Annotated in this window: 51 protein-coding genes and 1 riboswitch (1 of these 52 only partly in view); of the genes, 39 read left to right on the top strand and 12 right to left on the bottom strand. The window is 30.0% G+C overall.

Annotation, left to right across the window (positions count from 1 at the left end; genetic code table 11):
* Positions 1-80: 80 nt before the first annotated feature.
* Positions 81-1,160, bottom strand: coding sequence for an aspartate-semialdehyde dehydrogenase (asd, locus tag ABF633_RS01550; protein ID WP_415521328.1), 1,080 nt, complete (start codon positions 1,158-1,160; stop codon positions 81-83).
* 96 nt (positions 1,161-1,256) lie between these two features.
* Positions 1,257-1,429: riboswitch (Lysine riboswitch) on the bottom strand.
* Positions 1,430-1,791: 362 nt separating this feature from the next.
* Between asd and ABF633_RS01545 the strand changes: the two genes are divergently transcribed.
* Complete coding sequence (locus tag ABF633_RS01545) at positions 1,792-1,977, top strand: hypothetical protein (RefSeq protein ID WP_415521326.1); 186 nt, start codon at positions 1,792-1,794, stop codon at positions 1,975-1,977.
* 242 nt (positions 1,978-2,219) lie between these two features.
* Here the strand turns inward: ABF633_RS01545 and ABF633_RS01540 are convergent, their stop codons facing one another.
* Entirely contained in the window at positions 2,220-2,846 is a 627-nt protein-coding gene (locus ABF633_RS01540) for a hypothetical protein (protein ID WP_415521335.1), read from the bottom strand.
* Between the two features lie 213 nt (positions 2,847-3,059).
* Between ABF633_RS01540 and ABF633_RS01535 the strand changes: the two genes are divergently transcribed.
* The 10 genes from ABF633_RS01535 (at position 3,060) to ABF633_RS01490 (ending at position 12,004) form a co-directional block, all read left to right on the top strand.
* Positions 3,060-4,004 (top strand): hydroxyacid dehydrogenase, encoded by a 945-nt coding sequence (locus ABF633_RS01535; RefSeq protein WP_415521324.1) that lies wholly within the window; start codon positions 3,060-3,062, stop codon positions 4,002-4,004.
* Between the two features lie 240 nt (positions 4,005-4,244).
* A complete protein-coding gene (locus ABF633_RS01530; protein ID WP_415521322.1) occupies positions 4,245-4,532 on the top strand; it encodes a putative quinol monooxygenase in 288 nt (95 codons plus the stop codon).
* Positions 4,533-5,153: 621 nt separating this feature from the next.
* A complete protein-coding gene (tpx, locus tag ABF633_RS01525) occupies positions 5,154-5,648 on the top strand; it encodes a thiol peroxidase (protein WP_415521320.1) in 495 nt (164 codons plus the stop codon).
* A gap of 191 nt (positions 5,649-5,839) precedes the next feature.
* Complete coding sequence (locus ABF633_RS01520; RefSeq protein ID WP_415521318.1) at positions 5,840-6,319, top strand: hypothetical protein; 480 nt, start codon at positions 5,840-5,842, stop codon at positions 6,317-6,319.
* Positions 6,320-6,413: 94 nt separating this feature from the next.
* Positions 6,414-6,716: an MTH1187 family thiamine-binding protein gene (locus tag ABF633_RS01515; RefSeq protein ID WP_415521316.1), complete on the top strand. Its 303-nt coding sequence runs from the start codon at positions 6,414-6,416 to the stop codon at positions 6,714-6,716.
* 279 nt (positions 6,717-6,995) lie between these two features.
* Positions 6,996-8,477, top strand: coding sequence for a nitrogenase component 1 (locus ABF633_RS01510; RefSeq protein WP_415521314.1), 1,482 nt, complete (start codon positions 6,996-6,998; stop codon positions 8,475-8,477).
* A complete protein-coding gene (locus ABF633_RS01505) occupies positions 8,461-9,777 on the top strand; it encodes a nitrogenase component 1 (RefSeq protein ID WP_415521312.1) in 1,317 nt (438 codons plus the stop codon). Before ABF633_RS01510 ends, ABF633_RS01505 begins: the two co-directional genes overlap by 17 nt.
* Before the next feature lie 290 nt (positions 9,778-10,067).
* Entirely contained in the window at positions 10,068-10,409 is a 342-nt protein-coding gene (locus ABF633_RS01500; RefSeq protein WP_415521310.1) for a PadR family transcriptional regulator, read from the top strand.
* Positions 10,402-11,058, top strand: coding sequence for a permease prefix domain 1-containing protein (locus ABF633_RS01495; RefSeq protein WP_415521308.1), 657 nt, complete (start codon positions 10,402-10,404; stop codon positions 11,056-11,058). Before ABF633_RS01500 ends, ABF633_RS01495 begins: the two co-directional genes overlap by 8 nt.
* A 4-nt stretch (positions 11,059-11,062) precedes the next feature.
* Entirely contained in the window at positions 11,063-12,004 is a 942-nt protein-coding gene (locus ABF633_RS01490; protein ID WP_415521306.1) for a DUF4097 domain-containing protein, read from the top strand.
* A 273-nt stretch (positions 12,005-12,277) separates the two neighbouring features.
* Here ABF633_RS01490 and ABF633_RS01485 read toward each other — a convergent pair whose 3' ends face one another.
* Positions 12,278-13,102 carry an ABC transporter permease gene (locus ABF633_RS01485; RefSeq protein WP_415521304.1) on the bottom strand — a complete coding sequence of 275 codons (825 nt, stop codon included), beginning with the start codon at positions 13,100-13,102 and terminating at the stop codon, positions 12,278-12,280.
* Positions 13,103-13,104: 2 nt separating this feature from the next.
* Positions 13,105-14,016, bottom strand: coding sequence for an ABC transporter ATP-binding protein (locus ABF633_RS01480; RefSeq protein WP_415521302.1), 912 nt, complete (start codon positions 14,014-14,016; stop codon positions 13,105-13,107).
* A 419-nt stretch (positions 14,017-14,435) separates the two neighbouring features.
* On the opposite strand from ABF633_RS01480, the gene ABF633_RS01475 reads away from it, so the two are divergent.
* The 7 genes from ABF633_RS01475 (at position 14,436) to ABF633_RS01445 (ending at position 23,111) form a co-directional block, all read left to right on the top strand.
* Positions 14,436-15,638, top strand: coding sequence for an ATP-binding protein (locus ABF633_RS01475; protein ID WP_415521300.1), 1,203 nt, complete (start codon positions 14,436-14,438; stop codon positions 15,636-15,638).
* A gap of 180 nt (positions 15,639-15,818) precedes the next feature.
* A complete protein-coding gene (locus tag ABF633_RS01470; RefSeq protein WP_415521299.1) occupies positions 15,819-16,505 on the top strand; it encodes a response regulator transcription factor in 687 nt (228 codons plus the stop codon).
* 125 nt (positions 16,506-16,630) lie between these two features.
* Entirely contained in the window at positions 16,631-17,851 is a 1,221-nt protein-coding gene (locus ABF633_RS01465) for a multidrug effflux MFS transporter (protein WP_415521297.1), read from the top strand.
* A 173-nt stretch (positions 17,852-18,024) separates the two neighbouring features.
* Positions 18,025-18,717, top strand: a complete 693-nt coding sequence (locus ABF633_RS01460; protein WP_415521295.1) for a response regulator transcription factor — start codon at positions 18,025-18,027, stop codon at positions 18,715-18,717.
* Complete coding sequence (locus tag ABF633_RS01455; RefSeq protein ID WP_415521294.1) at positions 18,714-19,973, top strand: sensor histidine kinase; 1,260 nt, start codon at positions 18,714-18,716, stop codon at positions 19,971-19,973. The genes ABF633_RS01460 and ABF633_RS01455 overlap by 4 nt, the downstream gene beginning before the upstream one ends.
* Positions 19,974-20,046: 73 nt before the next feature.
* Positions 20,047-20,721, top strand: coding sequence for an ABC transporter ATP-binding protein (locus ABF633_RS01450; RefSeq protein ID WP_415521292.1), 675 nt, complete (start codon positions 20,047-20,049; stop codon positions 20,719-20,721).
* A 2-nt stretch (positions 20,722-20,723) separates the two neighbouring features.
* Complete coding sequence (locus ABF633_RS01445) at positions 20,724-23,111, top strand: ABC transporter permease (RefSeq protein WP_415521290.1); 2,388 nt, start codon at positions 20,724-20,726, stop codon at positions 23,109-23,111.
* Positions 23,112-23,323: 212 nt separating this feature from the next.
* Here ABF633_RS01445 and ABF633_RS01440 read toward each other — a convergent pair whose 3' ends face one another.
* Complete coding sequence (locus ABF633_RS01440; protein ID WP_415521288.1) at positions 23,324-23,530, bottom strand: TOBE domain-containing protein; 207 nt, start codon at positions 23,528-23,530, stop codon at positions 23,324-23,326.
* A gap of 344 nt (positions 23,531-23,874) precedes the next feature.
* Positions 23,875-25,047: an MFS transporter gene (locus tag ABF633_RS01435; RefSeq protein WP_415521286.1), complete on the bottom strand. Its 1,173-nt coding sequence runs from the start codon at positions 25,045-25,047 to the stop codon at positions 23,875-23,877.
* 515 nt (positions 25,048-25,562) lie between these two features.
* Here ABF633_RS01435 and ABF633_RS01430 point away from each other — a divergent pair.
* On the top strand, positions 25,563-26,021 hold the full coding sequence (locus tag ABF633_RS01430) for a DUF441 domain-containing protein (RefSeq protein WP_415521284.1): 459 nt from the start codon (positions 25,563-25,565) through the stop codon (positions 26,019-26,021).
* Positions 26,022-26,193: 172 nt separating this feature from the next.
* Here ABF633_RS01430 and ABF633_RS01425 read toward each other — a convergent pair whose 3' ends face one another.
* Complete coding sequence (locus tag ABF633_RS01425) at positions 26,194-26,679, bottom strand: hypothetical protein (protein ID WP_415521282.1); 486 nt, start codon at positions 26,677-26,679, stop codon at positions 26,194-26,196.
* Positions 26,680-26,774: 95 nt separating this feature from the next.
* Positions 26,775-27,290, bottom strand: a complete 516-nt coding sequence (infC, locus tag ABF633_RS01420; RefSeq protein WP_415521333.1) for a translation initiation factor IF-3 — start codon at positions 27,288-27,290, stop codon at positions 26,775-26,777.
* Between the two features lie 477 nt (positions 27,291-27,767).
* On the opposite strand from infC, the gene sigI reads away from it, so the two are divergent.
* The gene (gene sigI, locus ABF633_RS01415; RefSeq protein WP_415521280.1) at positions 27,768-28,469 is read left to right on the top strand and encodes an RNA polymerase sigma-I factor; all 702 of its coding nucleotides are present in this window, start codon (positions 27,768-27,770) and stop codon (positions 28,467-28,469) included.
* A gap of 10 nt (positions 28,470-28,479) precedes the next feature.
* The gene (locus ABF633_RS01410; protein ID WP_415521278.1) at positions 28,480-29,559 is read left to right on the top strand and encodes an anti-sigma factor domain-containing protein; all 1,080 of its coding nucleotides are present in this window, start codon (positions 28,480-28,482) and stop codon (positions 29,557-29,559) included.
* 98 nt (positions 29,560-29,657) lie between these two features.
* On the opposite strand, the gene ABF633_RS01405 is transcribed toward ABF633_RS01410, so the two are convergent.
* The 4 genes from ABF633_RS01405 to ABF633_RS01390 all read right to left on the bottom strand — a co-directional run bounded on the left by ABF633_RS01405 (position 29,658) and on the right by ABF633_RS01390 (position 36,704).
* A complete protein-coding gene (locus ABF633_RS01405; protein ID WP_415521276.1) occupies positions 29,658-31,232 on the bottom strand; it encodes a glycoside hydrolase family 32 protein in 1,575 nt (524 codons plus the stop codon).
* Positions 31,233-31,519: 287 nt separating this feature from the next.
* Positions 31,520-33,004, bottom strand: coding sequence for a glycoside hydrolase family 68 protein (locus ABF633_RS01400; protein WP_415521274.1), 1,485 nt, complete (start codon positions 33,002-33,004; stop codon positions 31,520-31,522).
* A 301-nt stretch (positions 33,005-33,305) separates the two neighbouring features.
* The gene (locus tag ABF633_RS01395; protein WP_415521272.1) at positions 33,306-34,772 is read right to left on the bottom strand and encodes a glycoside hydrolase family 68 protein; all 1,467 of its coding nucleotides are present in this window, start codon (positions 34,770-34,772) and stop codon (positions 33,306-33,308) included.
* 438 nt (positions 34,773-35,210) lie between these two features.
* Positions 35,211-36,704 (bottom strand): glycoside hydrolase family 68 protein, encoded by a 1,494-nt coding sequence (locus tag ABF633_RS01390; RefSeq protein ID WP_415521271.1) that lies wholly within the window; start codon positions 36,702-36,704, stop codon positions 35,211-35,213.
* A 755-nt stretch (positions 36,705-37,459) separates the two neighbouring features.
* On the opposite strand from ABF633_RS01390, the gene ABF633_RS01385 reads away from it, so the two are divergent.
* The 18 genes from ABF633_RS01385 to ABF633_RS01300 all read left to right on the top strand — a co-directional run.
* Positions 37,460-38,434 carry a 2-hydroxyacid dehydrogenase gene (locus tag ABF633_RS01385; RefSeq protein ID WP_415521269.1) on the top strand — a complete coding sequence of 325 codons (975 nt, stop codon included), beginning with the start codon at positions 37,460-37,462 and terminating at the stop codon, positions 38,432-38,434.
* 528 nt (positions 38,435-38,962) lie between these two features.
* Positions 38,963-39,718 (top strand): Fe-S cluster assembly ATPase SufC, encoded by a 756-nt coding sequence (gene sufC / locus ABF633_RS01380; RefSeq protein WP_415521267.1) that lies wholly within the window; start codon positions 38,963-38,965, stop codon positions 39,716-39,718.
* An 87-nt stretch (positions 39,719-39,805) separates the two neighbouring features.
* Positions 39,806-41,212: a Fe-S cluster assembly protein SufB gene (gene sufB / locus ABF633_RS01375; protein ID WP_415521265.1), complete on the top strand. Its 1,407-nt coding sequence runs from the start codon at positions 39,806-39,808 to the stop codon at positions 41,210-41,212.
* A 12-nt stretch (positions 41,213-41,224) separates the two neighbouring features.
* Positions 41,225-42,331 (top strand): Fe-S cluster assembly protein SufD, encoded by a 1,107-nt coding sequence (sufD, locus tag ABF633_RS01370; RefSeq protein ID WP_415521263.1) that lies wholly within the window; start codon positions 41,225-41,227, stop codon positions 42,329-42,331.
* Positions 42,324-43,550 carry a cysteine desulfurase gene (locus tag ABF633_RS01365; protein WP_415521261.1) on the top strand — a complete coding sequence of 409 codons (1,227 nt, stop codon included), beginning with the start codon at positions 42,324-42,326 and terminating at the stop codon, positions 43,548-43,550. Before sufD ends, ABF633_RS01365 begins: the two co-directional genes overlap by 8 nt.
* Positions 43,540-43,974: a Fe-S cluster assembly sulfur transfer protein SufU gene (gene sufU, locus ABF633_RS01360; RefSeq protein WP_415521259.1), complete on the top strand. Its 435-nt coding sequence runs from the start codon at positions 43,540-43,542 to the stop codon at positions 43,972-43,974. The genes ABF633_RS01365 and sufU overlap by 11 nt, the downstream gene beginning before the upstream one ends.
* A 287-nt stretch (positions 43,975-44,261) precedes the next feature.
* Positions 44,262-45,353, top strand: a complete 1,092-nt coding sequence (locus tag ABF633_RS01355) for a glycerol dehydrogenase (RefSeq protein ID WP_415521257.1) — start codon at positions 44,262-44,264, stop codon at positions 45,351-45,353.
* 280 nt (positions 45,354-45,633) lie between these two features.
* Entirely contained in the window at positions 45,634-46,002 is a 369-nt protein-coding gene (locus ABF633_RS01350) for a BlaI/MecI/CopY family transcriptional regulator (protein ID WP_415521255.1), read from the top strand.
* Between the two features lie 4 nt (positions 46,003-46,006).
* The gene (locus ABF633_RS01345) at positions 46,007-47,206 is read left to right on the top strand and encodes a M56 family metallopeptidase (protein WP_415521253.1); all 1,200 of its coding nucleotides are present in this window, start codon (positions 46,007-46,009) and stop codon (positions 47,204-47,206) included.
* Positions 47,207-47,224: 18 nt separating this feature from the next.
* Positions 47,225-47,407 (top strand): peptidoglycan-binding domain-containing protein, encoded by a 183-nt coding sequence (locus tag ABF633_RS01340; RefSeq protein ID WP_415521236.1) that lies wholly within the window; start codon positions 47,225-47,227, stop codon positions 47,405-47,407.
* 162 nt (positions 47,408-47,569) lie between these two features.
* Positions 47,570-47,872 carry a hypothetical protein gene (locus ABF633_RS01335; RefSeq protein WP_415521251.1) on the top strand — a complete coding sequence of 101 codons (303 nt, stop codon included), beginning with the start codon at positions 47,570-47,572 and terminating at the stop codon, positions 47,870-47,872.
* Positions 47,873-48,197: 325 nt separating this feature from the next.
* Entirely contained in the window at positions 48,198-48,545 is a 348-nt protein-coding gene (locus ABF633_RS01330; protein ID WP_415521249.1) for a hypothetical protein, read from the top strand.
* A gap of 378 nt (positions 48,546-48,923) precedes the next feature.
* The gene (locus ABF633_RS01325; RefSeq protein ID WP_415521247.1) at positions 48,924-49,427 is read left to right on the top strand and encodes a peptidoglycan-binding domain-containing protein; all 504 of its coding nucleotides are present in this window, start codon (positions 48,924-48,926) and stop codon (positions 49,425-49,427) included.
* Between the two features lie 29 nt (positions 49,428-49,456).
* Entirely contained in the window at positions 49,457-49,993 is a 537-nt protein-coding gene (locus tag ABF633_RS01320) for a hypothetical protein (RefSeq protein ID WP_415521245.1), read from the top strand.
* Positions 49,994-50,243: 250 nt separating this feature from the next.
* Complete coding sequence (locus ABF633_RS01315) at positions 50,244-50,867, top strand: ABC transporter ATP-binding protein (protein ID WP_415521243.1); 624 nt, start codon at positions 50,244-50,246, stop codon at positions 50,865-50,867.
* Positions 50,868-50,880: 13 nt separating this feature from the next.
* Positions 50,881-53,028 (top strand): hypothetical protein, encoded by a 2,148-nt coding sequence (locus ABF633_RS01310; protein ID WP_415521241.1) that lies wholly within the window; start codon positions 50,881-50,883, stop codon positions 53,026-53,028.
* A gap of 23 nt (positions 53,029-53,051) precedes the next feature.
* Entirely contained in the window at positions 53,052-53,561 is a 510-nt protein-coding gene (locus tag ABF633_RS01305) for a hypothetical protein (protein ID WP_415521238.1), read from the top strand.
* A gap of 501 nt (positions 53,562-54,062) precedes the next feature.
* On the top strand, positions 54,063-54,305 hold the 5' portion of the coding sequence (locus tag ABF633_RS01300) for a hypothetical protein (RefSeq protein ID WP_415521237.1). It continues 150 nt past the right edge of the window; only the first 243 of its 393 coding nucleotides appear in the window; it begins with the start codon at positions 54,063-54,065; its stop codon lies beyond the right edge, outside the window.

Genomic DNA, 54,305 nt, shown 5'->3' with positions numbered 1-54,305 from the left:
AAATTCAGATGGGGTAAAAGAATCCCCACCTGAATTAAGAACTTGCTTCAAATAAAGATAAATTGATATTTGAATTACTATTAGTATAAATAACCTTCTCTGTATAGAAGTTCAGCAGTTAAAAGTGCTCCACCTGCTGCACCACGTAGTGCGTTGTGAGAAAGACATACGAATTTATAGTCAAATACAGTATCTTCTCTAAGTCTTCCAATTGTTACTCCCATTCCCTTTTCTAGCTCTCTATCTAGTCTTGGTTGAGGTCTGAAATCATCTTCAAAATAAGTTAAGAAGTTTTCAGGAGCTGTAGGAAGCTCTAAAAGCTGAGGCTTTCCTTTGAAGCTTTTAAAGTGTTCAAGCATAGTCTCTTTTGAAGGCTTATTTTCAAAGGAAACAAATACAGCAGCCATATGACCATCGGCTACAGGTACTCTTAAACACTGAGAAGTTATTGCAGGGCTTTCAGCACAAACTATTTTATTGTCTTCAATATGACCCCATACTTTTAGAGGCTCTTTTTCACTTTTATCTTCTTCACCAGGAATGTAAGGAATAACATTATCAAGTATTTCAGGAAATTCCTTGAAAGTTTTTCCACTGCCTGATATTGCCTGATAAGTACAAACGAGTATTTTAGTTGGCTTGTATTCCAAAAGTGCACTTAATGCAGGAACGTAACTTTGGATTGAACAATTTGGCTTAGCTGTGATAAAGCCTTTTTTTGTTCCTAGTCTTTCTCTTTGTTTGTCAATTATTTTAAGATGGTCTGAGTTTACTTCAGGTATAACAACAGGAACATCTTCAGTAAATCTATGAGCAGAATTGTTTGATACTACAGGTATTTCGTGTTTTGCATAAGTTTCTTCTATTTTCTTTATTTCTTCTTTAGGCATATCTACCGCACAGAATACAAAATCTACTTCGTTGGCAATTTCATCTATTTCATAAATGTCTTTTACAACTATATCCTTAATATAATCAGGCATAGGTATACTAAGCTTCCATCTGTCTTTTACAGTATCATAATATTTTTTACCAGCAGAACGTTTGCTTGCTGCAACGGCTGTAACTTCAAAATAAGGATGGTTATCAAGAAGGGTTACAAATCTTTGACCCACAAGGCCAGTACCACCAAGTAAACCTACTTTTAATTTTTTGTTCATTATAAGATCCCTCCAGAATAAATTTTGTTAAAAAATAAAAGCCAAGGCTAAACCCAAGGCTCATTTATTCATATAAATTAAAAAAGAATAAAACTTGCTCAGGATAGCGCTCCACAAAAAGTTGTGACAGTCATACATATATTATATGCAAAACCAGTAATATAGCGTTAAAGCAATAGCTACTTACTTCGGCGATGATTCCTTTCCCAATACTTCATAGTGCTTACCTCCATAAGGGTACTCTTAAGCATCGCGCCTCTATCTCTAAATTTCATATTTATATTGTGATTTCTATTGTACACTAAAAATCAATATTAATCAATTATTTATAAAAATTTTATTTTTACAAAATGTAGAATTAAATACAAAATTTTTAATTAAAAATAACAATGCAACATATAGAAGCTCTTTAACGTCATTATTATTGTAAATATCTAGCTAGGAGAAAAGGAGTTAAATTTATGATGGAGGTAGAAAAAAATATTAAATTGTAAGGCAGGATAATACGAGAATATGGACTGTTGTGGGATATGATCCAGCGGATGGAAAGTAATAAAGTTATATGAAAAGTTTTAAACAGAATTAAATACAAAATCAGTAATATCAAAATGTTATAATAGTACTGACTGCAATGAATTTAGGTAATGCAGGTGGAGCGTTTATAGGTGGATTATCTATAGCCTATCTTCCCATGAGAGATCTTACATTAATTGCACCTGTAGTTACATTGGTGGGTCTAATTCTATTTGTTATTCAGTTGAAATCATCAAAATATGAAGTGGAAAGTGAAGATAGTTCAATTAAAGAATTATTGTAATTAGTATTATTTATAGATATTGATTATTAATGGAGGGTATTTTAGTATAAAAAATAGAGGATTTAATACTGAAAGTAAAATTAATTTCGGTATTAAATCCTCTGTTTTAATATTTTATCCGATGACTAGTCGCTGTAACACTCCACCGTTTAAAGATGGAGATAACAGCGACACGTCCCTGGATAATTCATCTAAACTAAGTGGGAATACAAACTCCCACTTAGTTTAGATGAATTGATGAGCTATAGTGATATCTTCTCCAAATTAACTCTTCTATTATCTAATGGATTAAGATTAATGTGATGAATAGTCTCAGTATCATTAGGATTCATAATTATTCTATCTAGATAAATTCGTCCACTAGGAGTATTGGCTACTACACAAATGTCACTGTGGCTTTTATACTTTACCCAGCTATAATCATCAGTAATTACAGTATTTAAATCCTCTTTAGATATTAACGCCTTAGAAAAAGCTTTACCATTCTTATCTCTTAAGATTACAGCAATTGTTTTTTCATCTACAATTTCATAGTCATTCTTAATGTTTTTTTCAACTATTTCTAGATTGCATTTTCTATTGTCTAAAGTATCACCGTTTAAATGCTTAATGGGAGTTTTAGAATTAGTATCTAAGATTATGCTTTGTAAATTCTGTTTTATTGGCTTAGATTTTTTATTAGTTTTAGTTGAGCTTATATTTTGGGCTAGGTAACTATTAAAGTCTTTATGCCACTCAGCAAACCAAGTCCCCATATTTGTAACTTTTTCCATATCATTGGCATCTATCTTAGCTATAAGTTCAGAACCATCCTTTTTAAGTAGGGATATTAAAACTACATTGTCTCTAATTTCATATTTATTTTCTATATTTTTGTAATTTGTATTTATGTAAAACACCTCTTCTATTATTTATAACATGGAAATAAGTATAACAGAATGATAAACAAAATGATACCATTATCAAATAATGATATAATATCAATAGTAAACTTTATTTTTATAAAAGTAAAATATTATGACTAAAACAATACAATTAACAGTGTTTTACATAAAATTACCAACTTAAAGGGAGCGTTGTATATGGATTATAAAGTACTAATTACTGAAGAGATAGATGATGAGGGAAAAGATTATCTAAAAAAATTTGGATATGAAATAAAAATGGCAGCAGATATATCCGAGAAGACAATTATAGAGGAGGTTAAGGATTGTGATGCCATACTTGTCCGAATGGCTAATATTACATCAAGGGTTATAAATGCTGGAGAAAAATTAAAGGTTATATCTAAATTTGGAGTTGGCGTAGACAATATAGATGTGGAGGCAGCAACAAGACGGGGTATAAGGGTTACCAACTCTCCTGAATCTAATACAAATACTGTAGCAGAATATACAATAGGTCTTATCATCTCTTTAGCAAAAAAGTTTTTTACATATGATAGAGAATTGAGAACGGGAAATTTTCAAATAAGAGAAAATCTGGGCATGGACCTTAAGGGAAAGGTTCTTGGAATTATTGGAGCAGGAAATATAGGAAGACTTGTGGCATTAAAAGCATCTGTTGGATTTGGAATGAAAATCATAGAATTTAAAAGAAATATTGCTGATATGGAATCATCAGAAGATATAAAAGTTACAAACAAGCTAGATTATGTGCTTGAAAATTCAGATTTTGTAAGCTTGCATGTTCCACTTAATGATGCTACGAGAAAAATGATTGGTAAAAGAGAATTTGAACTTATGAAATCAGGAGCATTTTTAATAAATACAGCCCGGGGAGAAGTTGTTGACAACGAGGCACTTATTGAGGCACTTGAAAATAAGAAGATTGCTGGTGCTGCTGTGGATGTATATGAAGGTGAGGTACCTTCTATGGAGAATCCTATATTTAATCTGGATAATGTAATCTTAACTCCTCATGCAGCTGCTCATACAGTAGAAGCAATGAAGAGGATGTCACTGCATCCAGCTATAGGTATACAGGAAGTTTTAAGTGGTAAAGAAATTTCTTGGCCTGTAAATTAATTTAATATAATGTGTAAATAAATTATGCACATTGTGGATTAATGATTTATCTGCAATGTGTATAATTTTTATATATTTTACTTTTAGAATAACATTGAATTACTATTACTACAAATGATGATTGAATTTTCATATGATTTAGTAGAAGTATTAAGGTTTACTGTCACTTGTACTTTGTATATTTTACAAATATAATAGTTAGTGTATTCTAAATATAAAAGAGGAAAGGAAGAGAATAATATGATTAAAGTTGTAGCAAAAGGTTATGTGAAGGCAGGAGAAGTAGACAAGTTTAAAGAAGTTGCTTCTGGATTGGTAGAAGAAAGTAGAAAAGAAGAGGAAAATATATCTTATGGTTTATATCAAGATGCTAGTAATGAACAGATATTAACTTTTATAGAAGAATGGAAGGATCAAGCTGCTTTAGACAAACATATGAAGACATCTCATTTTGTAAATGCAATGGGAGAACTTTCTAAGCTTCAGGAAAAGGATATGGATATAAATATTTATAATCTTGCTATTTAAGTTTGTAGATTTTTTAATGACCCTGCTATAAGTAGAGTCATCTTTTGTTATTTCTGATATTTTCAGAATAATTTCAATGTGATATTAGTGAAAGTAGAAGTGGCTGCCTTACAATGCATATATATGCATTATAAGGCAGCTTTTTAGCTATTTTAATATTAAAAGTAATAATTAAAATCTTATTTTTAATTATTAAATAATGTATTAAATCATGAATTGAAAAAGCGTAAATGAGTAAAATATATATGGGTTTAATCTAAAAAAGGGAAAATAAAAGATAATTTGATAAAATTGGTATTTTAGGTTTACAAATCTAAGTAGGTGTAGTAAAATTAATAATAGATAAAGGATATTAATTAATATTAAATATTAAATATAAAGTGAGGTGAAAAGGCTTATTTATTAAGGCATGTGAAAATAAATAGTAAGTCAAAGATGCGACGAATATTTTTAATCATACAAGGAAACAGGTTCTGATGATAGTGGGCTATCTGAGGGGTCTGTTGACGCAGTAGGATTCAAAATAGGCTAGCATACTGACTAGTTATTTATTTGAATATGCCTAAAGTGTATTATGTTATAGGTACATAATAAAATCTAACTATAAATAAGCTAAAGTATATGAAAGTTGATTTTCAGGGAAATGAAGTTACATTACAGGGAAAAGAAGTAAAGGTGGGAGATATCTTCCCGGATTTTATTACAGCTAATAATTCATTAGCACCAATTTCATTAAAGGATACTAAAGGAGTCAGAATATTTTTGACTGTTCCTTCTGTAGATACTCCAGTATGCGATCTTGAAGTAAGAACTTTTAATGAAAAAGCTGCTGAAATAGAGGGAGTTACTGTATACACTGTATCTATGGATTTACCTTTTGCTCTAGCAAGATGGTGCGGTGCAGAAGGCATTGAAAAAGTAGTTACCCTTTCAGACTATAAAGATAGAGCTTTTGGTGAAAATACAGGTACTTATGTTAAAGAACTAGGACTTCTTGCAAGAACAGCTTTTGTTGTAGGCAGTGACAATAAAGTTACTTATGCAAATTATTTAAGTGAAATAACAGATTATCCAAATTATGATGAAATACTAGAGGCAGCTAAAAAGGCTAAATAGATAACTGGCGATATAAACATATAGATTAAAGAGGGTATTTCAAAGTATAAATTTGGAATACCCTTTTGTAGACAAATGAAGATATGAAGAGAATGATAGAATTTAAACATAGATGGTGTAGTAACAAATTATTTAGACAAGCTAAATGGGCTTTTACAATTGTAATTTAAAGAGTTATTTTAAATATGGTGATGAAAATGAATAAAGATATGAACTTATTTCATAATTTATGCAAGTATATTATGAAAAATTACCAGGTAATGAATAGCAGCAAGATAACATCTGGTTTGATTTACCAATGCTGTAGAGAACTTGGAATGGATGTCCCTGCTGTAGAAGGACTGGTATTCGTAGAAGTAAATGGATATAAAAGACAATATGCTCACTGTTTTAATGTTCAGGGAACCACCATTATAGATGCGTCTATATATGAATTTGCACTTATAAATAAAATAATAGAAGATTTATTTCCACTTTATATTGCAGGTAATGTGCCAGCCCATATAGAATATTCTATCATTAAAGAAATAAAATATGAGAATCAGAGTAAATTCAATAAAGAAATTATAAGTAGGATCATTGAGGAGTCACAAAATTATGGTGATATGATAATCAATAGATTTTCAATGATTGAGGACAGTAAGAAGAAAAATTTGTTTTATCTTGTTTAAATGTTTAAGAATTATATGAACTAAAGCTGGAAAAAATTACACCCCTGGGGTGTAAAAATTGGTAATTGAAAATATTAATTTGGAGGTGATTAACATGGCTATAGCACAGGCAACAATAGTACCACTGGGAACGGGTTCAACTAGTGTAAGTAAATATGTAGCTGGCTGTCATAAAATTTTAAAGGATGAAAAGCGCATTAAATATGAGCTTACACCTATGGCAACAGTTTTTGAGGGGGATTTGGATGTAATTTTGGAGGTTATAAGAAAAATGCATGAAATACCTTTTGAAAATGGTGCTCAGAGGGTTCTTACTACTATAAATATAGATGACAGAAGAGATAAGGAAGCGTCTATGAGTCAGAAGTTAAATTCAGTAAAAGAAAAATTAGATTAAATCCTGTTGACAAACATAGCAAATTAGCATATATTAATTATAACCAATTAAACAAATAGGAATGATGTATAATATACATTTATTGATATATCTGACTGGAAAAACCAGAGGGTATACTTCTTAGGAGAAGTATACCCTCTTTTACACTTTTAAGAACCTTAGTTCATTATCTTTCCTAAAGCTTTAATGACTGGATAAGTACGAATAAAATTAGGAACATTATTATAAATAATGAGCTAAAAGGTTCATTGGTTATCATGAAATGAGGAGGAAGCATAAATGGGGAAAATAAATTTAAAAATTCCTGAAGTTGAAGTTCGTGAAAAACGTCTTGGTTCTATTACTGGTTTTAATGGCAGTGCTGATGAACTTGTTAGATGTTCTCAGGCTGGAAAACTTAAGGATTCTTCAAGAAGTTTTAGCCAGTGCATGGGATGTAGTTCAGGCCAGGCGTTTTGCCAGCTTTCTATGATAAAGGATGCAGCTATGGTAAATCATGCTCCTGTAGGTTGTGCAGGGGATTTCTTTGGCTTTAATTTTGTGTATAGAGTAGGACAAATGCAAAGAGATTTGCCTTCAACAAATGGAAGATATTTTAATACCAATATAGAAGAAAAGGATACAGTTTTTGGAGCAGGGGAAAAGCTGAAAGCTACAGTAAGGGAAGCTTATAAAAGAGCAAAGCCTAATGCTATATTTGTTACAACTTCCTGTGCTACTGGAATAATAGGAGAAGATGTAGAGACTGAAACTGAAGAATTATCTAAGGAACTTGGTATACCAGTAGTTGCATGTTTTTGTGAAGGCTTCAGATCAAAGATATGGACTTCAGGCTTTGATTCAGCTTATCATGCAATAGTTAGAAAAATAGTAAAGCCACCAAGAAAAAAGACTAACAAGGTAAACATTATAAATTTTTGGGGCAGCCATATTTTCGATGATATTCTCAATAGAATAGGCTATGAGGCTCAATATGTTGTACCTTTTTCTACAGTTGCAGATTTAGAATATATATCAGAAGCAGCAGCAACTATTCAGGTATGCTCAACCCTTGGAACCTATATGGGAGCAGCTTTAGAACAGGTATATGGTGTTCCAGAAATAAAATCACCACCTGCCTATGGAATAGCTGGTACAGATCAATGGCTAAGAGATCTTGGGAAAGTTCTTAATAAGGAAAAAGAAATAGAAGAAATTATAAATGAGGAACATGAAAGAGTAATACCTAAACTCAACGAATATAGAGAATTGCTAAAAGGTAAAACTGCTTATCTTACAGCAGGGGCGGCCCATGGTCACGCTATAATTGCACTGCTTAGAGAATTGGGACTAGAAGTGCAGGGAGCAGCTATTTTTCACCATGATCCAATATATGATAATGGGGATAAAACTTCTGATGCTCTGGCTCAGGACGTTAAGAATTATGGTGATATTAAAAACTATAATGTATGCAACAAGCAGTCCTATGAGCTGGTTAATATTCTTAATAGAGTAAGACCTGATATTATGATTGCAAGGCATGGTGGAATGACTTTATGGGGAGCAAAATTAGGCATACCTACATTGCTTATTGGAGATGAGCAATTTGGTTTTGGATACCAAGGAGTGCTTAATTATGCAGGAAGAATTGCTGAGACCATAGATAATAAAGAGTTTGTAACTAATCTTGCAAAGCATAGCAGTATGCCTTATACAAAATGGTGGCTAGAGCAGGATCCATTTACTTTTCTTGGAGGTGGAGCACATGTCAAGAATTATTGAGCAGCCAAGGTACTCCTGCGCGCTGGGGGTACAGCAGACTATAGTAGCTATAAAGAGAGCTGTACCAGTAGTGCATGCAGGTCCGGGATGCAGTACAAAAATAAGCAGGCTAATAGGCCAGGGTGAAGGGTATGCAGGAGGCAGTACAATACCTTGTACTAATTCCAGTGAATCAGAAATTGTATTTGGCGGAGAAAAAAAACTGAGAACAGTAATTGATGGTGCATTTAAGGTTATAGATGCAGATCTATATGTGGTACTTTCAGGATGCACATCTGATATTGTGGGAGACAATATAGAGAGTGTTACTGGTGAATATCAGAAACAGGATAGGCCAATTGTCTTTGCTGAAACGGGAGGTTTCAAAAGTAATAATTATATAAGTCATGATATTGTTGTAAATGCTATAATTGATCAATATGTGGATAAGTTTGCGGAAGATAAAACCGTAGAAAAGGGACTTGTAAATGTATTTGCAACTATTCCCTATCAGGATCCTTATTGGAATGGTAATCTTGAAGAAATAAAGAGGATTCTTCAAGGTATAGGTCTTAAAGTTAATATACTATTTGGTAATGAATCCAATGGAGTTGAAGAGTGGAAGACAATTCCTAAGGCAGAATTCAATATTGTAGTAAACTCCTGGGTTGGACTTAATATAGCTGATCATCTTAAAGATAAATATAATACACCATATTTCCATTTTCCATACCTTCCTATAGGTGGTGGAGAAACTTCAAAATTCCTAAGACAGGTAGGAGACTATGCGAAGCTGGATAAAACTAAAGTAGAAGCTTTTATTACCAAAGAAGAAGAAAAATTTTATACTCATATTGAAAGAACTGCAGACTTCATGCTGGAATTTAGATATGGTATTCCAAGAAGATTCTATACTATACTTGATGCAAGCTATGCTGTTGGATTTTCAAAATTTCTTTTAAATGAACTGGGGATTATACCAGCTAAACAATTTGTAATTGATGATACTCCTCAAAAGTATCAACAGCAAATAATTGATCAATTTAAAACCATATCCCCTTATAGGTCTGCAGAGGTTACTTTCTCTATTGATGGAGGAGAAGTTCAGGAAGAAATAAGAAAAGAACCTCAAAATAATAGAGCATTAATACTTGGCAGCGGCTGGGAAAGAGATCTTGCAAAGGATATTGGAGCAGACCTTTTAATTGTAAGTGCACCAGTAAATTACAGATTGATTCTCAATTGTGGATATGCTGGTTACAATGGTGGATTAAGAGTTATTGAAGATATATATGATAGAGTACTTGATACTTACAAATAAACTGGGGAAAAATGCACCCTAGGGATGTAAAGATTGGAAAAAACCATGCTGAGTGGTTTTAGGCACGCGTTGCAAAACTCTATCTTGGGAATAGAGTTTAATGATATAAGAGCTAGATATAAGGTTGAAATTAATCTTATATCTAGCTCTTATTTTTTTGAGAATATAATCTTTAGATTTAATGATTTAATATATACTCCATATAAATATACATTGACAGGTGAGGTATATTTATTTATAATATAAGTATAATAACAAAATAATTTATTATTTAAGAGAGGAGTGAGGGTATGTCTATAACTTCAGACATAATAAGAGGTCATACAGAAACAATAATTCTATCACATTTGGAAGATAAAGACAGCTATGGCTATGAGATTAACAAATCAATACAGCAAAAAACAAACAATCAATATGAATTAAAAGAGGCAACCCTATATTCAGCTTTTAGAAGGTTAGAGCAGAATGGCCTAATAGCTTCCTATTGGGGTAATGAGACTACAGGGGCAAGAAGACGATATTATTCCATAACAGCGCTAGGGAAAGCAGCCTTAAAACAAAATAAATCTGACTGGGAAGAAGCAAAACAGATAATTGATAAATTGATTTATGGAGGTAATGAAGATGTATGAAAAATTTCGTAAAAAGGTAGATGAGTTATTTGAAAATGCACCAGAGACTAATAGGGCGAGGGAACTGAAAGAAGAATTATTAGCTAATCTTATGGATAAATATAATGATTTAGTAGCCACAGGAAAAAGTGAAGAGGAAGCCTTTAATATTGCAATCTCAGGTATTGGAGATGTAGACGAACTTATAAGAGGACTAAAGGAAAAGGATGTACTTGATTATGCACAAATACAAAAGGACAGAAAAAAAAGTGCGTTAATTTTATCTGCTTCTATAGGACTCTATATTATGAGTGTAGTGATATTAATATTGTGTACTGAAGTTTTCCAAGTGGATGATAATATTGCAGTATGTATAATGCTTACAATAGATGCAGTAGCCACCTGTCTCATAATATATAATGCAATTTCACGTCCTAAGTATTTAAAAGCTGATGATACCATAGTGGAAGAATTTAAAGAGTGGAAATCTGCCAATAATAAGGAAAGAGAAATTCTTAAATCTATAAAATCTATATTGTGGATGATTATTGTTGTTCTCTATTTTGTTTTAAGCTTTCAATTTGGAAGCTGGGCATATTCCTGGGTTATATTTATTATAGGGGCTGCCATAGAGAGAGCTATCACTTTAGCATTTCAATTGAGGAAGTGATAATATGAATAGGAATTTAATAAAAATATTAATTGGAATATGGTTGGCTATTGCAGTTGGACTTACAGGCTTTCTTGCATACGCTATACACTATAACAAAAGTGCGGGAGATGTTTTTAGTTTTTTCAAATGGAGAGATGTATCTGCCTCTACAGTTCAAAAGGATGAAAATATACCCTTAGATAATTTTAATAAAATAAATGTAGATTTTTCAAGTGCAGATATAATAGTGCAGACTACAGATGAACCTAATCTTAGAGTTGTTCAAAAGGCCAGCAGTGAGCTAAAAGAGGAACAAAAATTTACAATTAGTAAGGAAAATAATACTGTTACAATTAAAAGGAATACTTCTGATATGATATTTAGTATATTTAATTTTGGAAACTTTGGAGAAAAAATTGAAGTATATATACCTAAAACTTACACTAAGGATTTAGATATACGTTCAGCTTCTGGTGATGTTGTATTCAATTCAGATATAGAACTAAATAATATAAATTGTTTTACAAGTTCAGGAGATTTTTATGGAAAAAATAATATAAGTGCAAATAATATTATTCTAAAGTCTAGTTCAGGAGATATTTCTATAGGAGATTTAATGAGTAAAAGTTATAAAGTTGATATTTCTTCAGGAGACGTTAAGATAAATTCTCTTTCTGGATCTGGCGAGGTAGAAGCAGCTTCTGGTGATATAACAATAAGCTATAAAGATATTAATGAATATTCAAATGTTAGTGCACAATCAGGAGATGTTAAATTGCTAATTCCAAAGGAACTAAGTTTTCAGTTTGCCGGGAAATGTAGTTCAGGAGATATAAACTCAAATTTTGACTTAAGTTATAAAAGCAAGAGAGGAAATGAAGCCACGGCTCAGGTTGGCAGTGGGCCTTACAAGAAGATCAATGCCAATACAAACTCGGGAGATATAGATATAAGAAGTAATTAGGGCTTATCCGATGACTATCATCCGTAATACTCCCAACTTCTATCAAAGTGGGAGATAACAGCATAATTCAATTATCAAAAATGAGATTTTATCAATTAGTTTCTAATTAAAATAGCTAAGGAGATGGCTCACAATGCACATATATGTATTGTGAGCTATCTCCTTCTAAGTATATAAATAACTTTAATAATTAATTATGATAAGATAAAAATTATCTACAATTACCATTTTATCAATAATAAATTTTCACATTGTTTTCTATAATTTTATATGCTATTTATGTGGATTAAAGGCCTTTACATTTGAAAAATCAGCTTTATTGAATTTCATAACACATAGAATAAAGAAAATGGCACCCATGCCAAGTATAATAAATAGACCATAATAAGGTTTTATTATAAAGCCATGAATATTAAAAGCCACTCCTGCCTTTACTAAGGCTTCTGTACTGAGATTTCCCATACTTAAGGTAATATATCTGAAAATTGAAGTTGTATAAGTTAAGGGATTAATATAAACTAGAGGGCGAATTATCTTTGGCATAAGTGTAGTTGGTATATAAGCACCAGATAAAAAAGTCAGGGGAAAAGTAAATACAGTAATCATTATCTGGAAGGTTGTAGAGCTCTTTGCCAGAGAAGCTAGAAATAAACCAATAGAACTAAAAGTTAAGCCAACTAGTGCCATAACTCCACACATTGCCAGAAATTGCAGTGCATCTAGTTTTAGTCCCATGAACATACCTAATATAATAACCAGTAACCCCTGAATAAAAGCTATAGTTGTTGCTGAAAGAACTTGTCCTATTGATATTTGCCACCTTTTAATAGGAGAAACTATAATCTCTTTCATAAAGCCCATGGACATATCTTCAATTATACTTGTGGAGTTACTTAGAGCCGCTTGGAATACTGTCATAATAATTATCCCTGAAATCAGATAATTAAGTGGCTGAGCAATTCCAGCAGTGGAAGATTTCATTACAAAGGAAAAAACGAATAAAAAGAACACAGACATAATTATTGAAAATACCAGTCTAAGTTTATCTCTTACAAAATTAGTTAAATTTCTTTTTAGAATAGCAAACATTCCACGCATAGTTATCCTATCTCCTTTCCAGTTACAGCTAAAAATACATCGTTAAGGGTTCCTTTAGTTGTTTCAAAGTCTGTAATAGAGTCTTTGAATATGGATACCATTGATAATATATCTTTTAATTCTGTTGAGTATATTTTAAATAAATCGTCAGTGAGCTTATAATTTATGGAATTTGCATCAAGGTATTGGACAAGTAGATCATTATTGGAAACTTTAATTCTAGTTACATTTGAAGTATATTTCTTTTCTAGATTATAAGGACTGTCATAGGCTACTATTTTTCCGTGATTCATAATAGCTACTTTGTTACATATTTCAGCTTCATCCATATAATGTGTAGTTAAAAAAATAGTAATATTCTTTTCCTTCTGTAATTTATAAATATAGCTCCATATATTTGCTCTGGTCTGAGGATCAAGTCCCGTAGTAGGCTCGTCTAGGAATAGAACCTTTGGATAATGAACAAGTCCCCTTGCTAGTTCCACTCTTCTTTTCATACCTCCAGAAAGACTTCCAACAGGAGCTTTTCTCCAGTCTGTAAGATCAACCAGGTTTAATACAAAATCAATACGTTCCTTAATTTCATTCTTGGGAACATTATAGAATTCACAGTGAAATTTTATATTCTCTTCAATTGTCAATTTACTGTCCAAAGTTGATTCCTGAAATACTATGCCTATTTCATTTCTAACTTTATCTTTTTGTTTGGATATATCATATCCATTGATCTTTAGATCTCCTTTAGTCTTATCTAATATAGTACAAAGAGCGTTAATAGTTGTGCTTTTACCGGCACCATTGGAACCAAGAAAGCCAAAAATAGAACCTTCTTCCACAGTAAAGGAAATATCATCTACAGCAACGAAATCACCAAATTTTTTAGTGAAATTTTTCACTTCAATTATGTTTGACATAATGTTAAACCTCCTGTTTTGTGTATTGTCTATGTGTCTTATATTAATGGCTTATTATAAATTTCACTTAAAGTGTTTCTAAAGATTTTATAAAATTATTTAAATTTTTAATTATTAAATTATCTATACACAGTTAGTTAGAAAACAATAATTATTATATTATCAGAAGTTTATTATATAATTGAGATTGAGTTAAAATAGTAATTTATATGTTGTAAAGAGAATAATTTTTATAAAATCTTTATAATTGATTTAAAGGATTTTTAATATTTACCTTTAAAATTATACATAGTTCGTACTTAACAAGTAGACTGTATAATTAGATAAATTTCTTACGATGATAACCAAGATTTATCAATGTTTTGTTGGATACCTATATATTAAAGACAAATATATTTATGAAGAAATAAGGTGATAGAATGAAGAAAAATACAAAATTTATGGAAGTTATTCATAAAGGAATTGCTCTATTGCGTCAATATAGAAATAGAGCAAAAAAAAATCATGAAAAATTTCATAAAATACAGGATGAAATCAATAGAAAAATTAAAAAAGAATATATGGAAGCCAATGGATTTGAGTGGTATTATAGACATGTTAAATATTCACGTATATTTACTATAATTTTTAATATAATTGTTTGGTTTTTGATATTCAGATATTTTGGTGTAAAAGCAGCTGCTGTTGGTTTCGCTATAATCATTGGATTTGGTGGACTTCATCAATTTATATTTAATAGGAGCTTGGAAAAAAGGATACTAAAGCCTATAAGTCAATTAAAAAAGGGTGTAGATGAAATCTCAAAGGGGAATTACCAGGTTGCTGTAGAAAATGAGGTTAGCAGTGAAATAAAAGATTTAGTGGATTCTTTTAACGAAATGGCAAAAAAACTTAGTGAAGGGGAACGATTGAAGAAAGCTTACGAGGAAAATAGAAGAATGCTTGTAGCAAATATTTCACATGATCTTAAGACACCAATTACATCAATTCAGGGATATATTGAAACTATGCTGGAGATGGATGAAATAACACAGGATAAAATAAATAAATATCACCATATAATATATAATAATGCCATTTACATGAATAAATTAATAGATGATCTTTTTTTATTTTCAAAATTAGATATGGATAAATTAGAGCTAAATTTAGAAAAAATAGATGTTAGTGCTTTTATGGAAGATGTAATGGAGGAATTTAAATATGAGTTAGAAGATAAAGGTATAGAATTTTATTATGACAATGAATTACTTCAATCTTTTAATATAAGTATTGATAGAAAAAGAGTGCATCAAATATTCAGAAATATTATTGGTAACGCTATGAAATATGGCTTGAGAGATAATTTACAAATAAAGGTTAATTTATATCAGCAAGAAGATTATGTATGTATTGATATACATAATAATGGGCCAACTATACCAAAGGATAAGCTTCAGCACATTTTTAATAGATTCTATAGGATAGACTATGCCAGAACTAAGGATTTAATGAGTACAGGACTTGGGCTTGCCATAGCTAAGGAATTGATAGAAGCTCATAAAGGTAAAATTAAAGTTGAAAGTGAAGAAATAAAGGGTACTTGTTTTACTGTAATGTTTCCAAGAGATAAACAATTGTAAGATGAACAGCAGCCATGATATTTTCTATTGAAATTTTTGCAATGAAGTATTTGGGTAAAATTGTTAAAACAAAATTTGTTCTGTGTTTATCGTTTTCTAGTTGAGCTGAAGGTATAGTGTTACAGTGAATAGCTATTAGATAAATCATGACTAAGCTGGGCTTATACAAGGAGGATAGTAATGAAAAAGATTTTAATAATTGAAGATGATTTAAATATAGCGGAAATGGAAAGAGATTATTTAGAGCTAAATGGATTTGAATCAGAAATTGCTCAAGATGGCATTGAGGGACTTAAAATGGCATTACAGGGATTGTACGATGTAGTAATTGTAGATTTAATGCTTCCAGGAAAAGACGGCTTTGAGATAATAAAAGAAATCAGAAAGAAATTTGAAATACCTGTAATTGTGGTTTCTGCAAGAACAGAGGATATAGATAAAATAAGAGGTTTAAATTTTGGTGCAGATGATTATCTGACTAAACCCTTTAGCCCAGCTGAGCTTATGGCTAGAATAAAATCTCATATAGGTAGATATGAGAGACTTAAAGGTCGTAATGTATCTTCAGATATTATAAGCCATGGTGGATTAGAAATAAATACAGCTTCACATAGAGTTTCTGTTAACGGGAAAGAGGTTCAATTGACTTCCAAGGAGTATGGAATATTACTATTTTTTGCTTCAAATCCTAATATTGTTTTTACTAAGGAACATATTTTTGATAGAATATGGGGGGATGAATTTTGCGGTGATATGGCAACTGTAGCTGTCCATATCCAAAAGATAAGAAAGAAGATAGAAAAGGATCCTTCAAACCCAGAGCTTATAGAAACATTATGGGGAACTGGTTATAGGTTTAAATTATAAAATTTATTACAATTTAAGAAAAGGCGGTGAACCTCCGTTATTAATTTACTAAAAATAGAATGCTAAAGTTTTAAGATAAATATAGAATATTATATTTTAGTAGATTTAATAAAGTAACGGTTTAAATGAATACATCAGAAAAAATAAATTATAATAATTCAAAGAGGCAGAAGTACTTAGGGGATAGAGGCTTTGTAGTATTTATTGCATTTCTCGGTGCATTTGTGCCTCTGTCTACGGACTTATACCTGCCTGCTCTACCAAGTATGGTTGAAAGCTTTCATACTAATATTGCTTTATTAAATTTAACGTTGATATTTTTCTTTATTTTTTATGCTGGAGGAATGTTGTTTTGGGGACCTTTAAGCGATAAATATGGCAGAAGACCAATACTATTATCCGGACTAATTATTTATACTTTAGCAAGTATATTATGCGCAAATTCTGCAGCTGTTTATCAGCTTATTGTATTTCGTATTCTGCAAGCTATTGGAAGTGGTGCAGCAGTTTCTGTATCAGTGGCAATGATAAAAGATTCTTATGATGGAAGGAAACGTGTATCTATTTTAGCTTTGGTTCAGTCAATGGCAATGCTGGCACCGGTAATTGCCCCTGTTTTAGGTGCTCTAGTATTAAAGATAACTTCCTGGCATGGGGTGTTTTGGATATTATCTTTTGTGGGTATTATAGCAATAGTAGGTGGGGTATTTATGCAGGAGACAATAGCTAAGCGTAACAATGGAAATATATTTCAGACTGTTGGTAGAATAGGAGTAGTAATTAAAAATCCTAGATTTACAGTTCTTCTCATTATTTTTTCAATTCAAATGCTTCCAATGCTGGCATATATATCTATGTCATCATACATTTATGTGGATGGTTTTGGCTTGAGTGAGCAGGCTTACAGTTATTTTTATGCTTTTAATGCAGTATTCTCAGTAATTGCACCACTGTTTTATATGAGATTATCAAAGCATTATAAAAATAATCCGATTATTACTACTTGTTTTGGAATAATTGTTGTAAGCGGTATATTAATCATAACTATAGGAAAATTTTCACCATGGTTATTTGCATTATCAATATTGCCAGCCACTTTGGCAGGAAATTTAATAAGACCACCAAGTACTAATTTAATATTGGAACAGCAGCGTGAAGATACAGGTACTGCTGCATCACTTATGAGTTTTTCATATACCTTTATGGGCAGTATAGGAATGATGCTTATTTCTTTGAATTTTGGAAACAGAATTTTTGTGATGGGTTCTATGTACGTAGTTATTGCTTTAATAAGTTTAGTGCTTTGGATTTTAGTACAAAAGAAATCTTTTATAAATAATGTTTAAATTAAATGAATTGATATATAGAATTTTTGTTTAAATAATACTCCGATAAGTAGATATAGTTAAAATACTTTTTTAAATCTACTTATCGGAGTTATTTTTATATTATTAAGTCTATTGCTTTGATTTACTAATTGTTGTTGTATTGCTATGCTATAATTGTATCGGGTGATTATATGAAAAATATTTTGCTAGTAGAAGATGACAAATCTTTAAATAGAGGTATTAGCTTTAAATTAGACAAAGAAGGCTACAAGGTTTTTTCAGCTAAAACAGTTAAAGAAGCCTGGAAAATATTTAATAACAATAATATTGATCTTATTTTGCTTGATGTGGGGCTACCTGATGGTGATGGTTTTGATTTCTGCAGTGAAGTGAGAAAAAAGAGCAAAGTACTTATTGTATTCCTTACTGCCTGCGATCGGGAAACGGATATTGTTACAGGACTTGATCTAGGGGCTGATGATTACATAGTTAAACCCTTTAGTCTCATGGTATTGATGTCAAAGATAAATGCTCTTCTTAGAAGAAATTCTGGTGAAGAATATGGAGAAAGATTATTTTCTAGAGACATAGTTTTTTCTGTAAAGGATATGAAGGTCTTGAAAAAGGATAAAGAGTTAATTTTAAGCAAAACTGAGCTTAAGCTTTTAAAATATCTAATGGATAATGCACAGCACATCATAACTAAAGAACAGCTTTTAAGTCAATTGTGGGACATTGAAGGTAATTTTGTAGATCAGAATACTATTGCTGTAAATATAAGAAGGCTAAGAGAAAAAATAGAAGATATACCTTCACAGCCTAAGTATATAAAAAATATAAGAGGTATAGGATATATGTGGATAGAAGGATGTGCAAAAGGATGATTAGTTATATAAAAGAGGAACCATTATTAAAAAAATTATTGCTATTATTAGTAGGTAGTATTCTTTTTATGTGGGTTTTAATTTTTTTTACACATTATTATACTGTTCATAAAATCTACAATGAACGTATTAACTTTAACAGAGAACTAATAGGTAGTCTTACAAAATTATATCCTGAAAATGAAACTGACATAGTAAAAGCAGTACTTAATAAAGATGATAACGAAAAAGATTTGGGCTATGGAGAAGAGATCTTAAAGAAATATGGCTATGATAGCACAGTAACAGTATGGAATGATGATAATTTTAATAAAGAATTTAAAAGCTTTATTATTAATGATTTTATTATGTTATTGCTGCTGTTAGTTATATGTACGATGCTTTTTAGTTACTTTAGTTTATATTTTATAAAAAGCCTGAAAAAGCTTTCAAATAATATTGATAACATTACTGCTGGCAACTATTTATTTAATATAGAAGATTATGGAGAAGGGATTTTATCAAAAATATCTACTCAGTTTTATCAGATGGCAAGAAGAATTGACTTGAGTCTTATAAAACTAAAAGAAGAAAAACAAAATATAAAAGCACTGGTTACTGATATTTCACATCAAATCAAGACACCTCTTGCGTCTATCAAGCTTTTTAATTCACTTCTAATTGAAGATAATAATTTGAATACCAGGGAAAGAAATGAATTCTTAATGACAATTAAAAGTGAGTCAGCAAAGCTTCAGTGGCTTGTGGATTCCCTTATAAAGCTATCAAGACTTGAAGTTGGCATGATTGAATTAAAAAAAGAAAATAAATCTATAAAAGATACTATATATAAGGCGGTTGAGGGTGTATATTCAAAGGCTTTATATAAAAATATTAACATAATAGTTAATCCTATTGAAGAAAATTTCATTTGTCACGATGTTAAATGGACTAAGGAAGCTATAATTAATGTACTTGAAAATGCAGTAAAATATTCATATAAAAATGGGGAAATAAACATAAGTGTTGCCAAATTAAATTCTTATATAAGAATTGATATTAAAGATAGTGGAATAGGTATTGCAAAAGAAGATTTCAATAAAATTTTCAAGAGATTTTTTAGAGGTAACTCTGATTTAGTTCAAGAAGAGGAAGGGTCTGGTGTAGGTCTATACCTTTCCAGAAAGATACTGGAGGAACAGGGTGGAAGTATAATAGTTGATTCTTTATTAGGTAAGGGAAGTAAATTCAGTCTTTTCTTACAAAAATGTAAGTAATCTTGAAAGTAAGTTGTAATTTATCAATGTTATCCTCTAACTATATTAAAAATATCAAAGAGAGGTAATGTTTATGAAAATATTGGAGACAAAGTCACTAAAAAAGCATTATGGGAAAGATGAAAATTTAGTTAAAGCAGTGGATGATATCAACTTAAGTGTAGAAGAGGGAGAATTTGTGGTTATAATAGGAACTTCAGGTTCTGGTAAAAGTACTCTTCTGAACATGATTGGAGGACTAGATAGACCTACTTCAGGAAAAGTTATTATTGAAAATAATGATATATTTTCAATGGATGATGAGAAGCTTGCTATATTCAGAAGAAGAAAGATAGGCTTTGTTTTTCAAGCATATAATCTTGTGCCGATTTTAAATGTGAGGGAGAATATTATTTTACCCATAGGACTTGACGATAAGGAAGTTGATGAAGTCTATGTGAGAGAGCTTATGGAAACTTTAGATATTTATCATAAGAAGAATTCGCTTCCAAATGCAATATCGGGAGGACAGCAGCAGCGTACAGCCATTGCAAGAGCTCTTGCCTCAAAGCCATCAATAATACTTGCAGATGAGCCAACGGGAAATCTTGATTCTAAAACAGCCCAGGAGGTAATGTCTCTTCTTAAAATGTCTGTTAAAAAGTATCATCAAACCTTAATTATGATAACTCATGATGATAAAATTGCTCAGATGGGAGATAGGGTAATCAGAATAGAAGATGGAAAAATTAAAGCGGGGGAGGTATAAAAATGAACACTATATCTAATCTCGCTAAAAAAAGTTTAAAAGCCTATAAAACTAAAAATATATTAGTTATCTTAACTGTAATATTCTCTACTTGTCTAATAACTTCAGTGAGTATTTTTGCCTATAGTATTCAGAACATGATGAAAAATTCAGCAGTTGAACAAGCAGGAGGTAATTATCATGCCATTTATACTAATGTAAATGATAAACAATTTGAAATACTTAAAAATAATAGAAATATTGAAAAAGTGGGTGAATATATTCAACTTGGAAATGTGAAACAGGAAAAAGCAGGAGATCCAAGGATAGCCTTAATGTATGTCAGTCCTTCAACTATGGACATGACAAATACAAAATTAAAGGAAGGAAGATTACCAACAAAAATTAATGAAATAGCCATTGAAGACTGGGTACTGGATAAATTAAAAATAAATTGGAAAATAGGAGATACCATTCATATTGAAGATGAAGCTAACTCTATAAAAAATGATTTTGTTATAAGTGGTGTACTGCAGGATAATAAAATGAATAAATTACAAAATACAAGCTCAGCCATACTATCAAAGGAATTTATATTAAAAAATTCACAAAACGCAGGAAGTTCTTTTTTTGTAAGAATTAAAAACCCTGGAAATATAGAAAAAGCTATTTTGGATGTGGGACATAGTATAGGACTCAAGGATAAAGATATAAAAGTTAATAAAATATATATTCAGGCAAGTGGTGGAGATATTCAAACAATGATTCCCTTTGTAATTATAGGTTTGATTGTTATATTTGCAACGATTATAGTTATTTATAATATATTTTATATATCTGTTATAGAGAGAATCAGACAATTTGGATTACTTTCAGCTCTTGGGGCCACTAGGAAGCAAATTGGAAAGCTCATATTCAGGGAAGGTTTAATTTTATCTATGATAGGAATTCCACTGGGAATTATACTGGGACACATTTTGTGTTATGCTGTAAAATTAGTGTTTTCACAGTACTTTATAGAAATAAAATTTTCACCCTATATAATACTTATTTCAACTTTAATAAGCTTAGTTACTGTAAGTATTTCTCTTAGAAAACCAGGAAAGCTTTCTTCAAAAATATCTTCAGTAGAAGCTATAAAATATAATGGTGTACAGCTTTATGAGGGTAAAAAAGAAAGAGCTTCTATTAAGAAAATTACTATATTTAAAATTGCATATTTAAATCTTTGGAGAAATAAGAAACGGACTATTATGACTATGCTATCTCTTACTATGAGCGGTATTTTATTTATTACAGTTTTCAGTGTTGTTAAAAGCATGAACATAGACAATTTAACAAAGCAGGAATTTAAACATGAATTTGCTTTAACAAGTACTGATACAAAGGGCAGTCCTTTAAATGAAAATTTAATAAATAGGATAAAAAAAATAGATGGTGTTAAAGAAATCAGTACTGAAAAGCTTGCATTAAATGTTTTTAAGGATAATGTAGGATCTATTTTATATGGATATGATGATAAGCTTCTAAATGAGTTAAAGAAACATCTGATAACAGGTAGAATATCTGCAGGAAAATTGAAAAATAACAATGAAATTCTGGTTGTAACTGATTATGATAACTATAATAAAGGAAATTTTAAATACAAACTTGGAGACAAAATTAATCTTACAATTAAGGATAATAGATCAGGTGAAAGTATAAAAAAGCAATTTACCATAACGGGGATAGTAAGTAAAAATATAGCTAATTTGGGAATGATTAATTATGGAGTGACTAGGGGAGATACCTTTATAACTCATGAGAACATATTTGAAGGAGCTGAATATAAAAACCTATTATCCACATCAGAAGATAATAAGCTGGCAGCAGTTTATATAAATATAGATGATAGTAAATTTAAAACTATAAAGAGTAATATAAAATCTATCATAGGAGACAATAACCAAATATGGTACGATTCCTATACAGATAATAGAAAGGAAATTGAAAATCAGTATATGGGAATACAAATTATTGCTGGAAGTGTTGTGGGAATTATAGGTCTTATTGGTGTTTTAAATCTTATAAATACCATGGTAACAAGTATACTCACCAGAAAAAAAGAATATGGAATGCTTGAAGCAGTAGGGCTCTCTAAAGTGCAACTTAGAAAAATGCTTCAAATTGAAGGTCTATATTATTCCTTAACAAGTTCTTTAATATCTCTAATTGTTGGTTCAGGATTAGGATATTTATGTTTTAAACTATTTAGAAAAATTGGAGCGGACTATGCAGAATATGAATTTCCATTGATATCTATTGTGGTACTGGTTTTGGTTTTTGTCATAGTGGAAATATTAATTTCCTATGTGATTGAAAATAAGCTTAAAAAAGAATCAATTATTGATAAGATAAGGTATAGTGAGTAAATTTATGAAAAGATTCAGTTAAGATAAAATAGAAAGTATCGAAAATTTACTAATGTAATTGAATAAAAAATTAAATCAATAATAAAAGAGGAGAATTACCTGGAAATGGTAGGAATTCTCCTCTTTATGAGTCAAATATTTTTTCTATGGAAGCTTTAAAATAAAGGTATCCAAAGATAATCATTTTTATTTGGACTTAAATATTTATACTATTAAGCTAAAATCATAACATCAGTTGATTTAACAACTGCAGTTATTTCTGCACCTTCTTTAATACCAAGTTCTTCAACTGAATCAAGAGATATTATTGAAGTGATTTTGTTTCCACCAGCGATTTCAACAACTACTTCAGCAGTTATAACACCTTTCTTTAAACCTACAACTTTACCCTTTAATTGATTTCTTGCACTTAAACTCATAATTGAATCCTCCTTAATTTATCTTTTATATTTGTTTTTAATTTTCTTTTAGTTTCGTTCCTTACACTTATTATTATACATAAGTATTTTATAAATTCAAGTCATTGCTTATATTAGGTATCGATTGTTTTTGCTAACTATTGTTTGTTTTAGATGTGTATTTATAATTTTCTATAGTTTATATACAGAACAATTTTAATTAAAACTTGGTTAAAGTGATTTTAGAGAATCAGTTATAATTAGTCATATAAGAGCAATGAAAAAGTGTTAATAATTTGTTAACGAATAAAATAAAAATTGTATTTATTCTAGATGAAAATAGATAAAACGGATATTAGAAGCTTTCAACTCAAAATATTATTCAGCTTTCTTAGAAAATATCCTGATATTAGTGGTGAAAAGCTTAAAAAAATAAGGTAAGCTTTTATTGCAGATATATCTTTAAATATAAGTATAATTACTATTAATATGCTTACACTAAAAGCTCTTCCTCCATTAAGAACTACGTCTCTATTAATCATATATTCTATTTTACTATTTTCTTCATTTGAACTGTCTATAACGTTAAAAGTTGCAGAAGAAAGTTGTATCAAAAAGAAGGGGAGACAAAAGGCTTCAATTATAGCATACATAAAAAGTGTACTGTATTTTACGTTTATAACTAATGGCCAAACGGCTAAAAAGGAACCTATAATTCCAATTAATATTGCAAGTTTTCTATGCGGTGGTTTGATTATTTTTTGTACAAGCACATAGGAAAAGGATGTTATAAGCGAGGCAACTAGTGCAAATATTCCTAAGGTAAGTTCTTTTTTAAATACTTCAATTGCCAGTATATTTATGAGAAACATCATTACTGAGTCTCTGAGGCCTCGAAAAAATGTTGACTTTCTAATGATTCGCCAATTTTCACTGTTACTTCCAAAGGCTCTTTTATAATCAATTTTATCGGAATAATCATTACATTTAAAAATTGCGCTGATTAATACCAATAAAATAAATATAACGCAGGTAATTGTGAAAACTATTCTATATCCTGCAAGTCCTTTAAATCCATTAATTATAACTGCTGCAGTTATAGGTCCGATGATTGCTGCAAGTCCTGAAAAGCCACCATTTAAGCCGTTGAAAGTATCTCTGTTATTGATACTTGTAAAATCACAGCATAGAACATTGAAGGGAAGCCAATAAAAACCGGCTGCTATGCCAGAAATAATTCCAAGAGAGTATATATAAATAGTACCTTTATTTCCTATATACAGTATGAGCGCAAAAAAAAGTGCGTAAATTAGCAATCCCAATCTTAAGGACCAAATTCCATTTTTCTTTTTTGATAATATACCTGCAAAGACAAAAGTGATGGGAGTAGTTAAATTAATTATTAAATTGTAAATAGCAATTACAATTAAATTATTTGTCTCTCTCCAGAAAAATACATTTATAAAAATACTGGATAATCCCATGGAAAAGGCAAATAATGAACTTATTACAAGTAGAACCTTGGCATTCCTACACATAAATATTCTCCTAACTATCTTAATAAACAGAATTCTTGGCATCAGGTGGAGTTTTTACTCCATCTGATGCTTAGAAGTCGTTATCCAGGGACGTAGCCACTCTTTACTCCCACTTTGAAGAAGAGGGGAGTATTAGAGTGGGTAGTCATCGGATAAATATATTATGTGCATTATTGTTTTCCAAATGCAAAGAATTAGAAATCTTCTTCGTTAATTTAATTATAGAAGTATTAATATAATAAAAATTGTTACCGTGTTTACTACATTTATCTTTCTGTTGGATTTATACTAATCTATTTTACTTATGAAATATTCCAAAGTCTTAAGTAAAAAGAGGTCAATAAAATTTTCATGACAAAAGCATTAAAAGTTGGAAGAGAATAATTAAGGTATCTTCAAATAAATAATAAGCAAAATATATTAGTTATTTATTTGAAGATACCTCAAATATGTATATAAGAATAGATGTTTGAATATTATTTTTAGTAGGAACTTTATTTTGGAGATGATATAATTTGGAATCCAATATAATACTAGTAATAATATTAGCTATTTCAATAATAGGGAAAGCCAATTCTGTGGCAGTTGCTACGGCTATACTTTTAATTATTAAGCTTTTGAATATTGAAAAATACATTTTCCCTGCTTTAGATAAGAGTGGAGTATTTTGGGCACTTGTGCTGCTTATAGCGGCTATACTTATCCCCATAGCAAATGGAAGCATAAGCTCCTTTAAAATTAAAGATAATCTTACTTCAACCATAGGAATAATTGCACTTTTATTATCCTTCTTTACTACCTATTTAAGTGGGCTTGGGTTAAAGTATTTAACTGTGCAAGGGCATGGAGATGTAATGCCAGCGTTAATTTTAGGATCAATAGCAGCAGCAGCCTTTCTAGGAGGAGTTCCTGTAGGGCCTCTTATTACTACTGGTCTACTTGCAGTAGTTATGAAGATATTTCATAAGGAATAATTTAATAATTTAAAGATTCATCTTATGGAAATTAAATTTAACAGTGTTAATAATATGATTAAATTGGATTCTTAATACAGGGTTAATATGAGTGAATAAATAATATTGATATTTTTAGCTAGTATGGTAATATGTGGGCTATAGTGTAGAGGATATAAAAAGATGTATTGTTTTAATATGAACTCATATGCTTTAATATTTCCATATATCTTTGAGAAACTTGAGGATATACTGTAAGTATGGTATCTATGAGATAATCTATGTTCATGTCATCTACTTTTTTTAATGAGGTATTGCCAAAAACTAGAGAATCCTCATTACCTAAAGAAGTATATACTGTGTCTACAATTGGGGATTGCATAACGGAAGAATTTTCCATACATTTTTCTGAAAAGTACAGTATACCATCTATTACAACAAATTCTCCATAGGCGTATTCTTTTTTAGAGCTGTTGGAATTATCAGATATACAGTCAAATTTAGTATGCTCCACATGTTTTAGATCCAACCTATTTTCATCCTCTTCTCTTGTGAGAACACATCTTACATCAAGTTCTAATAGCCTATTTTTTATATGCTCTGAAAAGCTTTCTCCAAATTCTGCTATGAATTGTTTCATTGAGATAGTCTTTTTTAGTTTGTAGTTTTTCTTATACATAACAACTCTCCTTTTTATTGTATTAAAAAACCAAAACCACCTTTAAAAGGTGGTAAACATTTCTTTATAAAGTATATAATAAAAAAATATTATAATTAAGCTTGTTTTTTAGGACCTACTATCATAAACATATTTCTACCTTCAAGCTGTGGAGCTTTTTCAATTACTCCTAATTCTCCTATTTTAGTGATGAATAAGTCTAAAACTTTTTTACCCATTTGGGTATTATTATTTTGTCTACCTCTAAATCTTATAGAAACTTTAACTTTATCACCATTTGATAAAAATTTCTTAGCGTTATTAGCCTTAATATCTATATCATGTTCTTCTATGGTAGGACTAAGTCTTACTTCCTTTAAAACTACAATTTTTTGACTTTTTTTAGCCAATTTTAGTTTTTTGGATTGTTCATAAATATATTTGCTATAATCCATTATTTTACATACAGGTGGCTTCGCATTTGGAGAAACCATAACTAAATCTAAATCACTTTCTCGTGCAAGTCTAAGTGCTTCTTCTGTTTTAATTATACGGGTATCTTCTCCAGCCAATCTTACTTCTCTGCTTCTAATATTTTCATTTAAAATTAAATCTTTATTGATATATAACACCTCCAAAGTATAATGAGTATTAACCCATTATATAATATTATCACTTAAAATCATTTTTTACAACTGATGTAATATTATTTTATTTTTTTTTGTAAAATTAATTCTGTTTTGCTATAGTATGTCTAGGTTTAATGGAATTAATTACTTGTTTACAATTGTTTTATAAATAGATTAACATACTTAAGTGTGACACTTATTATTTTTATATATTTCTTTATTCTTCATCTTTATTGGTGAAGTTTTTTTATTTTGTTATAGACGGAATTTTTGGATTAATATGGAACTTTACAAGGGTTAGTCATCAGATAAAATGAATTTTATTCTGTGAGAAATTATAAATTTTTATCCACATAGATAACTGTTTAAATAAAATTTAATTGAAATTTTATTTAAATTAAATTTTATTTAAAAAAACCTTAATATTTACAAGAGTTATATCGAATATATATAAAGTGTTTTTTTAAGTGAGGTGAAAAGATGTTTTTTAAGATATCCCTTGAAGAACAAGTAGAAAAAGCTAAAAGGAATCAAGAAGAACTAAACAAATTAATTGAAGCTTATAAACCGTTTATAGCGAGTATTTTACACAAGAAAACAGGGAAATTTTTTGAATACGGATACGATGACGAACTTACTATTGGTATGATGGCTTTCAAGGAAGCAATTGAAGCCTATGATAAAAGCAAGGGTAAATTTTTAACTTTTGCTAAACATGTTATTATTCTTAGAAACATAGACCATTATAGAAAAAGTGAAAAATTAAAAGATAAGATTTGCTTACAGGAAATTAGTACAAGTGAAGATGATAGAGAGAGTAACGCTATGATGAGTAAGGCTATAAAAGAATATGAATATGAAAAAGAAAATGAGATCAGAAAGTTAGAAATTTTAGAATATAAAAAGGAACTAAAAAAATGGGGGATAGAATTTTCTGAATTAGTACAAGTATCTCCAAAACAAGAAAATCTTAAAAAACTTTATAAAGAGGTAGCACAACTTATTATAACAGAACCGGAAATGTTAGATAGATTAATAAGTGTAAAGAGGCTGCCGATAAAGGAAATTCAGCGTAATATGCTTGTGCACAGAAAGAAGCTAGAGAGAGGAAGAATATATATTATTGCATTGGTAATAGTATTGATTGGTGATTATGATGTGATAAAAGAATATATAAATTGAAGGTGAATGTATGAACGCAATTATACTGGAGTTATTAAAGGATAAACTCATTGTATTGACAAAAGAAGGGGAATTTATAGAAATAGATAAGATTAGTGATGCTGTAGAAATTGGACAAGAAATTATAATAGATGGACAAAAAAAGTGTAAAAAGCAGATTTCGAAATGGGTTATTTCTATAGCGGCAGTGGTTATGTTGGCAGTATTTATTTTTGGAGATTATATGAAATATTACAAGCGGCAAGGATATATAAATATTAGCATCAATTCAAATGCTAATACTGATGCTAATATTGTAATCGATTATAATATTTACGGTGATTGTATAAAAATCTCAGCATTAAATAAAAATGGAGATAAGTTGGTTAGAAAAATAAATGGATTTAAGCATAAACCTGCAAATATTGTGATTAATAATATCATCAACGTTGCTAAACAGGAAAAATTTATAGCAAATCCAGAGGAAAATGTGATTTTAATAACAAATACTAAAATTCATAAGAAAATTGATGATTTGGAATTAGATGATTCGGTAAAAAATTTTGTTAAAGAAAATAAAATAGAAGCAAAAACTATCTTGCTGGAAGCAAATAAAGATGAATATAAAAAAGCAGAACAGGATAATACTCCCATTGATAAATTTCTTTTAATAAATGAAGTAATAAAAGGTAATTCATCATATAAATTTGCTGATTTAAAAGAAAAATCTATAAAAGAAATAATCAATATAATCGATGAAAAAGAAAATAATGAAAATAGAGATGTGAAGGATACGGGAAATAATGTATCAAAAGATGTAAAACCATCAAATGATGCTGAAAATAAAGCAGAAGTAAATCAAGAAAAAAGAATTACAACAGAAGAACAGTTAAGAAGTATAGAAGATAAGAACAAAGAGAAAGAAAAGAAAAATAGTGAACAACAAACTTCAAAATATATACAAAACTATAAAAAAGAGGGAAAAGAAGATAGTGACAAGGAATATGGAAAGATTAATAAAACGGATATGAACAATAAAGCAAAACATGAAAAGGAAGATAAGAGTAAGGATAATAAAACCAATAATTTTATTAAGACAAATAAAAAGTAAAAATGAAAAATACAAGATAAAAATTGAATAGTAACACAATTTTGGGTACTAGTTTTATTTAAGACTAGTACCCTTTTGGAAATGTGCAGCTTATTGTTTTAGTTATTGATAGAACGAAGATGTTTTATCGTAACATTTTTAAATATGGATTTGCCTCCAATAGAAAAAAGAGTAATTCTTTTATCGTTTAAATTAGGAAATACTTCGTTTGAGTAAGTAACCTTACCATCATCAACAAATACTTCTATACTTGTTTTATCAACAAGAATCTTTAAATGAACCTTCTTGTTGCTTGTATCAAAGGCTGCTTTACTTTCAATATATTTTTTGCTTTTGTCTGGTTGGCCTGTAAAGCCTCTATTGACATAAGTGTATTGTCCTTCAACAAAAACTCCTACGTCTATATGACGTTTTTTATCTGATGACTCTCGGAGTCTAAAGCCTATATTTTTGGCATCCGACCAGCTTATATCTGCATCGAGTTGATATGCTTCGCTTTGAACTTTCAGTGTTTTTGAGCCTGTAACTTCAATTTGCTTAAAATTATCAGTTGACGTTATTAGACTATCCAAGGTTTCAACAGGCTGTGAGATCAGGCTGTAGGTATTATCTGTTTGTTTTTTCAAGTTGATCTGGCGCACAATGGAATCTATTCCATTGAATCCATCCTGTATTGTTGGGGTGTTGTTTGGATAATCCCAGTTATTCATCCAGGCTAGAGCGTAACGTTTCGTAAATTTATCAGTGCTGTTGCCATTCTGAAAGGTTACTCCTGCATACCAGTCAAAACCATAATCCAGCCATTGGGGCTCATTTTGATTGGCAGCAAATTCTTTTCCATTATAGTTCCCTATCCAATAGGCATAAGTATTGGGCTTACCAGAAGATTTACCATTGGCGCTGGCACCTAGAATCCACTTATATGTTCCATCATTTGCCTGCATTATAAAGAGATCGGGACATTCTACAATGCCTATATTTTGTGTAAAGAAACCACCTGTATAGTTCCAATTTTTCAGATTGTAAGATTCGTAAAAGCCAATTTTTGTCCCTTCTGCTAAGAGCATTACCCATTTGTCGTTCTGAGAATCCCAGATGATTTTTGGATCTCTAAAATCTTTTGTACCTGGATTTAGTATAATGGGTTGGTCACCATAAGATTTAAATGTTTTTCCTTTGTCTGTACTGTACCAAAGAGATTGTTCTTGCTGATTGTCACTTCCGGAAGGTTGTGTTACTATGGCCACAATGGCTCCTTTTCCAAAGCCGGCAGTATTTTTGATATCAACAACCGTAGATCCTGACCATATATCCCCATTTTTATTTGTATATTTAGGAATAGCCACTCCCTCATCTTTCCAATGCACTAAATCTTCTGATGTGGCCTGCCGCCATTCTGTACCATTGCCATTTGGATAATCATGATTATAGAGATAATAATAATGATATTTTCCATCAAGAAATATAGGCTTTTGTGGATCATTTTTCCATTTATCAGGTGTTGTAAAATGATATATTGCCCGATAGTTTGGTTTTTCATGAATAATTGTTTTATCTATCCTCTTATTTGTATGATAGATAAATAAGAAGATAGATGATAGGATTATCAAACAGATAATTATTAAAGCAGCTAATCTATTATATTCTATCTTATAAATTTTTCTTTTTTTCAAGTTAAACACCTCCATTTTGCTCGTTTATATTCTGGCTGATGTGGGAAGAAGTATACATATTTGTTTTTAGATGCTTTTAATCTATAGATAATCAACTTGATATATAAATTTATACTTTGAAATATAAATTTAAAAAGACGTGTATTTTAAAACAATGTTTAATTGTGAAGTTGCATATGTTATAAGAAGGTATAAATTTATTTATAAAAAATGCCGATAAAGTATCGGCATTTTTATTTTCTTTAAATTAAATTTTTAGTTATTTTTGCGTAAGTTTTTTAATTTATTTATTGAATATGTTTTTTTTCTTTATCAATGGTCAATTGTCCTTGTGGAAGGATACCGTTTGGCACAACAGATGTTTTGTCTCCTTTAATATTAAGTAAGAAGCTTGGAGCAAAACTTGAATGATGGTCAGAATATAAACCTCTGTTTGTTATATAACTTGTAATTACTACATTATTTCCTTTTTCCTGTGGTACAGCAAAGTGAGAATAAGTAAATGTAGGGTCAGCAGGGTCAAGATTCATACTTAATACAAGTCCGCTGCCATTTAACGGTTTATATGATCCGGTTAAGGAATTTGAAACGTAGCCTAACATGTATACATCCTTATCGCCTATTCCATCAATAGTCATTTTAGCTCCTCTTGAATCTGTGAATAAGTACCATTTGCCATTCATTTTAAATACATTAGCACGTTCGATTTCATCTGTTACTGTATTGGAAGTAATTAATGGTTTCATCACTTTTTTAAGTGTATAATCATTATTCAATTCAATAATACCTAGTGCTCCATTTGCTAATGATGCAAGTTGTTTTTTAGGTCCAATTAATAGTTTGTCTTTTTCTGTCTGGAAGAAAGTTTCACTTCCACCATAGAATGCTTTATTAAATAAGGATTCATCACCTTGGTATCCATCATCTGTTCCTGTATTAGCTTCAAAAACAAGATATTTATGACCATTATCTTCAATGTAGTGAGGATCTCTTAACGTGTGGTTATCGCCAGAAAGATCAGCACCCTCATCGATAAATTGTTGAACGTTCTGATAGATTGTACCGTCTCCGCCATCAAAGATTGATTTTAGATCTTCTACGCCATCAACTTTCAACGTATTGGCATTGGCCTCAGATAAATTGATTTGAGCCGTTGTTAAGGTTTGTTTACCATAATGTCCGGAATCTGGTGACCAGCTATCTCTATCTGTATAAAATAATCGAACTTTTCCATCTTTTGTTAAAGTGCCAGAGCCTGACCATTCTTCTGCTTGATTATTTAGAATTGGATCATTTGGAACGAATTTATCACTATCTTTAAATACTCTACCAGCACTTTTCCAGCTATCAATGGATGTGTCGCCTATTTTTTGATAGAATAAGTAAATATGTGTATCCCATCCTCTTTTAGGGTCTCCTGCTAAAGCAAAAACCAGATTGTATCCATGATAATTTGCTACTGTTCCATCAGCGTTTTGCAGCGGCCAGCTATCCCAAACATCTAAATCAATTAGGTTGCCAAACTCATCATAACCTTTTGCTGAAGGAATATTTTTTAATGTGGATGCATCGAATTGAGGAACTTTAAATTGTGCATTGTTTTGCTGTCCAGATATTTTTGACATATTGTAACGTGTAATATGAGAAATATCATAGGTGTTGTTATAATCAATATTGCTAGCAAGAGCGACAGATCCACCGCCTGCGCCTACAAGTAAAGCTGTGGTAAAAGAAGTGCTTAAAATAATTTTCATAATTTTTGATTTGATCATTAGTTAGACCTCCTAAATATGTATTTTTTCTATTAAAATTAAGTTGAAGTAAATTTCTATTTAATTTTAGAATTACGTTTATAATAAAGTGAAATAGAAATTGCATATGATTAGCTATTGCAATAAATGGAAAGCGAACAAATACAAAATGGATACTGTGTTTGTTCGCTTTCTTAAAATGGAGATACCAGTAATGAGTAACTGGATAATTTATCTAAACTTAGTGGAAGTATAAATAGTGGAAATATAAACTGCCGCTAAGCAAGATACATTGATAAACAGAGTTTTTGTCTTATGACTATTATTTATTAGTTGTCAGTTGTCCTTGTGGAAGAATGCTGTTTGGTACAACTGATGTTTTTGATCCTTTAATGTTAAGTTCAAAGCTTGGAGCAAATGTAGCGTGGTGATCTGTATAGAAGCCTCTATTTGTCATGTAGCTTGTTATTACCACGTTGTTACCTTCAGGTTGAGGTACAGCAAAATGAGAGTAAGTAAATGTAAGATCAGCAGGATCAAGATTCATGTTTAATACTAGTCCACTACCGTTTAATGGCTTGTATTCTCCAGTTAAAGAATTTGATGTGAAACCTAACATATATACATCTTTATCGCCTATTCCATCAATAGTCATTTTAGATCCTCTTGAATCTGTGAATAGATACCATTTGCCATTCATTTTAAATACATTAGCACGTTCGATTTCATCTGTTACTGTATTAGATGTAATTAATGGTTTCATTACTTTTTTCAAAGTATAATCATTATTTAATTCGATAATACCTAGCACTCCATTTGCTAATGATGCAGTTTGTTTTTTAGGACTAATTAATAGTTTGTCTTTTTCTGTCTGGAAGAATTTTTCACTTCCGCCATAGAAAGCTTTATTAAATAAAGAATCATCACCTTGATATCCATCTTCTGTTCCAGTATTAGCTTCAAAAACAAGATATTTGTGGCCATTATCTTCAACATAGTGAGGATCTCTTAATGTATGGTTATCATTAGAACTCCACTTACCTTCATCTATGAATTGTTGAACATTTTGATATAATTTACCGTCTCCGTCAAAAATAGATTTATAATCTGATACACCGTCAATCTTAAGTGTATTAGAATCTGGCTGAGACATATTGATTTGAGCTGTTGTTAATGTCTGTTTACCAGCACCTGATCCTCCATCTTCTGGAGATCCAGAGTAATCTGTGTAAAATAAACGTACATTGCCATCTTTAGTTAAAGTAGCAGAGCCTGACCACTCTTGTGTTTGATACTTAAGAATAGGGTCATTTGAAGCGAATTTGTCGCTATCTTTAAATACTCTACCAGCATTTTTCCAACTGTCGATAGATGTGTCACCTATTTTTTGATAGAATAAGTAAATAGAAGTATCGTTACCGTTCTTAGGATCTCCTGCTAAAGCAAAAACGATGTTATATCCGTTATAATTTGCCACTGTTCCATCGGCGTTTTGTAGCGGCCAGCTATCCCATACGTCTAAATCTATTAAATTACCATATTTATCATAGCCTTTTGCTGATGATATATTTTTTATAGTTGATGCATCGAATTGAGGCACTTTAAATTGTGGGCTATTTTGTTGTCCAGGTACTTTAAGCATATCAGAACGAGTTATATGGGAAACCCCATAGGTGTTGTTGTAATCAAGAGTGCTAGCAAGAGCAACAGATCCCCCACCTATTCCTGTAAGTAATGCTGTAGTAAAAGAAGCGCTTAGAACAAATTTCATAATTTTTGACTTAATCATTAATTTACCCCCTAAAAATTATTATTTTTATTTTTGTTTGTCGAAACTAAATTACTAACAAAATTTTTATGGCTATATCATTCCCCCTTGCTTCGAAATATACATACGTAAATTTTTTATGCTTTTTTGAGGTGAATTAAAATTTAAATTAAAATTATATTTTTTATCTTTATATATTGCAGTAAAAAAATAGAGAACAGCACAAATATAAGAAAGTCTATACCTTTTTGTAAATTTAAGGTATCTTCAAATAAATAACTAATCAATATACTAGTATATTTGACTTGCCACTTATTTTCACATGCCTAATCCATAAAAAGGTATAGACTTATTTGTGTAAATCTCTATATTCACTGGATATTATATATATTTTATCTAATATCCAATACTCTTACCTATTGATTGTAATCTTACTTTGTTTGTGTAAATTTTTTTAAGTTATCTTTTTGAATGATTTTTTTGTTTATCAATAGTTAGTTGTCCTTGCTCAAGGTTGCTGTTTGGCACAACAGATGTCTTACCTCCTTTAATATTAAGTAAGAAGCTTGGAGCAAAACTTGAATGCTGATTAGAGAAGAAACCTCTGTTTGTTATATAACTTGTAATTACTACATTACTGCCTTTTTCCTGTGGTACAGCAAAATGTGAGTAAGTAAATGTAACATCAGATGGATCAAGATTCATGTTTAACACAAGGCCACTTCCATTTAAAGGTTTATATGATCCAGTTAAAGAATCTGAAGTGTAACCTAACATGTATACATCTTTATCACCTATTCCATCAATAGTCATTTTAGCTCCTCTTGAGTCTGTAAACAAGTACCATTTACCATTCATTTTAAATATATTTGCACGTTCAATTTCATCTGTTATTGTGTTAGATGTAATTAGTGGTTTCATTACTTTTTTCAAAGTATAATCATCGTTTAATTCAATGATACCTAGTGCACCATTAGCTAATTCGGCCAAACCTTTTTTAGGACTTTGTAACAATTTAGTTTTTTCAGCTTCAAAAAATTGTCTAGTTCCACCATAATAGGCTTGATTGGATAAAGCATCCTCTCCTTGGTAACCAGTTTCTGTTCCAGTATTAGCTTCAAAAACAAGGTATTTATGTCCATTATCTTCAACGTAGTGAGGATCTCTTAATGTATGATTATCAGAGTAATTTGGTGCTTCAATACCTTGCAAAACATTTTGATAAATCTTTCCATCGCCACCATCAAAGATAGATTTAAAATCTTCTACGCCATCAACCTTCAGCGTAGTAGCATCCGGCTGAGATAAATTAACCTGAGCTGTTGTTAAAGTTTGTTTACCATAGAACCCTTTATCTGGATTCCAGGCTTGTCTATCTGTATAAAACAATCTAACTTTTCCATCTTTAGTTAAAGTGGCAGAACCTGACCACTCTTCTGCTTGATCTTTTAGAAAAGGATCATTTGGAATAAATTTATCGCTATCTTTAAATACTCTACCCGCATGTTTCCAACTATTAATGGATGTGTCGCCTATTTTTTGATAGAATAAGTGAATAAACGTATCACTTCCAACTTTAGGGTCTCCTGCTAAAGCAAAAACGATATTGTATCCATGATAATTTGCCACTGTTCCATCCGCATTTTGAAGCGGCCAGCTATCCCATACATCTAAATCTATTAAATTACCATTCTTATCATAACCTTTTGCTGAAGGTATGTTTTTTATTGTAGATGCGTCGAATTGAGGCGCCTTAAATTTTTCATTGTTTTGTTGTCCAGGTATTTTGGACATGTCATAACGTGTAATATGAGAAATATTATCATACTTTGGTTTAAAATCTTTGCTATTGTTTTCTTTAGCAAGAGCAACAGATCCACCGCCTATTCCTACAAGTAATGCTGTAGTAAAAGAAGTACTTAAAACAAATTTCATAATTTTTGACTTAATCATTAATTACTTACCCCCCAAATAATTATCTTTTTCAATATAAATATAAATTTTTTATTCTGATTTTTTATCTTGTATATCACCCCCTTTTAAATCTAATATATACATACGTATATTTTTATTTTTGAGATATACTAAATTTTGATTAAAAATTAATTCTTATTATGGATTAAATGTTAAAAATATACATATGTAACGATTGAATTTATGTTGAATATTTCTAATTTGTAAAAATAAATACATATTTTCTACAAAATACAAATAGTCATTACACGTGATGTTAACCTTTTTACCATAATAGGAAATTAAATTTGTTTTAGAATATACATTAGCTTTACCTTGGTGATGATAACAGCATATTCTTGAATTGATTTGTATTTGTCTATTAGAAATTGGATTTACATCTAATCAATACTAAATGCCAGTTTAATTATTGTAGAATGCCAAATATGATTATCTGAGTTTCGTACGAATGAAACATTAATAATTTGAAAAAGATAGTTTCTAAAAAATAAATAGTGGATAATAGCAATCCTTAAAATATAATTTTCTTATCACAAAAAAATTAAGAGAGGCTTGTATCATCCACATGAGTAATATTACCTTTACTCAAGATAATTGTAAAGAAGAAACTATTTCCATTTGGCTAGTCATCGGATAAATCAAGAAGTGTAGAGTGGAGTATTGATAAAAATAAAAACCTTTTATACAATTAATATAATAGGAGAAAATGGTAAAGGGGAAGGATGGTAATAATTATGACAAAACCTAAAGTATATATTGCAAAACATTTTCCGAAGGAAGTAATCCAATACATTGAAAAGTATTGTCAGTGTGAAAAATGGGAAGGTGAAGGGGAAATTTCTAGAGAAGTTCTTCTGAGCAAAATTAGGGATAAGAACGGAGTAATATTGACTTCAATTAAAATTGACAAGGAATTTCTAGATAATGCACCTGATTTAAAAGTTGTCAGCAATGTGTCTGTTGGATATGATAACTTTGATTTACAGGCTATGAAATCAAGAAATGTAATTGGAACAAATACTCCTAGTGTATTGGATAATAGTGTGGCAGATTTAGTATTTGGATTAATGCTATCTTCAGCACGTAGAATTGTGGAATGTGATAAATATGTAAGATTGGGAAAGTGGAAGTCTCAATATGATGAGAATTATTATGGAATTGATGTATATGGTAAAACATTGGGGATAATAGGCATGGGAAGAATTGGTGAAGCTATAGCTAAGAGAGCCAGATTTGGTTTTGATATGAAGGTACTTTATCACAATAGAAGCAGAAAAGTAGAAGCTGAGAAAAATTTGGGCGTAGAGTATTCAGATTTGGAAACCCTTTCAAAGGAATCTGATTTTGTAGTTTTAATGACACCATTTACAAAGGATACCTATAGACTTATTGGTGCCAATGAATTTAAATTGATGAAAGAAACAGCCATATTTATTAATGCATCCAGGGGACAGACTGTGGATGAAAAAGCATTGATTGAGGCACTGAAAAGTGGAGAAATACGGGCAGCAGGCTTAGATGTCTATGAAAAGGAACCTGTTGATGTTAATAATGAATTACTTTCTTTAGATAATGTAGTTGTTCTTCCTCACTTGGGTTCAGCTACCTGGGAGACACGTAATAATATGGCTATGGTAAGTGCTGAAAACATGGTAAAAGTATTATTGGGAGAGGCTGCTCCAAATATAGTTAAAGAACTCAAAGAATAATACAAAAATTGACAAAATTTATATGTTAATAAAATTTTCTGCAGGTGAAATTAGGTAATATTGATAATTAACTGGATAATTTGATGAATTGAAATAAATTAATGGAAAAGGTTTTTTATTGTACTGATTGTATAGTAAAAAGCCTTTTTTCATTTAACCATATAATATTATCAACAACTATAGGATAATACTACAAACATAAATAGAATAAATGTAAGGCAAACTTTCATTTAATGAGATTCGTTGATAAATGAATTTTATTTAGTGGAAGTTTATATTTCTACTAAGTTTAGATGAATTATCAATTTAAGATAAATAAAGAAAATGGGAAAACTAATAAAAATTTATTAAAGTAAAGCGTAGTTATTTTTCAAAATGTGAAAATAACTACTTATTCTTAAACAATTATTTATAATTTACAGTAAATTATAAATAATTATTATTGACAAATAATCACCATAGATATAAAATATTTATAAATCAGAGTGAAATGCTCGGGATTAAAATTCTATTTTAGGAGAGATTAATATGGGAGATAAACTTTTAGATATAAAAGATATTCATGTTGAAGCAGATGGAAATGAGATATTAAAAGGTCTTAATTTAACTGTAAATAAAGGTGAAGTTCATGTAATAATGGGTCCTAATGGAGCGGGAAAATCAACTTTGGTAAATGTAATAATGGGGCATCCTAAATATAAAGTTACAAGTGGAGACATAATATTTGAAAATGAAAAGATTAACGAGCTAAAGACAGATGAAAGGGCAAAAAAAGGTATATTCCTGTCATTTCAGACACCAGAAGAGGTTCCAGGAATAACAGTAGAAGGACTTTTAAGAAGTTCCAGAGCAGCTGTTACAGGAAAGCCTATTAAGCTTATGGCCTTTAGAAAAGAACTTAAAGAAAAATTGGAAATTTTACAATTTGATGAAAGCTATGCTTCAAGATATTTAAATGTTGGCTTTTCTGGTGGAGAGAAGAAAAAAAATGAAATAATTCAAATGATGATGATAAATCCTAAACTAGCTATACTTGATGAAACTGATTCAGGTCTTGATGTAGATGCCGTTAAAATAGTTTCAAAAGGTGTAAATAAATTTAAGAATGATGATAATGCTATACTGATAATAACTCATAACAGTAAGATATTAGAAGATTTAAAACCTGATTTCGTTCACATAGTTTTAAATGGCAAGGTTGTTAAAACTGGAGATGCTTCCTTAATAGATGAAATAAATAATAAGGGATTTGGAGAATTTAAAGAAGTAGCTTTAGGCATTTAAAAAGTAAACAATAAGCTAAAGATGCATTAGCAAGTAAAAATTGAAACAGAAATTTAAATGAAAATATCTTATAAGGAGGTAAGTCTCATGGAGAGGAATAAGACTTTTATTGAGGAGCTAGATCGAGGTTTTTATGATATAAAAAATAAAGATGTATATAGTTATAAAGCTAAAAAGGGATTGACTAAAGAAATAATAATGAATATTTCTAAAGAGAAAAATGATCCTGAATGGATGACAGAGTTCAGGCTTAAATCATTAGAAATATATAATAATATGGATATGCCAACTTGGGGACCATCTCTAGATGAATTAGATATGGACAATATAGTTACCTATGTTAAACCAAACACTGAAATGAAGGGCAATTGGAAGGATGTGCCTGAAGAAATAAAAGATACTTTTGAAAAATTAGGCATACCAAAGGCTGAGAGGGAGTCCTTGGCTGGCGTAGGAGCACAGTACGACTCTGAAGTTGTGTACCATAGTATAAAGGAAGAATTGGTTAAACAGGGAATTGTATATACAGATATGGAAACAGCATTAAGAGAATATGAAGATATAGTTAAAGAATATTTTATGAAATTAGTTCCGCCTAATGATCATAAATTTGTAGCACTTCATGGTGCAGTTTGGTCTGGAGGTTCTTTTGTATACGTACCAGAGGGGGTAGATGTAGAAATACCACTTCAATCTTATTTTAGACTTAATTCCCCAGGTGCAGGACAATTTGAACATACATTAATAATAGTGGAAAAAGGTGCTAAGCTTCATTTTATTGAAGGTTGTTCAGCTCCAAAATACAACGTAACAAATCTCCATGCAGGCTGCGTAGAACTTTATGTTAAAGAAGGAGCAACTTTAAGGTATTCAACTATAGAAAATTGGTCAAGAAATATGCTTAATCTTAACACCAAGAGAGCAGTTGTTGAGAAAAATGGTACTATAGAATGGGTATCTGGTTCCTTTGGATCAAAGATTTCTATGCTCTATCCTATGAGCGTATTAAAGGGAGAAGGAGCTAAGGCTGAGTTTACCGGAATAACTTTTGCAGGAAAAGGACAGCATCTAGACACTGGTGCTAAGATGGTTCATGCGGCTCCATACACTTCTTCAACTATAAATACAAAATCTATATCCAAGAGCGGTGGTACCGCTATATATAGAGGTGCTGTAAAAGTATCTCCAAATGCACATCATACTAAGGCATCTGTATCCTGTGAATCTTTGATGCTAGATGATATTTCCCGCTCAGATACACTGCCGGTACTTGATATCTTAAATGATGAGGTAGATATTGGACATGAAGCAAAGATTGGAAGAATAAGTGACGAAGCTATTTTTTACCTTATGTCAAGAGGTATAAGTGAAGAAGAAGCTAAAGCAATGATCGTAAGAGGTTTTGCAGAGCCAATTGCTAAAGAATTGCCTTTGGAATATGCTGTGGAAATGAACAATCTTATAAAGCTTGAATTAGAAGGAAGTATTGGTTAGGTGGTGAAGGTAATGAATAATAATGCATTAAAAAATATAAATAAGATTCCTGTAAGAACATGGAGATGGCTAGGGGTAAATGATTTATCCATAGATAGGGAACTACCAAAAATAAAACCATACAATAAGAATATAATTGAGGATACATACGAAGAAGGTTTGCAGGTTATCCCTATTAATAAGGACAGTAATACTTTAAGAATATTGGATACTTTAAATTATGAAGGTATAAGTAAAGAAGCAACAGAGCAGGTGAAAAACAATTATAATACTGGTGCATTCATACAGGTTCCGCCAGAAAAGAAAGTTTTAAATCCAATATTTATAGATTACTCCATTGACAAAGAAAATCCTGTGGTTATAGATGATAATATAATAATTGCTGAAGAAAATAGCGAAATAACAGTAGTGGTTAAATATGATTCAGATAATGGTGAAAATTATTTTCATAACGGACTCACAAGAATATATGGTAAAGCAGGTTCTACTATAAACCTTATAAAAATACAAACTATATCTGATACAGCTGTTCATCTTGATGCAAATGCAGCAGAATTAGAGGCTGGAGCAAAAATAAATTACGTAGTAGTTGAACTTGGAGCTTTGCACAGTGTAACTAATTATAAAACAGATTTAAAGGGATATAAGAGTTCTGAAAATTTATATTCCATTTATTTAGGAGATAAAGAAAGAAATATTGATATAAATTATTTAATAAATCATTATGGTAAAGAGACTAATAGCTCTATCGAAACCAGAGGTGCTCTTCTTGATAAAAGCAATAAGATATTTAGAGGTACTTTGGATTTTAAAAAAGGAGCATCTAAATCTAAAGGACAGGAAGAGGAGTATGCAGTACTTTTAAGTCCTAATGTAAGAAACAGGTCAGTACCTATACTTTTGTGTACAGAAGAAGATGTGGAAGGACAACATGCTGCCAGTGCTGGTAAAATAGATGAAAATAAGCTTTTTTATCTTATGACAAGAGGGCTTAGTGAAAAAGAAGCAAAGAAGCTTATAATAGAAGCTGCTTTTAATCCTATTTTAGATAAAATCCCTTTACAGGATATTAAAAGTGAAATTTCAGAAATTATTAGGAGGAAACTTATAGATGACTAATAAATATGTTGCGGATTTTCCCACTATAAATCAAACAGTTAATGAACATAGATTAGCCTATTTAGATAGTGCAGCTACTACTCAAAAGCCAACATCTGTAATAAAGGCAGTAAATGAATATTATAATCAATTTAATGCCAATCCTCATAGAGGAGCGTATTATCTTAGTATAAAAGCAACAGAAATATATGAAAATACTAGAGAGGTTATAAAAAATTTTATAGGTGCAGAAAAGGCAAAGGAAATAGTATTTACTAAAAATGCTACAGAAGGTTTTAATTTGCTAGCTTATTCCTATGGAATGAATTTTATAAATGCTGGAGATGAAATAGTCATATCCATAGCAGAGCATCACTCTAATTTAGTTCCATGGCAGCAGGTGGCAAAGGCTAAGGGCGCAGTGCTTAAATATTTGTACTTAGATGAGGAAGGTATAATTTCAAAAGAAGAAGTTGAAAGTAAAATAACTGAAAAGACTAAGATTGTATCCGTTACTCAGGTATCTAATGTACTTGGAACTATTAATCCTGTGAAAGATATTATTAAAAAGGCTCATTCTGTGGGAGCAATTGCTATAATAGACGGATCACAAAGTATCCCTCACATGAAAGTTGATGTGAGGGATCTAGATGCAGATTTTATAGTGTTTTCTGGACACAAGATGCTTTCACCTATGGGAATTGGAGTAGTATATGGGAAAGAAGAGCTGTTAGAAAAAATGCCGCCCTTCATATTTGGCGGCGATATGATAGAATATGTGTGGGAGCAGGAAGCTACTTTTGCAGAGGTTCCCTATAAATTTGAAGGTGGTACACAGAATGTAGGAGGAGCCGTTGGAATAACTGCTGCTATAAAGTATCTTGAAAATGTAGGCATGGATACGGTAAATAGTATAGAGAAAGACTTGGTAGGCTATGCATTGGAAAGATTAAGTGAAATACCTTATATTACTGTATATGGAACAAAGAATATTGATAAAAAAGCAGGAGTAATTTCCTTTAATGTACAGGATGTACATCCACATGATGTGGCATCTGTATTAGATGCTTCTGGCGTTGCAATCAGGGCAGGTCATCATTGTGCTCATCCCTTAATGAGATATTTAGGAGTAAATGCTACTTGCAGGGCAAGTTTTTATCTGTATAATATAAGGGAAGATGTGGACGCCTTAGTTGAGGGGCTAAAAAATACAAGGAAGTGGTTAGGTTATGGATCTTAGTAGTGTATATTCTGAAATCATAATGGAGCATAATACTTCAAATCACAATAAAAGGCATGTTGAAGGTGCAGATGTAGTGGAACAAGGGCATAATCCCAGCTGTGGAGATGAAATTGAACTCGAATTAAAAATAAAAGACAATGTGATTGAAGATGCAGGCTTTACTGGTGTAGGTTGTGCCATATCACAGGCTTCTACATCTATAATGATAGATTTAATAAAGGGAAAGACTTTAGAGGAAGCAAAGCAGCTGGTGGAAACTTTTTTAGGTATGATAAAAAGAGAGATAACCGATGAAAAGCAGCTGGAGATATTGGAAGATGCTTTAGCTCTTAAGAATATATCCAATATGCCAGCCAGGGTTAAATGTGCAGTTTTAGCCTGGCATACTTTAGATCAGTCATTGAAAAGAGATAAAAATTAACATAATTGTAAAAATCCTTAATGTGTATTATAACAGCATATTAAGGATTTTATTATTTTTGAAAATTATTTGTTGGTAAATTGTACAAATTTAAAGAATTTTTACATAAACAATAGCTAATTTACATACTTAGTGTACAATATATACGAAAAATATGAATATTGTGAATTTATAAAATAATATTATTTTAGTGTATAATTTAGATATTTGTTATATAATAGTTTATAAACTGGTTCCACAGTTTAAAGACTGATTGAAAATTACAATAAAAAAACGGAGGGAAAGTTATGGTAAAATCAATTCAATCACCGAGTAAATATGTACAAGGTTCAGGTGTACTGACTCAATTAGAAACTTATGTAGGAAGCTTAGGAGAGTCATTTCTTGTAGTAGCAGATCCATTTGTTTTAGATGATGTAAAGGAAAAGATAGGAAAGAGTTTTCAAGGTACTGAAAAAGAGGTTACAATTGAAAAATTTGGTGGAGAATGTACTAAAAATGAAATTGACAGATTAATACAAATAGCAAAGGCAAAAAATATACAGGCTGCAATTGCTATAGGTGGAGGAAAAACTTTAGATACAGTAAAGGCAATTGGATATTATACTAAGATTCCAGTGGTTATAATTCCAACATTAGCTTCCTGTGATGCTCCATGTACAGCACTTTCAGTTATATACACAGAAAAAGGGGAATTCAGTGAATATTTATTCCTGCCAGAAAACCCTAATATGGTTATGGTTGATACAGATATAATTGTAAAGGCTCCAGTGAAATTTTTAGCAGCTGGTATGGGCGATGCTTTTGCAACTTACTATGAAGCAAGAGCTTGCTATAAAGCAAGTGCTAGTAATTTAGTTGGTACAAAAATAACAAAGGCAGCTTTAGCTCTTGCAGAACTTTGCCATAAAACTCTTCTTGAAGATGGAGTAAAAGCAAAACTTTCAAATGAAAAGGGAGTTTTAACTAAGGCTCTTGAGAACATAATAGAAGCAAATATATACTTAAGTGGTGTGGGAGCTGAAAGTTCTGGACTAGCTGCTGCTCACGCTATTAGTAATGGTCTTACTGTTCTTACAGAATTACATCGTGTATCTCATGGAGAAAAGGTTGCCTTTGGTACTTTAGTTCAATTAGTTCTTGAGGATGCACCTGTAGAAGAAATAAAACAAGCCATAAACTTTATGAAAAATGTGGGACTTCCAGTATCCTTAGAAGAAATGGGCGTAAATGTTATAAATAAAGACGCCATATGGAAAGTTGCAGTATCTTCTTGTGCAAAAGGTGATACTATGGGAAATATGCCGTTTGAAGTTACTGTAGAAGACGTTTATGGAGCAATAATAGTTGCAAATGAACTTGGTAAGCAATTTAGATAATATTTTTTTACTAATGATTGTTATATAACAAACAATTATGTTACAAGTTAAACAAGCATGTTATAAATTAAACAAGATTTTTAAAAATGTTTAATTTCATAATTAATTAAAGATAAGATCCCTAGTATGGTGTGAAAAACATATTAGGGATTTTTTGTCATATATGATTTCTCTCTGACCCCATAATAACCTTGGACAGAATCTAACGAGCATGGGAGTATAAAAGTGTTGACAAAAGCACTCTACTTGAATAGAATAATCTTAAAGAGGTGTATAGATTATGACATTAAAAAAGATTCCTGATGCTGAATTAGAAATAATGGAAATTATTTGGGATAGCGAAAGACCTATATCTTCAAAGGAAATGATTAAAATCATGGAAGAAAAAAAGGAATGGAAGAATACAACTACATTAACATTACTTTCACGATTAATTGATAAAGATTTTATAAGTGCTAAAAAAGAGAAAAGAATTAGTTATTATACTCCTATTATAACTAAAAAAAGTTATTTAGGATTAGAAACTGGTAATTTTTTAAGAAAATTACATGGTAATTCATTAAAAAGCTTCGTTACTACCTTACATGAAAATCACGACATAACTGATAATGATTTAAATGAATTAGAAGAATGGATTAAAAATAGGTGATAATATGTATGAAAGTTTAATAAATAATCTCTTACTGTCTTCTTTAATTAGCAGCATCATAATATTATTTATTATTATATTAAGAAAAACTTTATTAAAAAAATATTCTAAAACTCTTATATATTATTTGTGGGTATTTCCTATTTTGAAAATGATTATAATATTCAGGTTTTCAATTTTTATTTCTAATAAAACGTATAAGACTTTGTTTAAAGAATCTAATATTATAAATAGCAATTTTGATGTAATTTACAGTAATAACAAAAATATACATTTGTGGAAAATAATATTTTGTATATGGTTAATTGGATTAATAGCCTTTCTAATTTATCATATATGTGCTTATTTAAATTTTACTAACAAGATTAAGTTTTTAGCTTATGACATAAATGATGATAATATTAATAAATTATACTCTAAGATATTATACGAATTAAATATAAAAAAGAAAATTTCTTTAAAATACTGCAAGGGCATAGGATCACCTTTAGGAATAGGAATATTTAAATCACTAATTTTATTACCTGTAGATACCTATAATGTTGACGAATTAGAGTTGATTTTAAAGCATGAATTAATTCATTTTAAAAGACATGATTTATATTATAAGATTTTAGTTATGATTATTATGTCAATACATTGGTTTAATCCTTTAGTATATATAATGTGGAAACAAATAAATCATGATTGTGAATTATCTTGTGACGAAATTGTATTAAAAGATTCTAACATGGAATTAAGAAAATTATATGCAATGACTTTTATTAAATCTTTAAAATCTAATAGAAGTAATAATCATAGAATTGAAATAATAACAGGTTTTAATAATAATAAAGAGATACTAAAAAGAAGACTAGAGAATATAGTTAATTTACAAATTGAAAAAAAAGGACTAATTTTGGCAATTTTAGTCGGAATAATATCAATAACATCTTTTTTTAATATTAAAATTTTTGCTCAAAATAATGAAATGAATACAAAGCCAGTAGTTAGTTCAACAAAAACAAAGTCTGAAGAGTCAAGTAATGTAAATGGTATAGATAATACAAAACAAGTAGATGATCAAGATAAATCTGCTTCTGGCCCGAGAGTAATATATAAAGGGCCAATTAAAGATGTACCTAAAGAATTTGCTCAGATAAAGTCAATTCAAGAGCAGATAAAAGAAAATCCAAATAAATATATAATTCTTCAATCAAAATAGCACAATAAAAATAACACTATGTACAGTGTATCAAATGTGGGTGCAGCACAGGTAGTTTTATCAGTTAAAACATATTTAATAGGAATAGATTTAGCTTTTGGTAAAGAAACTCATGATGCAGTAACTTATTTTCAGGATAAGGTTCATATACCTGATGATGGAATCATAGGACCTACTACTTGGAGTTATTTAGTGAATTAATTTATTTCCCCAATTGCACACACGATTTATATTGTGTGCAATTGGGGAATATTTAGTTGCTCAATTTTCTATTATTACATTTAAAAATATAGTATATTTTTTTATTACATTTATTTTTTTACTAATAAAATAAATATACCTTTTTCAATTAGAAAACAACTTTTGATCGTTATAAATAAAAAAGCTATAGAAAGTAATAGCTTTCGCCTGTTAACTCTTGGATGGTCTGATGGGAATACTTTTTTACCACTTGCTTTTACTCTTCTTTCATCTGCAAAAGAGAAAAATAGACTATGCCCTGAAAATAAGACTTTAGACAAAAGAACTAATGGTTCTAAACTCCGTAAGGAGGCTCTTTTAAAGTCCCCTGATGCAATGCTTAAGTTAATCAAGAGAGCGGTAGAATTGGTATTCCAGCTTCTTATGTTCTCTTTGACAGTTGGTTTACTTATCCTAAGACTCTAATACAAATTTTAAATCTTAAGCTTCATACTATAGCCATGGTTAAAGATATGCCCAGAGTTTACTATGATTATGTTGGCAAAAAGTCAAATCTTAAATCTCTATATTCCTCTGTTAAAAAAGAAGAGGAAAAGCTAAAATTTTATCTGTAACTGTTGATATAGGCACTGATAAAGATGGTAACAAAGTTGAATCCAAAATAGTTTTTGTACGTCATAGAAATAGAAGTAGGCAATGGCTTGCCATTGTATCTACTGATACATCTCTATCTGACGATGAAATCATAAGAATCTACGGAAAACGTTGGGGCATCGAAGTCTTTTTTTAAATGAACAAGTCATTTTTGAAACTCGGTAAAGAATTCCAAGGACGTTCCTATGATTCTATGATAGTACATACTACTATAGTATTTACAAGGTATATCATGCTATCTTTAGAAAACCGTAATAGCAAAGATTTACGTACAGTGGGTGGATTTTTCTATCAGTGCTGTGATAAACTTGAAGATGTTCAATTTTATGAAGCACTACAAATACTTATAACTACTTTAAAAAATGTACTAAAAGAAAAAATTTTACTTTCAAAGGAGATTATTGATCTAATAATCGATAGTTTTATTCATGCTCTGCCTAGCTATATAAAGGAAAAGCTATCGCTTTTGTCCTGCGAAAGTTGAGTAAATAATAAATTAACAGTATAAAAAATTTTTTAGTATTGACTAACACTATTCTACTGGCGTAGAATAGTGTTAGTCAATATATTTCTGTATTAATAATTTATAAATTGGAATACCATGTTATATATTGATGGTTATTAAAAATATATTATTGGAATTAAAGAGTATGAGCTCAACGTAATATGAATTCTGTTAAATTGAGCAGCTGCTTAATTTTTATTGTATTAAGAAAATTTATTAACTAAATTTAAATATTATTAACATAAATAAAAATATTGGCATATTTACTCTACTTAAGTAAAATGAATATAAATTAGATGCACATTTTAGTATTAAAAACAATTTGAAAATAATTAAAGAGGAGAGGAGATTTTTTAAATGAAGATTTTAAAAAACAATTTGAAAAAGTTTTTGAGTATTCGTATTATAGTTGCAGCAGTAATAATTTCAATTATTTCATTACCAGCTGTAGCTCTAGCGGCACCAGGAGATTGGTCAAGCTTGCATTGGGTTGGATCTGGATATGAAACTGTTGGAACTAATGTAAGAGCTGTTCAACAAATATGTACAGATTCTGGATTTGGAAGTACTGTAGGAGATATAGATGGATATTATGGTATTAATACAAAGACAGCACTTGGATATTATCAAACACAGCATCATATAGGGTCTGATGGCATAGCTGGTTCTGGGACTTGGAATGTAATGCATTCTGGACTTCTATATGGATATACTGCATATTATCAATATGGGAATGATCAAGTTTATTCATATCAAGGAGGCAGTTTAGTGTTCGGCTACTCTTCAACGAGCGGAAGATGGGGATATGAAACTGGCGATGTTGATGGTTCACCAGTATTTACACAACTAGATTATAATTAGATATAATGAATAAAATTGAGGTGATATAAATGTTTAAATTTAAAAAGGTTTTAATTCCAGTTGTTGCATTAGGGATAGTCTTTACAGTAGCATTTTATGGAAAAAGTTCTGTTAAAACAACAAATGAAAAAGTGCTTACAACTGCAAATACTACTATACAAAAACCTGAAATTCATAAAGGTATTGCAGGAGCAAAAGCTAATACTCCATATTCAATAAAAGCACCAACTGCAAAAATAGACGATTTAAAACTTGTTAATATGAAGTCTGATAAACATACCTTTAAAAATAAAGATGTACACATAGCATATTCTTTTTATAAAGGAAATAATAATGATGAAGAACTTACTATTCAACAAGTAGATAGCACTGAAAAGAATCCATTAATAGATACTAGTAATGAAAAAATAAAATTGAGTGATGGTACGGACGCATGGATTTCTGACGAAATGAATGGAAAAGGATATATTCATGTCCTTTTTACAAGAAACGGTCAAAATTTTGATGTCATGGGATTTGATTTAAGCAAAGATAGACTTATAAGTATAGCTGATTCGTTAAAATAAACTGACAACTTAGAAAATTTTGTTTTAGTATATATGTAAACCAATAGATTAATGGAAATAACTATTAATAATTTATTTTGCCCTTATATTCTCAATATTGGTCAAGATTAAATTTAGATTTTAATGGACCATATAGTGCTACTTATAATAAGTATATTTTATAATAAGTATGTTATATACTCATAGTTGTCAAAAGGAGATTTATTAAAATAAATCTCCTTTTGATTAGTTTTGAAAAGGTGGTAAATATATGATTGAAATAATAAACATATGTAAGGCATTCAATAGAAAAACTATTTTTAAAGATTTTAACTTGGAAGTAAAATCAGGAGAGTTCATTGGTATAGTTGGGAAAAGTGGCCAGGGAAAAACTACTCTTTTAAATATAATGGGTACTTTAGAAGAAGCTGATTCAGGTATTGTAAAAATAATGGATAAAGATATACGTAAAAATAAAATAAAAAGGCTTTTATTAAGAGATCATTTAGGTTTTATTTTTCAAAACTATGCTCTAATTGATAATGCATCAGTAAATGAAAATTTAGAAATTGCCCTTAAACATAAAAAAATGAAGAAAAAACAAAAATATGATGCTATATCATTAGCATTAAAAGAAGTAGATCTTGTTGATTATGGTAAGGAAATAGTGCATACCTTAAGTGGTGGAGAACAGCAACGTGTAGCAATTGCTAGATTACTACTTAAAGATCCCTCTATAATTTTTGCAGATGAACCAACTGGATCATTGGATAGTGAGAACCGCGATATTATTGTGTCATTGTTTCAGAAATTACATAAGCAAGGAAAAACAATTATTATGGTCACTCATGACAAAAATTTAACTAAATTCTTTTCAAGAATAATAGAATTGTAAAGGAGGAATGGTTATGAAAAAATTAATTTTCCTTCTATTTACAACCACTTTTATAGTTGTAAGTTTTTTATCTATAAAGCAATTTGAATATATGCAGTTTCAATCTTTTAATAATGACAGTATAGGTGAAAAATGGAATTTCATAGTTAAAAATGGTAATCCTCAAAAAAACAATTTTGAAAATTTTAATTTATTGGAAGACATGGCAATAAATATAAAAGGAAACTTTCAACGAACATCTTTTGAAAGGGATAATAATAATAAAGATAAAATAGTATATTATGTAGCTTTTTTTGAAAAAGATAAATATTTTCAAAACATGAAATTAAAGACTGGTGAATTTTTAAATGTAAATAGCGACAAAAATGATTTTCTTTCGACTATAAAAACCTACAACAATCATCAAATAGGCCAACTTGAAATTTTTCATAGTTTTGAACCGATAGAAATTCGTCCAATGATTGCTGCTGGGAATACAAAGGATATCAAAGGAACGTATACATTAAATGGCAAAGAGACTGCAGAAAAGTTAAAAAAGATAGCATTAGAATATGGATTTAATGTTGAAATTTCAAAAGATCAGGGCCAAAGTTCGATTACACCATATCCTTACCAAGATATGATGCATCAAGCATCATTAATATTATGTTTATTAATAGCACTTGCAATGCTATATGATTTAATTAGTAATTATAAAGAAATAGCAATAAGATATTTGTTAGGATATAACTTTGGGCAAATTGGAGCTTATTTATTTAGAAAGTATATTAAAGTTTTCTTAGGTTCATTATCTATAGTATTTTCAGGATTAATAGTATATTTATATTTTTATAATGAGCTTCAACAACTATTTCCTTTTCTATATTTTTGGATAGGAAATACTATTCCATTAATTTTAATTATCTCACTAATTTTTATTGTTACATGGTTAGGAACTAAAACCATAAATATTTCTCAGATGATTAAAAATAAAAAACCTATAAAATTATTGTTTTATACAAATATTATTATTCGATTTATATTAGCTATTTTTCTTACATTAGGATTACAACAAGGAAGTAATACTTATCTTACAATCAAGAGTACTTTGGATAAGCAAGAAAAATGGTCTATACTAAAAGATTACTCCTATTTAGGAGTAATTGCAGATTCTCAACAGGGATTATTAAATTCTCTAAATGACGAAAAAAAACGACAATTTCAATTATTATATAAAGAACTAGAGTCACAGGGAGCTTTTTATATTTCTCCATCTGCTTATTATATGAATAGTTGTGAGACTCCTTTAGATCCAAATCCTTGGGGTATGGATGGAATGAAAGTAGAAATCAACAAAAATTATCTATCTATAAATCCAATTATCGGGATTAATAATGAACGGGTAGAAATTCCGGATAACCCTAATTCTAATGAAATAACTGTACTTGTACCAACAAAGTTTGAAAAATATGAAAATAATATTAAAAGAACTATATCAAAAGATTACACGGATATATATAATGAAAAAGATTCTACACCGCACAATGTAAATATTCTATATGTTAAAAATGATCAATCTTACTTTACATTTTCTACAAATATGGCAGAAAAGAATAACTATGAAATCACTGATCCAATTGCTATAATAGCAAATAGTCAGTTTGATCCACGCATTTTAGCAGCTAGCATTTCTATGGGGTACGGATACTATATTAAAAATAGCGGAAATGAAAACCCCTTTAAGGTAACGCAAGATACTTTAAAAAAGTATAATTTTGATGAGATTTGGCAACCTATTTCTGTAGCTTATGCTAGTGTAGAATTAAAGCTAGCAAGTAACAAAGAACTACTACAATTAGCTACAGTTTATTGTAGTCTATTTGTAATCTTGTCAGGTGTTTTACTATTTTTTTCTTTTATGTATTATTTAGAAATGAACAAAAAATCATTAGCATTACAATGGATTTTTGGTTATACCTTTTTTGAAAAACATTATCTAGCTTACTTAGTGATATTAGTATTCTGGAATTTCACGTTTGCGATTTGCTCTTTTATTACTAGTAAAACTTTATTACTTGCAATAATAATCTCGGGGCTTACATTTTTTGATATCCTATTAATCAGTATTATTTTAAGTATAAAAGAATATAGTATTACGAAACAGATACTTATAGAAAAATAACGATGACCAAGGAGGTTGTATAGGTGAATAATAAAAAGGTAATGGTTAGCTTCTTAATTATTATACTCACTCTATCCTTAGGAGTTTATTTTTGTAAATTCTTTTTAAACAAAAAAGAAGAAGTAAAGACTACAAGTAACAAAGAAATTTCTCAGGAAGAAAAAAAAATAAATACAAGCTCGATTACAGTTAAAGAAAATGAATATTATGTTGTCTATGTTAAAGGGAACAATGGTTCTGGTTCCTCCTTTGTTCCTTTAAAACTCAATCCTGATTTTAAAAATGACTCTAATTTTAATGAAAGTATTTCATTTGATGATAACGGAAAGATTATAAATGACAACAAAATTATCGTAATTGATAATTTTGTTATTTCAAAGGAAAACAAAGAAACAATTAAAAAGATAGCAGGACTAAATGGTTATAATGAAGCCTTAAAAGAAATTGAAGAGCGAGTAAATGATACTAAACAGAATCTTGAAAAAAAAGTGGTACCGTCAACATCTGCGACAAAAGCCATATTAAGGAACTAAATGGTGAATTTTGAGGGAAATATAATAACATGTAAAGTAGCTTTAAAAGTAGGGGTAATACCAGCATCCGTGTAACCAGGGGCAAAGTAATAAAAAGCACTATTCTAATTAAATGTTTAGAATAGTGCTTTTTAGAATTTTTTAATCCAGTAGACTTATTGTCAGCAAGGTTGTTGCGTTAAATAAGGTGGACACCGAGATACATGCGAAAACCGGTAACATTATGGAATAAACTTACATAACTTATATTTCGCAGATTAATTTACACTTTTTATATATTTTTACAATTCAATTCGTAAATGGGATAGTATTGATACTTAAGAATATTATTCCATTTCATATAAGTGGACTTTCTCTACAATTAATTTATCTTGGATTCGACAAGTGCTGCCGATAGGCATTGATTTATAAAGATTTTGCATTTAAAAAAATTTTAGAGATTTACTCCTATTCGTGGTAAAATGTTTTTGGGAAAACAAAAACGAAAGAGTAGAAATCTCTATGAAAAGTATACCACAGAATAAGATAAATATTGATAAAGAAATTAGAAAATTTAATGCAAAATCAAAATTTACTGATAAAAAAGTAACATTTGTAGCTACATTTATATATGTTGAGTTATTTAAAAAAATTATCGGTCTATTTGCTCAAAATAATGAAATGAATACAAAGCCAGTAGTTAGTTCAACAAAAACAAAGTCTGAAGAGTCAAGTAATGTAAATGGTATAGATAATACAAAACAA

The sequence above is a fragment of the Clostridium sp. genome (assembly GCF_047718555.1).
Classification (GTDB): domain Bacteria; phylum Bacillota; class Clostridia; order Clostridiales; family Clostridiaceae; genus Clostridium_I.
Note: the sequence above shows the minus strand (reverse complement) of the source record. Positions and strands in the feature narration are given on the sequence as shown.

Excerpts from the sequence above, each read along its gene's own strand:
- ABF633_RS01515 (WP_415521316.1), top strand. The coding sequence starts at position 6,414 with ATGGCTATAGCACAGGCAACAATAGTACCACTGGGAACGGGTTCAACT.
- ABF633_RS01320 (WP_415521245.1), top strand. The coding sequence starts at position 49,457 with ATGTTTAAATTTAAAAAGGTTTTAATTCCAGTTGTTGCATTAGGGATA.
- ABF633_RS01345 (WP_415521253.1), top strand. The coding sequence starts at position 46,007 with ATGTATGAAAGTTTAATAAATAATCTCTTACTGTCTTCTTTAATTAGC.
- ABF633_RS01400 (WP_415521274.1), bottom strand. The coding sequence starts at position 33,004 with ATGATCAAATCAAAAATTATGAAAATTATTTTAAGCACTTCTTTTACC.
- ABF633_RS01425 (WP_415521282.1), bottom strand. The coding sequence starts at position 26,679 with ATGTATAAGAAAAACTACAAACTAAAAAAGACTATCTCAATGAAACAA.
- ABF633_RS01465 (WP_415521297.1), top strand. The coding sequence starts at position 16,631 with ATGAATACATCAGAAAAAATAAATTATAATAATTCAAAGAGGCAGAAG.
- ABF633_RS01490 (WP_415521306.1), top strand. The coding sequence starts at position 11,063 with ATGAATAGGAATTTAATAAAAATATTAATTGGAATATGGTTGGCTATT.
- asd (WP_415521328.1), bottom strand. The coding sequence starts at position 1,160 with ATGAACAAAAAATTAAAAGTAGGTTTACTTGGTGGTACTGGCCTTGTG.
- ABF633_RS01330 (WP_415521249.1), top strand. The coding sequence starts at position 48,198 with ATGAACAAGTCATTTTTGAAACTCGGTAAAGAATTCCAAGGACGTTCC.
- ABF633_RS01310 (WP_415521241.1), top strand. The coding sequence starts at position 50,881 with ATGAAAAAATTAATTTTCCTTCTATTTACAACCACTTTTATAGTTGTA.
- ABF633_RS01545 (WP_415521326.1), top strand. The coding sequence starts at position 1,792 with ATGAATTTAGGTAATGCAGGTGGAGCGTTTATAGGTGGATTATCTATA.
- ABF633_RS01520 (WP_415521318.1), top strand. The coding sequence starts at position 5,840 with ATGAAAATGAATAAAGATATGAACTTATTTCATAATTTATGCAAGTAT.
- tpx (WP_415521320.1), top strand. The coding sequence starts at position 5,154 with ATGAAAGTTGATTTTCAGGGAAATGAAGTTACATTACAGGGAAAAGAA.
- ABF633_RS01435 (WP_415521286.1), bottom strand. The coding sequence starts at position 25,047 with ATGTGTAGGAATGCCAAGGTTCTACTTGTAATAAGTTCATTATTTGCC.
- ABF633_RS01500 (WP_415521310.1), top strand. The coding sequence starts at position 10,068 with ATGTCTATAACTTCAGACATAATAAGAGGTCATACAGAAACAATAATT.
- ABF633_RS01440 (WP_415521288.1), bottom strand. The coding sequence starts at position 23,530 with ATGAGTTTAAGTGCAAGAAATCAATTAAAGGGTAAAGTTGTAGGTTTA.
- ABF633_RS01350 (WP_415521255.1), top strand. The coding sequence starts at position 45,634 with ATGACATTAAAAAAGATTCCTGATGCTGAATTAGAAATAATGGAAATT.
- ABF633_RS01480 (WP_415521302.1), bottom strand. The coding sequence starts at position 14,016 with ATGTCAAACATAATTGAAGTGAAAAATTTCACTAAAAAATTTGGTGAT.
- ABF633_RS01475 (WP_415521300.1), top strand. The coding sequence starts at position 14,436 with ATGAAGAAAAATACAAAATTTATGGAAGTTATTCATAAAGGAATTGCT.
- ABF633_RS01315 (WP_415521243.1), top strand. The coding sequence starts at position 50,244 with ATGATTGAAATAATAAACATATGTAAGGCATTCAATAGAAAAACTATT.
- sufU (WP_415521259.1), top strand. The coding sequence starts at position 43,540 with ATGGATCTTAGTAGTGTATATTCTGAAATCATAATGGAGCATAATACT.
- ABF633_RS01340 (WP_415521236.1), top strand. The coding sequence starts at position 47,225 with ATGTACAGTGTATCAAATGTGGGTGCAGCACAGGTAGTTTTATCAGTT.
- ABF633_RS01395 (WP_415521272.1), bottom strand. The coding sequence starts at position 34,772 with ATGATTAAGTCAAAAATTATGAAATTTGTTCTAAGCGCTTCTTTTACT.
- ABF633_RS01530 (WP_415521322.1), top strand. The coding sequence starts at position 4,245 with ATGATTAAAGTTGTAGCAAAAGGTTATGTGAAGGCAGGAGAAGTAGAC.
- ABF633_RS01505 (WP_415521312.1), top strand. The coding sequence starts at position 8,461 with ATGTCAAGAATTATTGAGCAGCCAAGGTACTCCTGCGCGCTGGGGGTA.
- ABF633_RS01365 (WP_415521261.1), top strand. The coding sequence starts at position 42,324 with ATGACTAATAAATATGTTGCGGATTTTCCCACTATAAATCAAACAGTT.
- ABF633_RS01510 (WP_415521314.1), top strand. The coding sequence starts at position 6,996 with ATGGGGAAAATAAATTTAAAAATTCCTGAAGTTGAAGTTCGTGAAAAA.
- ABF633_RS01455 (WP_415521294.1), top strand. The coding sequence starts at position 18,714 with ATGATTAGTTATATAAAAGAGGAACCATTATTAAAAAAATTATTGCTA.
- ABF633_RS01390 (WP_415521271.1), bottom strand. The coding sequence starts at position 36,704 with ATGATTAAGTCAAAAATTATGAAATTTGTTTTAAGTACTTCTTTTACT.
- ABF633_RS01450 (WP_415521292.1), top strand. The coding sequence starts at position 20,047 with ATGAAAATATTGGAGACAAAGTCACTAAAAAAGCATTATGGGAAAGAT.
- ABF633_RS01485 (WP_415521304.1), bottom strand. The coding sequence starts at position 13,102 with ATGCGTGGAATGTTTGCTATTCTAAAAAGAAATTTAACTAATTTTGTA.
- ABF633_RS01325 (WP_415521247.1), top strand. The coding sequence starts at position 48,924 with ATGAAGATTTTAAAAAACAATTTGAAAAAGTTTTTGAGTATTCGTATT.
- ABF633_RS01535 (WP_415521324.1), top strand. The coding sequence starts at position 3,060 with ATGGATTATAAAGTACTAATTACTGAAGAGATAGATGATGAGGGAAAA.
- ABF633_RS01355 (WP_415521257.1), top strand. The coding sequence starts at position 44,262 with ATGGTAAAATCAATTCAATCACCGAGTAAATATGTACAAGGTTCAGGT.
- sufB (WP_415521265.1), top strand. The coding sequence starts at position 39,806 with ATGGAGAGGAATAAGACTTTTATTGAGGAGCTAGATCGAGGTTTTTAT.
- ABF633_RS01460 (WP_415521295.1), top strand. The coding sequence starts at position 18,025 with ATGAAAAATATTTTGCTAGTAGAAGATGACAAATCTTTAAATAGAGGT.
- ABF633_RS01385 (WP_415521269.1), top strand. The coding sequence starts at position 37,460 with ATGACAAAACCTAAAGTATATATTGCAAAACATTTTCCGAAGGAAGTA.
- sigI (WP_415521280.1), top strand. The coding sequence starts at position 27,768 with ATGTTTTTTAAGATATCCCTTGAAGAACAAGTAGAAAAAGCTAAAAGG.
- ABF633_RS01445 (WP_415521290.1), top strand. The coding sequence starts at position 20,724 with ATGAACACTATATCTAATCTCGCTAAAAAAAGTTTAAAAGCCTATAAA.
- ABF633_RS01410 (WP_415521278.1), top strand. The coding sequence starts at position 28,480 with ATGAACGCAATTATACTGGAGTTATTAAAGGATAAACTCATTGTATTG.
- ABF633_RS01470 (WP_415521299.1), top strand. The coding sequence starts at position 15,819 with ATGAAAAAGATTTTAATAATTGAAGATGATTTAAATATAGCGGAAATG.
- sufC (WP_415521267.1), top strand. The coding sequence starts at position 38,963 with ATGGGAGATAAACTTTTAGATATAAAAGATATTCATGTTGAAGCAGAT.
- sufD (WP_415521263.1), top strand. The coding sequence starts at position 41,225 with ATGAATAATAATGCATTAAAAAATATAAATAAGATTCCTGTAAGAACA.
- ABF633_RS01495 (WP_415521308.1), top strand. The coding sequence starts at position 10,402 with ATGTATGAAAAATTTCGTAAAAAGGTAGATGAGTTATTTGAAAATGCA.